Annotated in this window: 41 protein-coding genes, 1 tRNA gene and 1 riboswitch; of the genes, 22 read left to right on the top strand and 20 right to left on the bottom strand. The window is 44.7% G+C overall.

The window, feature by feature from the left end; all coding sequences use genetic code 11:
- Positions 1 to 145 precede the first annotated feature (145 nt).
- Positions 146 to 1,495 carry a D-alanyl-D-alanine carboxypeptidase family protein gene (locus tag V6C21_RS03810; protein WP_479268374.1) on the bottom strand — a complete coding sequence of 450 codons (1,350 nt, stop codon included), beginning with the start codon at positions 1,493 to 1,495 and terminating at the stop codon, positions 146 to 148.
- Between the two features lie 155 nt (positions 1,496 to 1,650).
- Between V6C21_RS03810 and V6C21_RS03805 the strand changes: the two genes are divergently transcribed.
- The 6 genes from V6C21_RS03805 to araD all read left to right on the top strand — a co-directional run bounded on the left by V6C21_RS03805 (position 1,651) and on the right by araD (position 10,039).
- The gene (locus V6C21_RS03805) at positions 1,651 to 2,931 is read left to right on the top strand and encodes an O-acetylhomoserine aminocarboxypropyltransferase/cysteine synthase family protein (protein ID WP_034838797.1); all 1,281 of its coding nucleotides are present in this window, start codon (positions 1,651 to 1,653) and stop codon (positions 2,929 to 2,931) included.
- Positions 2,932 to 3,078: 147 nt separating this feature from the next.
- Positions 3,079 to 4,815, top strand: a complete 1,737-nt coding sequence (locus tag V6C21_RS03800; RefSeq protein ID WP_052659836.1) for an FtsW/RodA/SpoVE family cell cycle protein — start codon at positions 3,079 to 3,081, stop codon at positions 4,813 to 4,815.
- Positions 4,816 to 4,835: 20 nt separating this feature from the next.
- Positions 4,836 to 6,176, top strand: a complete 1,341-nt coding sequence (locus V6C21_RS03795; RefSeq protein ID WP_045085326.1) for a penicillin-binding transpeptidase domain-containing protein — start codon at positions 4,836 to 4,838, stop codon at positions 6,174 to 6,176.
- 22 nt (positions 6,177 to 6,198) lie between these two features.
- Entirely contained in the window at positions 6,199 to 7,302 is a 1,104-nt protein-coding gene (locus tag V6C21_RS03790) for a substrate-binding domain-containing protein (RefSeq protein ID WP_479268373.1), read from the top strand.
- Positions 7,303 to 7,672: 370 nt separating this feature from the next.
- Positions 7,673 to 9,262: a xylulokinase gene (locus V6C21_RS03785; protein WP_479268372.1), complete on the top strand. Its 1,590-nt coding sequence runs from the start codon at positions 7,673 to 7,675 to the stop codon at positions 9,260 to 9,262.
- Positions 9,263 to 9,343: 81 nt separating this feature from the next.
- Complete coding sequence (gene araD, locus V6C21_RS03780) at positions 9,344 to 10,039, top strand: L-ribulose-5-phosphate 4-epimerase (protein ID WP_034838787.1); 696 nt, start codon at positions 9,344 to 9,346, stop codon at positions 10,037 to 10,039.
- 119 nt (positions 10,040 to 10,158) lie between these two features.
- Here araD and V6C21_RS03775 read toward each other — a convergent pair whose 3' ends face one another.
- Positions 10,159 to 10,797: a hypothetical protein gene (locus tag V6C21_RS03775; protein ID WP_034838785.1), complete on the bottom strand. Its 639-nt coding sequence runs from the start codon at positions 10,795 to 10,797 to the stop codon at positions 10,159 to 10,161.
- Between the two features lie 246 nt (positions 10,798 to 11,043).
- Here V6C21_RS03775 and V6C21_RS03770 point away from each other — a divergent pair, with 246 nt between their 5' ends.
- Positions 11,044 to 12,066, top strand: coding sequence for an SDR family oxidoreductase (locus V6C21_RS03770; protein ID WP_045085324.1), 1,023 nt, complete (start codon positions 11,044 to 11,046; stop codon positions 12,064 to 12,066).
- Positions 12,067 to 12,283: 217 nt separating this feature from the next.
- Positions 12,284 to 12,360, top strand: a tRNA-Met gene (locus tag V6C21_RS03765).
- Between the two features lie 151 nt (positions 12,361 to 12,511).
- On the opposite strand, the gene crcB is transcribed toward V6C21_RS03765, so the two are convergent.
- Together crcB and ku are read right to left on the bottom strand one after the other, a co-directional pair.
- Positions 12,512 to 12,895: a fluoride efflux transporter CrcB gene (crcB, locus tag V6C21_RS03760; protein ID WP_479268371.1), complete on the bottom strand. Its 384-nt coding sequence runs from the start codon at positions 12,893 to 12,895 to the stop codon at positions 12,512 to 12,514.
- Between the two features lie 60 nt (positions 12,896 to 12,955).
- Positions 12,956 to 13,017: riboswitch (Fluoride riboswitch) on the bottom strand.
- Between the two features lie 120 nt (positions 13,018 to 13,137).
- A complete protein-coding gene (gene ku / locus V6C21_RS03755; protein WP_045085323.1) occupies positions 13,138 to 13,959 on the bottom strand; it encodes a non-homologous end joining protein Ku in 822 nt (273 codons plus the stop codon).
- 179 nt (positions 13,960 to 14,138) lie between these two features.
- Between ku and ligD the strand changes: the two genes are divergently transcribed.
- Positions 14,139 to 16,619, top strand: coding sequence for a DNA ligase D (gene ligD, locus V6C21_RS03750; RefSeq protein ID WP_479268370.1), 2,481 nt, complete (start codon positions 14,139 to 14,141; stop codon positions 16,617 to 16,619).
- 398 nt (positions 16,620 to 17,017) lie between these two features.
- Positions 17,018 to 20,563, top strand: a complete 3,546-nt coding sequence (nifJ, locus tag V6C21_RS03745) for a pyruvate:ferredoxin (flavodoxin) oxidoreductase (protein ID WP_479268369.1) — start codon at positions 17,018 to 17,020, stop codon at positions 20,561 to 20,563.
- Between the two features lie 166 nt (positions 20,564 to 20,729).
- Here nifJ and V6C21_RS03740 read toward each other — a convergent pair whose 3' ends face one another.
- A complete protein-coding gene (locus V6C21_RS03740; protein ID WP_479268368.1) occupies positions 20,730 to 21,788 on the bottom strand; it encodes a glycosyltransferase family protein in 1,059 nt (352 codons plus the stop codon).
- Positions 21,789 to 21,936: 148 nt separating this feature from the next.
- On the bottom strand, positions 21,937 to 23,505 hold the full coding sequence (locus V6C21_RS03735) for a hypothetical protein (protein WP_479268367.1): 1,569 nt from the start codon (positions 23,503 to 23,505) through the stop codon (positions 21,937 to 21,939).
- A gap of 624 nt (positions 23,506 to 24,129) precedes the next feature.
- Here V6C21_RS03735 and V6C21_RS03730 point away from each other — a divergent pair.
- Entirely contained in the window at positions 24,130 to 24,411 is a 282-nt protein-coding gene (locus V6C21_RS03730) for a DUF503 domain-containing protein (RefSeq protein ID WP_034838765.1), read from the top strand.
- Positions 24,412 to 24,544: 133 nt separating this feature from the next.
- Here the strand turns inward: V6C21_RS03730 and V6C21_RS03725 are convergent, their stop codons facing one another.
- On the bottom strand, positions 24,545 to 26,449 hold the full coding sequence (locus V6C21_RS03725) for an NAD(+) synthase (RefSeq protein WP_479268366.1): 1,905 nt from the start codon (positions 26,447 to 26,449) through the stop codon (positions 24,545 to 24,547).
- Between the two features lie 307 nt (positions 26,450 to 26,756).
- Here V6C21_RS03725 and V6C21_RS03720 point away from each other — a divergent pair, with 307 nt between their 5' ends.
- The 3 genes from V6C21_RS03720 to V6C21_RS03710 all read left to right on the top strand — a co-directional run bounded on the left by V6C21_RS03720 (position 26,757) and on the right by V6C21_RS03710 (position 30,526).
- On the top strand, positions 26,757 to 27,446 hold the full coding sequence (locus tag V6C21_RS03720; RefSeq protein ID WP_034838761.1) for a response regulator transcription factor: 690 nt from the start codon (positions 26,757 to 26,759) through the stop codon (positions 27,444 to 27,446).
- Entirely contained in the window at positions 27,415 to 28,905 is a 1,491-nt protein-coding gene (locus tag V6C21_RS03715) for a HAMP domain-containing sensor histidine kinase (protein ID WP_479268365.1), read from the top strand. The genes V6C21_RS03720 and V6C21_RS03715 overlap by 32 nt, the downstream gene beginning before the upstream one ends.
- Before the next feature lie 133 nt (positions 28,906 to 29,038).
- Positions 29,039 to 30,526 carry a S1C family serine protease gene (locus V6C21_RS03710; RefSeq protein WP_051492422.1) on the top strand — a complete coding sequence of 496 codons (1,488 nt, stop codon included), beginning with the start codon at positions 29,039 to 29,041 and terminating at the stop codon, positions 30,524 to 30,526.
- Between the two features lie 302 nt (positions 30,527 to 30,828).
- Here the strand turns inward: V6C21_RS03710 and rpsR are convergent, their stop codons facing one another.
- The 7 genes from rpsR to yfmF all read right to left on the bottom strand — a co-directional run bounded on the left by rpsR (position 30,829) and on the right by yfmF (position 36,769).
- Entirely contained in the window at positions 30,829 to 31,074 is a 246-nt protein-coding gene (rpsR, locus tag V6C21_RS03705) for a 30S ribosomal protein S18 (protein ID WP_034838760.1), read from the bottom strand.
- Between the two features lie 26 nt (positions 31,075 to 31,100).
- Positions 31,101 to 31,550 carry a single-stranded DNA-binding protein gene (locus V6C21_RS03700; RefSeq protein WP_479268364.1) on the bottom strand — a complete coding sequence of 150 codons (450 nt, stop codon included), beginning with the start codon at positions 31,548 to 31,550 and terminating at the stop codon, positions 31,101 to 31,103.
- A gap of 69 nt (positions 31,551 to 31,619) precedes the next feature.
- Positions 31,620 to 31,913 (bottom strand): 30S ribosomal protein S6, encoded by a 294-nt coding sequence (gene rpsF, locus V6C21_RS03695; RefSeq protein ID WP_479268363.1) that lies wholly within the window; start codon positions 31,911 to 31,913, stop codon positions 31,620 to 31,622.
- Between the two features lie 328 nt (positions 31,914 to 32,241).
- Positions 32,242 to 33,093, bottom strand: a complete 852-nt coding sequence (gene folD, locus V6C21_RS03690) for a bifunctional methylenetetrahydrofolate dehydrogenase/methenyltetrahydrofolate cyclohydrolase FolD (RefSeq protein ID WP_034838753.1) — start codon at positions 33,091 to 33,093, stop codon at positions 32,242 to 32,244.
- Positions 33,093 to 34,133, bottom strand: coding sequence for a prolipoprotein diacylglyceryl transferase (gene lgt, locus V6C21_RS03685; protein ID WP_479268362.1), 1,041 nt, complete (start codon positions 34,131 to 34,133; stop codon positions 33,093 to 33,095). The genes folD and lgt overlap by 1 nt, the downstream gene beginning before the upstream one ends.
- A 64-nt stretch (positions 34,134 to 34,197) precedes the next feature.
- Entirely contained in the window at positions 34,198 to 35,472 is a 1,275-nt protein-coding gene (yfmH, locus tag V6C21_RS03680; RefSeq protein ID WP_479268361.1) for an EF-P 5-aminopentanol modification-associated protein YfmH, read from the bottom strand.
- 4 nt (positions 35,473 to 35,476) lie between these two features.
- Positions 35,477 to 36,769, bottom strand: a complete 1,293-nt coding sequence (gene yfmF, locus V6C21_RS03675) for an EF-P 5-aminopentanol modification-associated protein YfmF (RefSeq protein ID WP_479268360.1) — start codon at positions 36,767 to 36,769, stop codon at positions 35,477 to 35,479.
- 425 nt (positions 36,770 to 37,194) lie between these two features.
- Here yfmF and obgE point away from each other — a divergent pair, with 425 nt between their 5' ends.
- From obgE to V6C21_RS03655, 4 genes are read left to right on the top strand one after another with little or no spacing between them, the layout of a single operon-like run.
- On the top strand, positions 37,195 to 38,466 hold the full coding sequence (gene obgE, locus V6C21_RS03670) for a GTPase ObgE (protein WP_045085317.1): 1,272 nt from the start codon (positions 37,195 to 37,197) through the stop codon (positions 38,464 to 38,466).
- Positions 38,456 to 38,899 carry a Mini-ribonuclease 3 gene (locus tag V6C21_RS03665; RefSeq protein WP_045085316.1) on the top strand — a complete coding sequence of 148 codons (444 nt, stop codon included), beginning with the start codon at positions 38,456 to 38,458 and terminating at the stop codon, positions 38,897 to 38,899. The genes obgE and V6C21_RS03665 overlap by 11 nt, the downstream gene beginning before the upstream one ends.
- A 1-nt stretch (position 38,900) precedes the next feature.
- The gene (locus V6C21_RS03660) at positions 38,901 to 39,797 is read left to right on the top strand and encodes a YitT family protein (protein ID WP_479268359.1); all 897 of its coding nucleotides are present in this window, start codon (positions 38,901 to 38,903) and stop codon (positions 39,795 to 39,797) included.
- 14 nt (positions 39,798 to 39,811) lie between these two features.
- On the top strand, positions 39,812 to 41,173 hold the full coding sequence (locus tag V6C21_RS03655) for an RsmB/NOP family class I SAM-dependent RNA methyltransferase (protein WP_479268358.1): 1,362 nt from the start codon (positions 39,812 to 39,814) through the stop codon (positions 41,171 to 41,173).
- A 5-nt stretch (positions 41,174 to 41,178) separates the two neighbouring features.
- On the opposite strand, the gene V6C21_RS03650 is transcribed toward V6C21_RS03655, so the two are convergent.
- From V6C21_RS03650 to V6C21_RS03640, 3 genes are all read right to left on the bottom strand, one after another.
- Positions 41,179 to 41,754 (bottom strand): hypothetical protein, encoded by a 576-nt coding sequence (locus V6C21_RS03650; RefSeq protein ID WP_034838736.1) that lies wholly within the window; start codon positions 41,752 to 41,754, stop codon positions 41,179 to 41,181.
- A 12-nt stretch (positions 41,755 to 41,766) separates the two neighbouring features.
- Positions 41,767 to 43,302, bottom strand: a complete 1,536-nt coding sequence (locus tag V6C21_RS03645; RefSeq protein WP_479268357.1) for an NAD(P)H-hydrate dehydratase — start codon at positions 43,300 to 43,302, stop codon at positions 41,767 to 41,769.
- A gap of 103 nt (positions 43,303 to 43,405) precedes the next feature.
- On the bottom strand, positions 43,406 to 43,930 hold the full coding sequence (locus V6C21_RS03640; protein WP_034838729.1) for a hypothetical protein: 525 nt from the start codon (positions 43,928 to 43,930) through the stop codon (positions 43,406 to 43,408).
- A gap of 524 nt (positions 43,931 to 44,454) precedes the next feature.
- Here V6C21_RS03640 and pheS point away from each other — a divergent pair.
- The 3 genes from pheS (at position 44,455) to V6C21_RS03625 (ending at position 48,219) form a co-directional block, all read left to right on the top strand.
- On the top strand, positions 44,455 to 45,474 hold the full coding sequence (gene pheS, locus V6C21_RS03635; protein WP_034838726.1) for a phenylalanine--tRNA ligase subunit alpha: 1,020 nt from the start codon (positions 44,455 to 44,457) through the stop codon (positions 45,472 to 45,474).
- Positions 45,475 to 45,489: 15 nt separating this feature from the next.
- Positions 45,490 to 47,874 (top strand): phenylalanine--tRNA ligase subunit beta, encoded by a 2,385-nt coding sequence (gene pheT / locus V6C21_RS03630; protein WP_479268356.1) that lies wholly within the window; start codon positions 45,490 to 45,492, stop codon positions 47,872 to 47,874.
- Between the two features lie 99 nt (positions 47,875 to 47,973).
- Complete coding sequence (locus V6C21_RS03625) at positions 47,974 to 48,219, top strand: IreB family regulatory phosphoprotein (RefSeq protein WP_034838721.1); 246 nt, start codon at positions 47,974 to 47,976, stop codon at positions 48,217 to 48,219.
- An 82-nt stretch (positions 48,220 to 48,301) separates the two neighbouring features.
- Here V6C21_RS03625 and V6C21_RS03620 read toward each other — a convergent pair whose 3' ends face one another.
- A complete protein-coding gene (locus tag V6C21_RS03620; protein WP_479268355.1) occupies positions 48,302 to 50,143 on the bottom strand; it encodes an alpha-amylase family protein in 1,842 nt (613 codons plus the stop codon).
- A gap of 5 nt (positions 50,144 to 50,148) precedes the next feature.
- Complete coding sequence (locus tag V6C21_RS03615; protein ID WP_479268354.1) at positions 50,149 to 50,865, bottom strand: formylglycine-generating enzyme family protein; 717 nt, start codon at positions 50,863 to 50,865, stop codon at positions 50,149 to 50,151.
- Between the two features lie 752 nt (positions 50,866 to 51,617).
- Here V6C21_RS03615 and V6C21_RS03610 point away from each other — a divergent pair.
- A complete protein-coding gene (locus V6C21_RS03610; RefSeq protein ID WP_034838712.1) occupies positions 51,618 to 52,199 on the top strand; it encodes a hypothetical protein in 582 nt (193 codons plus the stop codon).
- A gap of 166 nt (positions 52,200 to 52,365) precedes the next feature.
- On the opposite strand, the gene V6C21_RS03605 is transcribed toward V6C21_RS03610, so the two are convergent.
- On the bottom strand, positions 52,366 to 53,220 hold the full coding sequence (locus V6C21_RS03605) for a YitT family protein (RefSeq protein ID WP_034838710.1): 855 nt from the start codon (positions 53,218 to 53,220) through the stop codon (positions 52,366 to 52,368).
- Positions 53,221 to 53,366 lie beyond the last annotated feature (146 nt).

Below are 53,366 nucleotides of genomic sequence, written 5' to 3'. Positions count from 1 at the left end.
TCGCCCTGATAGATATTCATTTATAATCCTTAACTTCCATTCGGCACTATGCGGTGATTTACCCATAAAAAATCCTCCTAAAGTAGTTTTGGATATTTCCATGGTCTACTTTAGGAGGATCATATCATTAATACCGGGGCTTTTCTTAATATCTTTTATATTTATATTTCTTCATTCTTCGCCTGTTAAGCATGCGCTTGCGTTTGTTAAAGTGAACGCTGAGTATTATATAAACAATAAGCAAAATTACCAGCAGCACCGCAACTATCTTGAACCATATGGAATTGAAGAATTTTGTTATTATGGAAAGGATATAAAGCGACATGCTGCGGTCAACATTTTCGCTCGCCACCAGTTTCACGGTGCCTAACTTCTGCAATTTCCCGTCTGCGGTGATAAGCATTACATCTTCGCTGCCTATCACATCACCTTTTTTGATGGGGGCTGTGACTCTGCTCGGCACATGCACATCAATCTTGAGGTCAGAAGTTTTAAAGGAGTTAGGAACTAATGCATTCAACTGGGTTTCTGGCTTCAAAAGCAGCTTGGTTTTGTTCGCGGCAAGCTCAACTGAAACCTGGGCAGCAGTGTCAGTGGTTTTCACTACTGGTTTTATATCAAAGTTCCCGAAAACCCACTTATACAAAGCCTTTGTCTCTGAAAAAGCGGTGTTGACACCGTCTTTCATCTCACCGCCCATTGCAACGCAGTAATACGTCTTTCCGTCTTTTTCGGCATAGGATACGAGACATTTGCCCGCCGGCGTCGTGGAACCCGTCTTTATGCCCTTAACATATTTATAATAGCTCTTAGTCATGTTCTCCATGATAAGATAATTGGTGTTTCTTAAAATGCGCTCTTCTTTAACTATGTTGGTCGGCGGCAATTTATATGTCTGTGTGGCAACAATGCTTTTAAGTTTGGGTATCGTCATTGCATACTTTGCAAGAATGTAGACGTCGACAGCAGTCGTATAATGATCCGGGTCATGGAGCCCGTGTGGGTTTACATAGTGAGTATTCTTAAGGCCTATTTCCTTGGCCTTTTTATTCATTTGTTCGACAAAATCCTCAACCGAACCGGAGGTTACGCGCGCGAGCGTATTCGCTGCGTCATCGCCGGACTTGATAAGAATACAGTTTAAAAGCTGCTCAATTGTCAGCTCTTCCCCGGCTTTCAGCGGAACCTTGCTGTCATAAGGAGTAAGTTCAGCGAGATCCTCTTGTTCTACAGTTACCTTTGTATCTAATTTGTCTTTAAATTTTTCACAAACGAGTATTGCCGTCATAAGTTTCGTTATAGACGCCGGATATACTTTTTCATTTTGATTTTTCTGGTAGATAACAGTATTGACGTCTGTATTGATAAGGTATACAGCATTAACTGTTGGCGTTGTGGGAGGATTCCATAGGGCAGATGCCTTTAATGCAGAAAATTCCGATAGTGTTAAGCAAAAAATCAGCAAAAAAATTACACTTTTTATTGGTTTACGCATGGACAACTCCTCTAAAATAGATGTATTATATATAAGAACTATGTAAATTCTGAATTTATTTAAAATAATTTTAGGCTTCTCTAAAGCACATCTGTAATAATTATAACAGCCTTTGAGCAAAAATGAAACGATAAATTAAAAAGGAGTTAGACAAAATGAAAAAACCAGGTTTTGACACCCTTATGATCCACGCGGGACAAACACCGGATACCGATACACTTTCGCGGGGTCTTCCGATTTATCAGACAACGGCGTATGTATTTAAAAACGTAAAACATGCCCGCGACCTGTTCGCATTAAAAGAAGAAGGCAATATCTATACAAGGCTCCAAAATCCTACAAACGATGTCCTTGAAAAGCGTATCGCAGCCCTTGACGGCGGTATAGGAGGACTTGCGGCCTCTTCCGGACACGCGGCGATGTTTATGACCTTCGCAAATCTTTGCTCACAGGGCGATGAGATTGTTTCGTCTATCTGCATTTACGGCGGCGCCATTAACATGATGGGAGTATCTTTAAAGAAGCTCGGCATTAAAGTAAACTTCGTCGACCCGGACGATTTCGACGCTTGGGAAGCCGCAGTGACAGACCGCACCAAGGCGTTCTTCGTTGAAGCCGTCGGCAACCCGAACGCAAATGTGGCAGATATCGAAAGAATTGCAAAAATTGCGCACAGCCACGGTATTCCCCTTATAGTCGATTCCACCTTTACTACGCCTTACCTCCTGCGGCCAATTGAATGGGGTGCCGATATTGTCATCCATTCGGCGACCAAATTCCTTGGCGGGCACGGCTCATCTATGGAGGGTATTGTCGTTGATTCAGGCCGCTTTGAATGGCTCGGCAATCCACGCTTCCCCGATTTCAACAACCCGGACGAAAGCTATCACGGCATTGTTTATGCAAAAGACTGCGGCAACGCGGCCTTTATCAACAAACTGCGCGCCAACGTAATGCGCGATTACGGTGCCGTTGCCTCGCCGTTTAACTCATATTTAATCCTTCAGGGTGTTGAAACGCTGTCGCTGAGAATGCAGAGGCACTCTGAAAATGCCCAGCGTATAGCAGAATACCTGAGCGAAAGCCCATATGTCAAGTTTGTCAACTATCCTGGGCTTAAATCAAGCAAATATTACGAACTCGCTCAGAAGTACCTGCCTCGCGGGTGCGGCGGCGTATTCACTTTCGGCCTCAACGGCGACAGAAAAACCTGCGAAAGGTTTATTGAGTCACTACAAATCTTCTCACACGTTGCAAACGTCGGCGATGTCCGCTCACTCGTAATCCATCCGGCTTCGACAACACATAGTCAGCTTTCCGACGAACAGCTTGCCGCCGCCGGTATTACTCCGACAACGATACGGCTGTCAATAGGCCTTGAAGACGTCAACGACCTTATAGACGACCTCGAGAACGCCATGAAAGCAGCCCAATAACATAAAATTAGCTACATCATCGTCCCCGCCCAAAAGGCGGGGATTTCCTTTTCTGGCAAGTTGAAATTTATTCTGCATTGCGATAAAATGAAAAATAATTAATTTTTAAGTCAGGAGAAACGGATTATATTGTCTTTAGTCTGTAATATGGAAGTTGCAGTCCTTAATTTGAACAATCTATTCTGCGATGTTGATTTAACAAGTTCATCAATTGATTTTGTATCTGCATTTTTATCGACTTTTTCGCAGATTTATACCTTTGCAGTCCGGTGGATAATGCCGTTGCTCGCTATAGCTATTGTGGTCAGATGCGTGCTGCCCCTTATTTCAAAGCGCCGGAAGAGCGCCCCATGGGGATATCTCATCATGCAAAATGGCGTAGAACTGCCGCTCTATCATTGGGAAAATTCAATCGGACGAAGCAGGCTGAGCGATGTTGTTCTGAACTTCCCGTTTATTTCGCGAAGCCATGCAGTTATTACCCTTTCCGAAGGCCATTGGGTGATAACCGACCTTGATTCCAAAGGCGGCGTTCAGGTAAACGGCGAGGATATAACCGAACCGACCATCGTTACCGAAAGTGATGTTATTTCCCTCGCTGGCCTTGAACTCAGGCTGAGAAACGCCGACGCGGCAGCGATTGCTGAACGCACTGAAGAAAACAGCGGCGTGCAATTGTCCCCCGGCAGCACTATGCTGATGATTGTTATTTTTCAGATTTTGGGCGCACTTCAGCTCTTTTTGGCAGCGGGCAAAGACATCAAACCCACCGTAATACTCGCTTTCTTCTTGTTCATAGTTGCGGAGAGTATCCATTATTTCATTTTTAAACACGGGGTAAAGTCTTTTGAACTTGAGATGCTCGCATATTTCCTCTGCGGGATAGGGCTTTTCGCCGTGGCAACCCGCTCACCCAACGCTGTCATAAAGCAATTTGTTGCAATCATTATCGGTATTGCGGGTTATTCCGTTTTCCTTTTCCTACTCCGAGATCTTGACCGCGCGCAGAAAGTTAAATATGTAATAATGGCCGCTGCGGTCGTCCTCCTTTTGCTCAACATTTTTCTTGGACAAGTTCGAAATGGAGCCAGAAACTGGATAAGCCTCGGTTTATTCACAATTCAGCCGATGGAGTTTGTCAAGGTCGCGTTTGTGCTCGCCGGAGCGGCAACCCTTGACCGATTGCTCACAACGCGAAACCTGACTTCGTTCATAGTCTTTTCCGGCGCATGTATCGGCACACTTGCGATTACAAAGGATTTCGGCACAGCGCTGGTCTTTTTCTGCGCCTTCGTCGTCATTGCGTTTATGCGCTCCGGTGACCTGCGAACCATTGCACTTATCTGTGCCGGCGCCGGTCTCGCCGGACTCGCCGTTATTTCCTTCATGCCGTACGTTTCATCGCGCTTCGCCGTTTGGAGGCATGCGTGGGAATATGCAAACTCCAAAGGTTATCAGCAGACGCGCACTATGGTCGCTTCTGCAAGCGGCGGTCTTTTGGGCGTCGGAGGCGGGAAAGGATATCTTAAAAATGTCGCTGCTTCCGATACCGACCTCGTATTCGGAATTGTCTGCGAGGAATGGGGGCTTATTATCGCCCTCACGGTGGTTTTCGTAATAGTGTTCTTTGCCTTTTATGCTGTGTTTTCTGTAAAAAGCTGCCGCTCATCTTTTTATTCGATATCGGCCTGTGGGGTCGCCGCCATTTTCCTTATGCAGACCGCGCTCAATGTTTTCGGCTCGGTGGATATACTTCCGCTCACCGGCGTAACGCTGCCGTTTGTCTCAAACGGCGGTTCATCAATCGTCACCTGCTGGTGTCTGCTTGTGTTCATCAAATCCGAGCGGTTTGTGCCACGCAGAGCAGTCAAAAGTTTAACCTGAAAGGGACGGACTTTTAGAACATGAAAATTCAATCTCGGCGTGCTGTCATAGTTTTATTCCTCCTTGGATTCTTTATATTCGGAATAGTATTCTTTGTCAGCTCTTATTTAAAGAATGCTTCAACATGGGTGTTCTATTCCGGAAACAAGCACATATATAAAAACGGCCGGATAAGTACAGGTACAATCTATGACCGGAATGGGCTTACCCTTTTCAGCACTGAAGGCGGCAAAGTAAAATATAATTCGGATAAAACGATACGCACCGCAGTCATGCATGCGGTAGGCGATTCCGAAGGCAATGTTTCAACCGGCGCATTGTATGCTTTTAAAAAGCAGTTGAGCGGCTGGAACCTTGTAAACGGCGTCTATCATGGCAATGGAAGCGGAAACGCCATCAGCCTCACTATTGACGCAAAGCTATGTGCTGTCGCCTATGAGGCTTTGGCTGGGCGCCACGGAACGGTCGGCGTATACAACTATAAAACCGGCGATATCCTCTGCATGGTCAGCACCCCGTCCTTCGACCCGGAAAATCCTCCGAAAGTTGACCCGGATTCGGAAGAACACAATGGAATATATATGAACAGGCTGCTGTCGTCGACATATACCCCTGGCTCTGTCTTTAAACTCGTGACGCTTGCCGCCGCAATTGATAATATTTCAGGCGTAACTGACAGGACCTTTAGATGCAACGGGACACTTAAAATCGACGGCGGAAAGGTGACGTGCCCTTCTTCCCACGGGAAGCAAAATCTTAGCGAGGCGCTTGCAAACTCATGTAATACCGCCTTCGCCGAGCTTGCTATAGAGGCCGGCGCAAATCAATTACAAGCATACGCACAAAAAGCAGGGTTTAACTCTGTTATGTATATAGACGGCATAAAAACCGCACAGGGAAAAGTAGATGTCACTGCCGCAAGCAAAACCGATTTGGGTTGGGCAGGCATCGGACAATATACCGACACCGCAAACCCGGCTACCTTTATGGCTTACATGGGGGCCATCGCAAATAACGGCGTCAGGGTTACGCCAAAGCTCCTTTTAAACTCAAAGAGCAAACAAACCAGTGTGTTGTCACCTGACACCGCCGACAAAATTAAAACGTATATGCGCAACGACACTATCCTAAATTACGGTGAAAGAAATTACCCCGGCCTCCACCTGTGTGCAAAATCCGGTACCGCTCAGATTAACGGTCAGCAGCCAAACGCGTGGTTTGCTGGGTTCTTGGACAGAAAGGACTGCCCCCTCGCCTTTGTCGTGGTCGTTGAAAACGGCGGCGCAGGCAGCAAGGTATCAGGCCCTATCGCGGGAAAGGTTCTGCAGGAAGCAGTCAAGACGTATGCCGGAAAGATGTAAAAATAACGAAAGGAGTAGGGTATTGGAAGGACTTAAATATAAATATGAAAGCCTGTATCATCATCTAAAGAATCAAATACTCAATGGGACACTTAAATATGGCGACAAAATACCGCCCGAAAATGAATTGGCATCACAATTTTCATTGAGCCGTTATACCGTTCGGCGGGCAATAGAGCTTTTAACCAATGAAGGGTTGCTCGAAAAGCGGCATGGAAGCGGCACATTTGTTAAAAATACAAGTACTGCGTTAAACCGAAGCAATGTTATCGGCGTCATTACTACATATCTCGACGACTATATTTTCCCGAGCATAATAAGGGGTATAGAAACAGTCCTGACTCAGCATGGATACTCCTTAAGCCTCGGGATTACAGAAAACAAAACTGAAAAAGAAACCGCTTGCCTGCGCTCTATGCTGGATCAGAATATCGACGGACTTATTATCGAAGGCACAAAGAGCACACTTGTCAACCCGAACATCGCACTCCTTGAAACAATAAAGTCACGCAATATCCCAATAGTATTTATCAACAGCAACTATCCTGATTTTGAAAGCTCATACGTGATGATGGACGATGAAGGCTCCGGAAAAATGGTTGCTGATTATTTGTTGGATCAAGGGCACAGGAAAATAGGCGGAATATTTAAGTTAGATGATATACAGGGGCACAGACGTTTCCGCGGAATAGAAAAAGCCTTATACGAAAGGCATGTCCCAATATGTGAAGATTCTTTTATCTGGTACACTACTGAAAATATGGAATCCATTTTCCGCCCGGAATACGATCGCCTTTTTTTGCAGAGGTTTAAAGATATTTCCGCACTGATTTGTTACAATGACCAAATAGCGGTGAAAGCCATGCAGACTTTTGAGCGCAACGGCATATCTGTCCCGTCAGATATCTCCGTTGTTGGATTTGATAATTCAGATCTCTGCGAACTATCTCATGTTAAGCTGACATCTGTTACACACGCGCGAAAGGACATGGGAGAATCCGCCGCCAGAACGCTGCTGGAATTGATGTCAAAGAAAAAAAATGACAAATCTCAGATTAAAATTTATCTCAAATCTGAGCTTATCGTCCGGGATTCCGTAAAAAAATATGAACCGCGTATTCCTTGACATACATATTGTGGTGTTCTATTATATAATTAGTTGTACGGATAAATATAACATACGTATGACTTATAGAAAATATGAACAAAACTTTTCCTCATTAGCCGGCTCTGGTTAGCATAACAGTAGTATAGGGATACATATTTAGGCGAGTTCCAGCGTCGGCGCAAGACTCAGACTACAAAATTTTGCGATAATTTATGTGAAACTGCGGCATCATAGATAAATAGAAGTGTGAACCGAACCAGTGCTTTGTCATAGTCGCCTTGTATCTAATAGTCAGAAAAGGTTCGGACAATTCTACTAATGTCTAAAAATTCCCGATTGCGGGAAGTTAATGCGCTGCAGAATAAAAACCATAGAAAGGTGATTTGCATTGAAAGAGTTTATTGAAAAGGGGCAAACAGCACTTGGAATCGAGTTTGGTTCCACACGGATCAAGGCGGTATTAATTGGCCCAGATTATACTCCAATCGCCTCCGGAGCACATGATTGGGAAAACCGCCTTGAAAACGGAATATGGACATACACCCTCGACGATATCTGGACAGGTATCCGGGACGCCTATGCCAAGTTGGCCGCTGATGTGCAGGATAAATACGGCCTAAAGCTAAAAACGGTGGGAGCTATAGGTATCTCTGGCATGATGCATGGTTATCTGCCGTTCGACGCCAATGATAACCTGCTGACATCTTTCCGCACATGGCGTAATACAATCACAGAACAGGCGGCAGCAAAATTAACTGATGTTTTCAAATGCAATATACCCCAGCGGTGGAGTATTGCGCATCTGTATCAAGCGATTCTAAACAAGGAATCTCATGTAAAAGATATCGCCTTCCTGACAACATTGGCTGGATATGTGCATTGGAAACTGACCGGCCAAAAGGTACTCGGCATCGGCGAGGCGTCGGGCATGTTCCCGATTGACAGCAATACGCTCAATTATAACAGCCGGATGATGGAGCAATTTAAGCAGCTGATAGCCGAATACAATTTCAAATGGTCACTCGACAGCATTTTGCCAAAAGTATTGACCGCCGGTGAAGAAGCCGGAACATTAACCGCTGAAGGAGCAAAATTGCTGGATCCTACCGGAACATTACAGCCGGGTATCCCAATGTGCCCGCCCGAGGGCGATGCCGGCACCGGTATGACTGCCACAAACAGCGTTGCGGTGCGCACAGGAAATGTAAGCGCCGGTACATCGGTGTTTGCAATGGTGGTGCTTGACAAAGAGCTTTCCAAAGTCTACACCGAGCTTGATATGGTAACCACCCCTACCGGCAAACCAGTAGCGATGGTACATTGCAATAACTGCACCGGCGATCTGGACGCATGGATTAAGTTGTTTAACGAGGTGCTCGTTGAGTTTGGAGTCAACGTTCCCAAGTATAAGCTTTATGACCAACTTTACTTCAAGACTTTGGAAGCAGATACCGATGCAGGCGGCCTTGTGCATTATAATTACTTCTCCGGTGAACCGATTACGGAGCTGTCTGAGGGAAGGCCCCTTTTCGCCCGTCTGCCAGACGCCAAGTTCAACCTCAAAAACTTTATGCGGAGCCTTGTTTATTCCACAATGGCCACGCTCAAAATCGGCATGGATATCCTGACTGAAAAAGAAGGCGTTAAGGTAGAGAAGCTGCTGGGACACGGCGGTCTTTTCAAGGCCAAGGGTGTTGCACAAAAGTTTTTGTCCGCTGCGCTCAATGTGCCTGTGGCGGTTATGGAAACCGCGGGAGAAGGCGGTCCCTGGGGAATGGCTCTGCTTGCGGCATATATGAAGCAAAAAGGTGAAAACGAAACTTTGGAGGATTTCTTGGCAAATAAAGTCTTTGCTTCTGCTAAATACGACATAGTTTCACCAGAGCCAGACGACAAAAAAGGCTTTTCGACTTACCTTAACCGCTACATTGGCGGTTTGGCTGCCGAGCGCGCCGCCGTTGAGCATATAGTGCGCTGATATGCAGTAGCCGTATATGCACAACTTTGCAGCGCTGATACAAAAGTAAACATCTAATATATTTTTAAGGAGTCGAAATCTATGCTCGAAGAATTGAAACAGCGCGTTTTAAAAGCAAATCTTGACCTTCCAAAGCACAACCTTGTTGTATTCACATGGGGCAATGTTTCCGGCATTGACCGCGAGAGCGGGCTTGTCGTAATTAAACCTTCCGGTGTACCATATGAAGAGCTTAAGGCTGAAGATATGGTTGTGGTAGATTTGGACGGCAATAAAGTTGAGGGCAAACTTAACCCTTCTTCAGATACACCGACACATTTGCAGCTTTACAAAGCATTTAAAAACATCGGCGGTATTGTCCATACACATTCACGCTGGGCAACCATTTGGGCGCAGGCAGGTCTGGGCATACCCGCTCTCGGAACAACTCACGCAGACTATTTTTATGGTGAAGTTCCCTGCACTAGAAAGATGACGCGCGAGGAAATAGAGGGAGAATATGAAAAGGAAACTGGCAAAGTCATAATAGAGCGTTTCTCTGGCATGAATCCCGACTATGTCCCCGGCGTCCTTGTCCATTCACACGGGCCTTTCACATGGGGCAGTTCGCCGGAAGAAGCGGTTTATCATTCCGTAGTTCTCGAAGAAGTGGCTATGTTGGCATGGCATACACTTACGCTGCCCGGTGCTGATAAAGGCCCCATGCAGCAAGAGCTGCTCGATAGGCACTTTTTGCGTAAACACGGTCCAAACGCCTATTACGGCCAAAAAGGCTGATTCTAAGTAACCCCTCCAAGCTGAATATATATTTAAATACCAATCTTGTAACTGCGCAAAACGGCCGTCTCAAAGAAATTTACTTTGAGACGGCCGTTTTTTATGTATTTATTATTAAACTACAATATCTTCCTGTGCAGGACGTTACCTAATTCGGCATTTAGATCAAAAATATAGCGAAACAAATCGTTTACCATTGCCTTTTTATGCTGCTGCGGGGAAAGCAAATAGCAGTCTATAAGCCTGTCTCCCCTCTTCGCCCTGTAATAAAGCCTGTGATTGCCGTCGACTACCAGATAACGCTGATTGAGATACGGGAATTCGGCGACTATAATGGGCCTTTTGTTATGTTTTGCCCGCCTAAGCCCGTTTTTGGTGATTCCACTTAAGTTGACGAGGTTTATAAGCTTATCCGTTTCCATCTTTATGGGCTTGATATTCGACGCAGATATAATTGACTTAAGCTTTCTTACACTCCAGATAAGGTTATAGTAATCGTTCCCGATACCGGTCTCAAAATACTTTTCATAATATTCATCGCTTTTTCGCAAGGTACGCCTTATCCTTCGAATATTATAACGATATATCACCGCAAGCTCATTCTTATATTTGTCAATCATAAACTGCCTTTGCTTTTCATCATTGTTGGGATAGCCATGATAAGAGTTAAACAAAAATTCTATTGTGTCATCAAGACTAAATATATCGCTCTGTTTAATCCTTCTGCCGCTTCTTAAATACCTGACAAGATGTTTCATTATATCCGCCCCGCTGTATTTATCCCTATGATTAAATATATGAATGTGCAGGGCAATATTACATCAGGGAAAATTTTATAATAATACTATTGGCGGCAAGCATATAAGGCACTGTAATTGCCGGGTAAAATATTAGTAGATACTCAAATGAAACCCCGTTATGGGCTTAACGTTTGTGATATAATAAATTTGCAATATAAAATTCGGCAATTTACTGCATATTATTTTTTACCGGAGGCAAAATTTATGAAAGTTTTGTTCATTGGCGGAACCGGCAAAATCAGCATGGCTATTTCAAGGCAGCTAATTGAGGCAGGGCACGAATTGTATCTCCTTAACCGTGGCTCAAGAAACAGCGAACTCGGTGGCAGCGTCAAAACCATAACAGCGGATATTCACGACGAACAAACAGCAGCAAAGCTCTTAGACGGACTTACATTTGATGTAGTCGCAGACTTTATCGCATTCGACACTCCGGATGTCGAAAGAGATGTAAGGCTGTTTGAGGGCAAAACTAAACAGTATATTTTTATCAGTTCAGCTTCCGCTTATCAGAAGCCGCTTTCCGATTACAGGATTACAGAAAGCACACCGCTTGCAAATCCTTACTGGGAATATTCAAGAAAAAAGATTGCCTGCGAAGAATATCTGTTAAAGCGGTACAGGGAGACAGGGTTCCCTGTTACCATTGTAAGGCCCAGCCATACCTATGATGAACGCAGTATCCCGCTCGGTATTCACGGCGAAAAAGGAAGCTGGCAAGTAGCAAAGCGTATGCTCGAAGGAAAGCCGGTGATTATCCAAGGCGACGGCACATCACTTTGGACAATGACGCATAACTCCGATTTTGCAAGGGCATTCATCGGCCTTATGAACAACATTCACGCCATCGGACAAGCTGTCCAGATTACCTCTGACGAATCGCTGACCTGGAACCAGATTTATGAATGTATCGCCGACGCTTTGGGCGTTAAATTAAACGCCGTCCACGTCTCATCTGAATTTTTAGCGGCCTGCAGCAATGATAAATATGATTTCTATGGGTCCCTTCTCGGCGACAAATCGAACTCCGTCGTTTTCGACAACACAAAATTAAAAAGGCTAGTTCCCGGTTTTACGGCACAGGTTCGCTTTGACCAAGGCGTTAAGCAAACTGTCAATTACATCTTAAAGCACCCGGAACTTCAAGTCGAAGACCCGGAATTCGACGCATGGTGCGACAAAGTCATTAAAGCCCTCGATGACGCCATAAAAGCAGTCAAACAATAAGTTTTCTTAAGGACTTGCCAGGGCTTATCCCAGATTAAATCCGAGGAACAGGGATAAGCCCTGCGCAAAGTCTTGCGGCAATATGAACTCAAAAAATAAATCCCATTATTTTCATGCTATGGAACAAAAAGTTTGTAATTTATACTTGACATGCAATATATCGTGTATTATAATATAAAGGCAGTCGAGAGACAGAGCAAATCAAACAATTAGATATCGCGGAGTGGAGCAGTCTGGTAGCTCGTCGGGCTCATAACCCGAAGGTCGTTGGTTCAAATCCAGCCTCCGCAACCAGAACTTAAGACCGCCGTAAGTTTTACGGCGGTCTTTTTATGCGTTTATGCGGTTAATATGGCAAAGCCTTCGCTTTTTGTTGGTTAAAACGGCGGCTGTGATAAACAGCCGCCGCTTTGTTTTGTGCGCAACTTTATTTAATAACAGGTTTTTACCACAACAGTTGAGCAATTAATTTGCCCGCCCAACAGCCAAACAAAGCGAAAAATAGATTTAGCCCGGCATTTAAGCCGCCCATTAAGTATTTTCCCTCTGATATGAATGATATTGTCTCATAACTGAATGTCGAAAATGTAGTTAGGCCGCCCAAAATGCCTGTTGTAAGAAATACCCGCACAATTTCGGAAATGGGAAATATACTGCTTGCTTCCATGATAAAACCCATTATAAAGCCGCCGGCGGCATTTACGATTAGTGTGCCGGCTGGGAAACCGTTAAATGATTCAGAGGCAACGCAGGTTATTGCATACCTCAAGGCCGTTCCGATAAAGCCGCCAAATCCAATGGCAAAGAGTTTGTTCATACTTACATTCATCTCGATATACCCCTATTGTGCAGTGATAAATAAACATAAAAAGGCTCCTGCTTTAAACTAATTAAAGCAGGAGCCTTTAGCATCTGTAATGCATTATGGTGAGCCCCATCACCAACACAAAGTATATTAAACTATTTTTAAGGAAAAGTAAATTGACAAAATCACTAAAAATACTCCGGGCATACTGCATATGAAATATCAAAAACGGGCGGGTATGGGGACCTATCCGCAAACTTATAATGTTATGCGCCTTTCTTTTTGCTCGCCCTTTTGGGCGCCGGCTGATTCTCTCTTTTTGCCTTTTCCTCATTCTGCTTTTCTATACTGGCTTTCAAGGCGTCCATGAGGTCAATTACATTGCCGACCGGTTCCTGTTTTGCCGGGACGACTTCTTTTCCGGCTATTTTAGTCTCAATAAGCTGTTTGAGCCTTTCTTGATATTCGTCTTTATACTGGGATGGGTCAAAGGGCGTGTCCATCGAGTTGATAAGCACCTGAGCCATTTTTAACTCCTGCTCGTTTGGCTGCGGAATGTCATACGACCTTTGCAGTTCCCTGATATCATCTTGGTAAAACATCGTCGAAATCAATATGCCATTCTCACGCGGGATAATTGCCATCAGCGTATCTTTGGTTCCTAATACTGTCTTCCCTATCGCAATCTTCTGCTCCCTCATCAAAGCGGCCCGCAGAAGCTCAAAAGCCTTCTCCCCTCCCTTTTCAGGGACTGCCTGATACGTCTTATCATAATAAACCGGAGAGATTTGATTTAACTGCGCAAAATGCAGGATTTGAATTGATTTTTCTTTCTCGGTTTTGATTTTCTCTATCTCTTCATCTGTCACAACAACATAATGGTCCTTATCGTATTCATAGCCTCTGATAATATCTTCATTTTTCAGTTCTTTTCCGCAGTGGGCACAGGTTTTTTTATACCGTATGCGGCCTTGATCCTCCTTATGAAGCTGATGGAAATGTATATCGTTATCCTGAGTCGCCGTATACATTGACACAGGAATTGCAACAAGTCCAAACGAAATGACGGTTCGATGAGCTACTGGCATAAATATATGCACCTCCTAGTTTAGTTTAACCAAAATACTGTCAAATAAAATAGATGTCGTGCCTTGATAAACTTGCGGATAAACCGCTGCAGGCGGCGGATAATACATAAAAAGCTTACTTAAATTCATAACTTGCAGTAGAATAACAGCAACTATATATAAAAGGTAAGTAATGTGAAATGACTGAAAAACTTAAGGAATACAATTCAAAAAGAAACTTTGAGAAAACCGGAGAACCCAGAGGCATTGACGTGGGTGAGGCCCTCAAAGATACGCCGGAAGAAGGGCTGAGGTTTGCGGTTCAACACCATGCTGCCCGCAAAGACCACTATGACTTGCGCCTTGAGTGGAATGGGGTTCTATTAAGCTGGGCGGTGCCTAAAGGGCCGTCGTATAACCCCAAAGACAAAAGGCTCGCTGTTAAGGTTGAAGATCACCCTTTGGATTACAGGAGTTTTGAGGGGACTATACCAAAGGGCGAATACGGCGGCGGCACCGTAATGCTCTGGGACGAGGGCTTTTGGGAACCGCAGAATGATGTGGATGAGGGGCTGAGCGCGGGTTCCCTCAAATTTGTTCTCAAAGGCAGGCGGCTCAAGGGAAAATGGGTCTTGATCCGTTTGAAAGCAAAAGAGGGCGAGAAAAAGGACAACTGGATTTTTTTAAAGGAAAAGGACGAGTACGCACAGGACGATGAAGGCATATCAGAGTTTGATACAAGCATCAAAACCGGCCGCACCATGGAGGAAATCGGCAGAGGAGGAGATGAAAAGTTTATAAAAAACCCCATAAGCCACGCAGATGTGCAGCTTGCAAAGCTTGTAAACACTGTCCCTGAGGGGCAGGATTGGCTTTTTGAGGTTAAATACGATGGCTACCGGATTCTGGCTTATTTGGAGCGAAACAGTGCGCGGCTCATAACAAGAAACGGCAACGACTATACCGGCAAGTTTCAGAGTATCGCGGATTCGCTCATCGAATGGGCAAACGGAAGGCCGATGATACTCGACGGTGAGATGGTGGTCACCGACCCGCAAGGAAGAACGGATTTTCAGGCCCTGCAAAGCTATTTAAAAAACCGGGGCGGCAAGAACCTTGTCTATATCGTCTTTGACCTTCTGGCGTTGGACGGAGTGGACTTGAGAGGACGCCCCCTGATTGAGCGAAAAGAAACCCTTGAAAACCTTTTGAAAACTTCACCAGACAACATTTATTTCAGCAAGCATGTCAGGGGAAACGGCAAAGAAAGCTTCAAAGCGGCCTGCGAACTGAACCTTGAGGGGATAGTGGGCAAAAAGGCAGATTCCGTTTACAGCGGCACAAGAAACGGAGACTGGATTAAGCTCAAATGCGACAAAAGGCAGGAATTCGTGATAGGCGGTTATACGCTTTCAGACAAAAAAGCGGGCGGGGTAAGCTCGCTGCTCTTGGGGTTTTATCAAGAGAATGAATTGATTTACGCCGGGCGCGCCGGAACAGGTTTTTCTATGCGGGAGATGCGGGAACTTGAAAGTAAGTTTGAGACATTAATAAGGGAAACGTCTCCTTTCAAGCAAGTACCTGCCCCAAAGAAAAATGAAAAAGTATTCTGGCTTGAGCCTGAACTTGTCGCGGAAATCAAGTTTACTGAGTGGACAGAAGATAATCTCTTGAGACAGGCAAGTTTCAAGGGCCTGCGGACAGACAAAGATCCGAAAGATATAAAAATAGAAAGCACAGGTGATGAAATGCAGACTGGCGAGAATACAAAAGCGGAACAACCGTCCGAAACTTTAGCAAAGGCTCCAACGAAAGCAACCGGAAACAGCATAATCATCGAAGGGGTCAAGATAAGCAATCCGGACAAGATAATTTTTGAGTACCCGGTAATCAAAAAGGTTGAGGTGGTTCAGTATTACGCAGCGGTCGCTGAACGTATGATGCCGTATGTCGGCAACAGGATTCTCAGCATCGTCCGCTGCCCCAAAGGAATTTCGTCCTCCTGTTTCTTTAAAAAGCACCCCGGTCCAGGCGGTCAAGGGACAGTTACGCTGCCGATCGAAACCAGCAGCGGGGAAACAGAAGATTATTTCTATATAGAAAACATGACCGGACTTGTCTACGAAGCTCAGATGGGCACGCTGGAATTTCATATCTGGGGCAGCCGCGCGGACAATCTGGAAAAACCGGATATGATGGTGTTTGACCTCGACCCCGACGAAGGGATGGAGCTCGAACAAGTACGTCAGGGCGTCCGGGATCTAAAAAGCATTCTCGACCAATTGTCGCTGATTTCATATCTCAAGACAAGCGGCGGCAAAGGATACCATATTGTCGTACCCTTCAGCCCCTCGGCGGACTGGAACTCGTTCCACGATTTTGCAAAGCGGATTGCCGAGGTCATGGAACAGAAGTGGCCGGACCGATACACAAGCAATATCAGAAAGGATAAGCGCAAAAACAAGATTTTCATTGACTGGATACGAAACGCAAGAGGCGCCACAAGTATCGCCCCCTATTCCATAAGGGCGAAAAAAGGCGCGCCTGTTTCAATGCCTATCTCATGGGATGAGCTTGATACTGTGTCCCCCAACGGCATTGGCATGAAAGATGCTCTGGAAAGAATCAAAGGCAGTGACCCGTGGGAAAATTTCTATAAAGTAGATCAGCGGCTAAAATAAGGCTGGCTGCATTGAGATAGATTTTATACGTTCTCGCCGCAAAATTTGATATTTGGTGTCGAAAAAATTGTTATTTTTTTATCAATATCACGCACAAGCTTTAATAAACTTTTATAATAAATACTGTTTAAAAGTGCTAAATACCGCGCCGCTTTGGCTGTCGAATTTAAATATAACGCAACCGCTATGTATTGTTATATTGCCCCGGAAATCAAAGCAAATAGGCATTCTTTTTAAGAATCGTCGATTTAAAAACGAAATGCTTTAAGCCTTGTTTCATAAAGGAAAGGGAGGGCATAAAAACCTTTACAAAATTTAATTTTAATGTTAAAATTAATGTCGATTATCTGGGCAATCTGCCTTGAAATAATTAGCCTTTATAATAAAGGAGGATTTAAATGTCTAGAGCTAAACAGTCAATGGATGGCAATACCGCTGCGGCTTATGTAGCTTATGCGTTTACAGAAGTTGCCGGTATCTATCCTATAACTCCGTCAAGCCCTATGGCCGACTGTGTTGACCAATGGTCTGCCGCAGGTCAGAAGAACATCTTTGGTAATCAGGTTAAAGTTGTCGAAATGCAATCTGAAGCAGGTGCTGCTGGTACAGTCCACGGCTCCCTTGCTGCAGGTGCTTTAACAACAACATTCACAGCTTCCCAGGGTCTTCTCCTTATGATCCCGAATATGTATAAAATAGCTGGTGAGCTGCTCCCGGCCGTATTCCATGTGTCCGCTCGTACAGTTGCTACACATGCTCTGAACATCTTCGGTGACCACAGCGACGTATACGCATGCCGTCAGACTGGTTTTGCTATGCTCGCTGAATCCAATCCTCAGGAAGTCATGGACCTGGCTCCGGTAGCACACCTCTCTGCAATTGAAGGAAGAGTTCCGTTCATCAACTTCTTCGACGGTTTCCGTACATCCCACGAGATTCAGAAAATCGAAAAATGGGACTATGAGGACCTCAAAGAAATGTGCAACATGGATGCCGTCAAGGCTTTCCGCAATCATGCACTGAATCCGGAAAATCCGTCAATGCGCGGTTCTCATGAAAACGGAGATATCTTCTTCCAGCACCGTGAGGCCTGCAATACCGTTTACAATCAGCTGCCGGCAGTCGTTGAAAAATACATGGCTAAAATCAATGAAAAGCTCGGTACAAACTACGATCTGTTTAACTACTACGGTGCGCCGGACGCCGAACGCGTCATAGTCGCTATGGGCTCCATCTGCGACGTTGCTGAAGAAGTTGTCGATTATCTGACAGCTGCCGGTGAGAAAGTCGGTCTGATCAAAGTCCGTCTGTACCGTCCGTGGGTTGCCAAATCATTCTTGAAAGTCCTTCCGAAGACTGTTAAGAAGATTGCTGTCCTTGACCGTACAAAGGAACCCGGCTCATTTGGCGAACCGCTTTATCTTGATGTTGCTGCAACTCTCCGTGAAGCTGGACTGAACGACATTATCGTAACAGGCGGCCGTTATGGTCTTGGTTCAAAAGATACTCCTCCGTCATCTGTATTTGCTGTATATACAGAACTGAAGAAGGATGCTCCGAAATCTCGCTTCACAATCGGTATCGTCGATGACGTTACCAACCTCAGCCTGCCGGAGGTTAAACCCGCTCCGATCACTGCTCCGAAGGGCACAGTAGAATGCAAGTTCTGGGGTCTCGGCGGTGACGGTACTGTCGGTGCTAACAAGAACTCCATCAAGATTATCGGTGACCACACTGATAAATACGTTCAGGCATACTTCCAGTACGACTCCAAGAAGACCGGCGGCGTAACAATCTCCCACCTCCGCTTCGGTGACAAGCCTATTAAGAGTGCTTATTACATAAATCAGGCGGACTTTGTTGCATGCCATAGTCCTTCTTACATCGTAAAAGGATACAAGATGGTTCAGGACGTAAAGCCCGGCGGAATCTTCTTGATCAACTGCCAGTGGTCCGATGAAGAACTCGGCCAGAAACTGAATGCTGAGGCTAAGAAATATATCGTTGAAAACAACATTCAGGTTTATACAATCAACGCTATTGACAAAGCAATTGAAATCGGTATGGGCAAGCGCACTAACACCATACTTCAGGCTGCATTCTTCAAGCTGGCCAACATCATGCCGATTGAAGACGCTGTCAAGTACATGAAAGAAGCTGCTAAGAAGACCTACGGCAAGAAGGGTGACGCCGTTGTCGAAATGAACTATAAGGCAATCGACGCTGGTGTCGACGCTATTCACAAGGTCGAAGTACCTGCTTCTTGGGCTAATCCGGAACCTGACGCTCCTGCAAAAGAGCTCACTGGACGTCCTGCAACCGTTAAGATGGTTAAGAATCTTATGCAGCCTATCGCATTGATGGATGGCGACAGCCTGCCTGTATCCTCATTTATGGATTATGCTGACGGACAGTTTGAACTCGGCGCTTCCGCTTATGAGAAACGCGGTACCGCTGTTATGGTTCCTGAATGGGATGCAAATAAGTGCATTCAGTGCAACCAGTGTGCATTTGTATGCTCACATGCTACAATCCGTCCGTTCATGCTGAGCGAAGATGAAATCAAAGCTGCTCCGAAGAACATTAAGCTTGCTGATACAAAGCCGAAGGCCAGCGAATACAAGTACACTATGAGCGTATCTCCTCTGGACTGCATGGGATGCGGCGAGTGCGTAACTGTTTGCCCGACCAAGGCTATTACAATGGTACCTCAGGAAACTCAGTTGGAAGAGCAGCCTGTATTCGATTACTTAGTCGCCAATGTTGGCAGGAAGCCCGGTATGCCGGCTGATACTACAGTAAAAGGTTCACAGTTCAATCAGCCGCTGCTTGAGTTCTCTGGTAGCTGCGCTGGCTGCGCTGAAACCTCTTACGCTCGCTTGATTACTCAGCTCTTTGGTGAGCATATGTATATTACCAATGCTACAGGATGCTCATCTATCTGGGGTGGTCCTGCTGCAACATGTCCTTACACAGTAAATAAGGATTCTCAGCAAGGTCCTGCATGGGCTAACTCCCTGTTCGAGGATAACGCTGAGCATGGCTTTGGTATGTATCTCGGTCAGAAAGTCATTCGTGACCATCTCATCGCTAAGGTTGAGCAGATGATGGCTTCCGATAAGGCGACAGATGAGTTCAAGGCCGCTGCCCAGAAGTTCCTCGATACAAAAGACAACACAAGAGAGAATGCTCCTGCCGCTAAGGCTTTGATCGCTGAACTTGAGAAAGCCGCTAAAGCTGGCTGCGAGACAGCAAAAGAAATCCTAGAAAAGAAACAGTACCTGTCCAAGAAGTCCATCTGGATCTTCGGCGGTGACGGATGGGCCTATGATATCGGCTTCGGCGGATTGGATCATGTACTTGCTTCCGGCGAGGACGTAAATGTCATGGTCTTCGATACAGAAATGTACTCCAATACAGGCGGACAGGCTTCCAAGGCTTCCAACATCGGTGAAGTTTGCCAGTTCGCTGCTGCCGGTAAGGAAGTCAGCAAGAAGAGCCTTGCAGAAATCGCTATGAGCTATGGCTATGTCTATGTAGCACAGATCGCTCTCGGCGCCAATCCTGCCCAGACTCTTAAAGTCCTTCTCGAGGCCGAAGCTTACAAAGGTCCTTCACTCATTATCGGTTATGCTCCCTGCGAACTCCACGGTATCAAGGGCGGCATGAACCACTGCCAGGATGAGATGAAAGCCGCTGTTAAGGCCGGTTACTGGAACCTCTTCTCCTTCAATCCTGCTCTTAAGGCCGAAGGCAAGAATCCGTTCACTCTGACCTCAAAGCCGGGCGACGGTTCTTACCAAGACTTCCTCAAGAACGAAACGCGTTATACACGTCTGCAGCGTGCATTCCCGGATCGTGCTGAAAAGTTGTTCAAAGAGTCTGAAAAGGTTGCAAAGGATCGTTATGAGCATCTGTTGAAGCTGGTTGAGCTTTACAAGTAATCATTACGAGTCCTGAGAGCAAGTTAACATAATAAAAATGGGAATCGCCTATTAAGGCGATTCCCATTTTTTATGTAGCACAAAGCTTTCTTTGTGCTATGATTTTAAGAATAATTAGGAGTTTCTGACATTTCCCTAACCTTACATGGATGGAGTATCCCTGCTATCATAGGTTGAGAAATACCTTTTGTGAGTAGTTATAGAAACAATCCTCACTTGACGTTTCAAATGGATTACCAACATGTCGGTTTAATCTTAACAGGTTACCATAAAGCCTTCTGTGCGCTGCCTGAATCGGTTCCCCATTGTCGAAACATGAAAAACCATAAGGCAGTTTGCTATAATTTTCATAGCCGTTCTTCATGAGTGTATCATAGTAAGTTTGAAAAATCTCTGTGATTTCAGATGTAACTCTAATTTTATAGCGCAGTTCAAAATCATCTATATAGGCTATCTTATCTTTATATTGTGGTCTGTAATGACTGAAGTGGACAAAGGTCAATTTGTATTTTGAATTGACATAGAAAGCATTACGGCGCTTTGTGATGACGCGCTCATTCATGTTCCAATACGCAAAATTATACCCAGGGTCTTTCAGTATATAAACCGAATCAAAAAGTGCAGGCGCAAAGTCCATCCATTTCTGATCCCAGGCCAACGAACGGTTAAGATCCAGATAACAATAGTCTTTAAGTATGCTTTTCCACCATGAAAGCAGCCTTTTTCCGTTAATATCATTCTTGACTGAGATAAAGCCCAGATTGAAGATACCGTAACTTAAAAAATCTATAATCTGTTTATCGTTCTTTGTATTATCCAGAAGGTGCGGCGTTAAAATAATAGAATTCGATTTCTGCAGCTCAAATAGTTTTTTAAGGTTATTAAAAAGCAGGATGTCTGGATCAATATAGACAACACTGTCATAGTCGAAGCGGTTTAGTAGGTATTCTAAAAAGAATGGCTTCAATGCCGTATTGAACTCAACAATGTCGTACTTGAACTCAAGCTCAACAATGTTCTCTATAGGCAAGTCCTCTACATAGAAAACTTTCTTGATGGATTCTACCGATTCGATTTTGTCCTTTATGGAGTTATCATATACTTTGTCCGCAATCAAAATGAAAAAATCCACATTTCTATTATACTTCAGAATACTGTCAGCAAGGCTTTTGGCCTGGGCAAAATAATTAAGAGAGGCAATCGTACATATTAATTTTCTATTCAACTTATAATGTCCTTTCTTTTAAAGTCATTCAGTAACATTTCTTTTTGATTACAAATACTTGACTCATCAGGCAGATTTTATAAGTCAAATTTCTTATGGCAGATATCCGTTTACACTTTCTTGCCCCTCCTTCTCGCAACGCGCAGCTTTAGTAGCTTAATGTTATTGCGAATATATGGCAGTTTGGCAAATAAGGCAGCTCTATTGCCTTTATCTCCTCATTGTTTACCGGAAAGGCTTGCTCGAATATAAAAACGTCTGCAGTTTTTTCCCTGTTCTCATACATACCCTTGCCTTGCCAGGCTATCGTTAACCCTTGATATGTAGTTTTGTATATCCAGTCCGCGAAGGTCACGTAACAATTTTCAGTATGATTGTCTTTATAGATTATTTTTATGTTCTCATAGAAATTGCCCCACTCGGCACAGCATAAAAGGTAAATTCCACTAATGCGCTCATTGAAATCAATGTTAATCGTCTGAGACCTGCAGGAGATATTGTCCATTTTGGGCAATAGGCAGTTTCTCATATCAAAAGTCTTTTCACCGACGGATACTAAACCGCTTTCAGGCAGGCCATCTTTTAAGAAGCAACTGAATGTACCGTCAAAATCTTCAATATGTTCATCAGTATAAAAGGCTTTGTTGTTAAAATACTTGTCCAAGGGCAGGTTATAAAACCTTTTCCCGCTTATTTTATCTTTACTGTTTACTTCAAAATTTTTAGTCTGCGCAAGGGAACCGGTATCGCAAAGTTTGTAAATTGATTCGCAAATCTCCTTTTCAAAATCCGCAGCATTATATATAGCTTTTTTTATCCGTTCTATTATATCTTTATTAATGCTTTTCACATAAACCGATTTAGTTAGCAGCGCCAATCCAAGATACCACTTTGACCCCGCCTGGATAAACATTTTCGCTATATCGTCAATTTCCCGTTTATTGCACTTTTTACTTAAGTACTCTAAACTTAAGGCATATAAATTCCGGTACCTGCAGATATTTCTCATGTTCCAGCATATCGGAGACATGTAGAAGTTTGAGTCACTGCACTCAAGTTCCAGATCTATGTTTTCAAAACTGTCAGCGAAACTTTTTATTGCGCCAAAATAGTCGTTTTCGGGATTTTTGCAAATATTGTTTACACTGTTTAGTAAAAACTCTTTCCAGTCAATCTGAATTTCTTTCTGTTCAAGTTTTGAAAAGGCTCCAAAATAAAATGTCTTTCGAGATTTACACTCCTGCACAAAGTTCTGCATCGGCAGGAATTCGACTTTCTTAGAACCATGAATATCAAGGCAGATTAAACCGTTCTTTGCCCTGTCAAAATCGTATGCCAGAATGAAACTCAAATTGTCCGTCAATTCCCGCTTCGTTGCCCATGGCTTATTCCGTGGGTCAATTTCCATCATAACGGGATGGCCGTTTTTAACTTCCTCCAAAAGAAGATGTTCGAATTCCTCCGAATCTTTGCAATCAAATCGCGTTGTAAGAATATCGTGATACTTTTGAAGGTTTATGTATTTGCTAAGTTCATCCGGAGTTTTTATTCTTGTACCAATCAAATTAGGGTTTTTAGTATCTTCAGGCAAGAATTTAAAATCCCAAAGCTGCGAAAAAGCCATTTCATAATTGCGGCCCCACCATGTTGCGACTGTTGCGATTGCCGCATCGTCACATTTCATATCCGCAGTTTGTATTAATCTCATACTGTTCATAAAAACTCGCTCCATCTAAAGAGGAAATTTTATAAAAATTCAACTTCCCGGCCAAGTGAGTACCCCGAACCATATTTTGAGCTTCCGCAGATTTAACGACATTTTTGTACCGTATATTGTGCATATTGCTAAAATTAGTTTTCTGTTATAAATATTAACTATAATATACCAAATTATATTATATAGTATTGATTATATATTACCCTATATGTATTATTATGTCAAGTTATTTATTATAATAACTATTTTTTACATTTTGAATTGCTATTTGTCAGAGTAATAATTCGAACAGAAACTTTTTGTGCTAAAATTAAGGTAAAGAATAATAAAAAGTCATCTATTCGCCGAGACAAGACACCGTTTGCTGTTCCTAATTTTAGATTGCAAAGGCAGCAACTCATCCTATTATAAATTTTTATAATCCAAATTGTATAAAGCAACGGCACTATCACTTATTGGAAAATATTTATTGTGATGTAATCATGATAGCAAGCTTAAAATAAACAGCAGCGGTATACTCAAAAATATAATTTTTTACTAAAGGTATAACATATCAGAATTTATACAAATTTGTTGTATCATACGGTCATTTCGCGGCAAATGGCAGAAAGGACTGAATAAAAAATGAGGACAGTTGTTCTTAAAATCAAGCTCTATGCCCCGTGGGTCCACTCGCTGAAAGAAAAGCGAATGGTAGTCAAAAGTCTTATCACAAAATTGCGCAGCAAATTCAATGTTTCTGCCTCAGAGGTTGATGAACAGGACACCCATCAGACCATAGTTATAGGGATCGCGTCAATTGCGGCGAATTCTTCCCAGGGCGACAGTATAATAGACAACATCCTGGATTTTGTTGAATCAAATACCGAAGCCGAAATTGTATCTGTTCACAGGGAATTTATTTAATATCCTGTTTAAAAAGGATCTTATTATAAATTTTCGTAAAAACAGAATATAAAATGTGCTTTGCCTTAAGCCATATAATCTGCAGACATAGAGGCAAAGCACATTAAACTTATTCACAGAAACAAAAGGAAAGTTAATTAAGCTGCTTGAGCCATTCATTTACACAGGCGTCACTGGGCATTCTCCAGTCGCCGCGCGGCGAAAGGGCTACTGAGCCGACTTTCGGGCCGTCTGGGATACAGGAGCGCTTATACTGCGACATAAAGAACCGCTTTATAAACATTTTAAGCAAGTTCTTAATCTCTTCTTCTGTATAATCCCCGTCGAATGCCTGTATTGCCAGTCTCAGTATTTTAAGCGGTTCAAAACCATATCTCAAGAAATAGTATAGGAAGAAATCGTGAAGTTCATAGGGTCCGACTATCTGTTCTGTCTTCTGCGCTATCTCCCCGTCCTTTGCCGGAAGAAGTTCAGGGCTTACAGGGGTATTGAGAATATCATAAAGTGTATCATGCAGTTTCTTATTTTCCGCATTTTCGTCCGCGACATATTTTATAAGATGTCGGACAAGTGTTTTCGGGACGCCAGCGTTGACACCGTACATGCTCATATGGTCACCGTTATATGTCGTAAATCCCAGCGCCATCTCCGACATATCGCCTGTTCCGATAACAAGCCCGCCTTCCATATTCGCAATGCTCATGGCAATCTGAGTGCGTTCACGGGCCTGAACATTTTCAAACGCAGTATCAAGTTCGCCTCTGTGGCCTATATCTGACAGATGAAGCTTTACTGCGTCCCCGATTGGGATTTCGCGAAGCTCCGCCCCTAAGGACTCGCAAAGGGCGACAGCATTGCCTTTTGTTCTGCCTGTAGTGCCCGGTCCCGGCATCGTTATGGCTATGAGCTTACATTTTAGCGAATATTTTTTGATGGCACGGGCTGTTACAAGTAATGTGAGCGTTGAATCCAGGCCGCCGGAAACAGCAACCACGGCTGATGTGGCATGTGTAAATTTAAGGCGTTTGGCAAGGCCGGCGCACTGGATATCGAATACTTCGCTGCACCGCTCACGGTATCTTTCGCCTGACGAGGGGACGAACGGGTGCTTATTAATCGGGCGGCGCAAAGGCGCGTAATGTTCAATCTTGCATGAAAACTTTATACGTCTGGTTTCTAGGACGTCGCTGTCGCTTATAAACGCAGTTGATTTTTGACGCTCCGCGCACAACATCGCAGTGTCGACATCGGCAGTGATATAATCCTTTTCGCGGCGGCTCTGGGAAAGTATTTTTCCGTTTTCGGCAATCATCAGGTGACCGGAAAATACAAGGTCAGTCGATGACTCCCCTTCCCCGCAGCTTGAAAAGACATAGCCTGAAATGCAGCGTCCTGACTGGCTTGTCACAAGCGCAGTCCTGTAATTATCCTTGCCGGTTACATAGGTGCTGGCCGAGAGGTTTGCAATAATTACTGCACCCGCCTGAGCAAGACGGCCCGACGGCGGGGTCGGCACCCACATATCCTCGCAGATTTCCGCACCGACCCTGAATGTCGGTACCTCTTCGCACTCAAAAATCAGATCTCCGCCGAAAGGCACTTCAAAGCCCGCGATTGAAACAGTGCCTGATACCCCTTTCCCGGAGGCGAAATGTCTGGCCTCATAAAACTCGTTGTTGTTTGGTATATGGGATTTCGGGACGACGCCCAGCAGGCGTCCTTTATGCACCGCAGCGGCGCAGTTATACAGCCTATCACCATATCTTACCGGCAAACCTACAAGCGTCAGCGTATCAAATCCGGCGGAATAACGGATTATTTCAGCAAGCGCGTTCTCCGCAGCGTCGAGCAGTGTTTTCTGGTTAAACAAATCGCCGCAGGTATAGCCCGTTATGCAAAGTTCGGGCAGCACGAGCAGTTTTACACCCTCACTGTCCGCTTTCTTAATAAATTCCATTATCCTTTGTGCGTTGCCGCTGCAATCCGCAACTTCAACAGCAGGCGCTGCAGCAGCTATGCGGATATACCCGTCCCTCATATATTCACCTTCAAAAAATATTCTCTACTATTAATTTTTTCCGCAGAACAATTATGTACTCATAAAATTTTAACAGTCTGTCGGAAAAAGTCAACAGTTTGAAGAACTAAAATATAATCGTATCTGCAACTTAATAAAGCCTCTACTCCATGCTTATATTAATATTTTCCCACAATATTTTCTGATTTTCTATTGGTCAGGGCTATAAAATTATGTTTTTTTAAACTAAATTCAAAAAAAGTTAATCATTAAATTAAATTATAGTTTATAATTGTTTATAACAAGTGAAATGAACGGAGGGTAACCAATGGAGAATACTAAAATCCTGGTTGTCGATGATGATAAAAATATAAATGAGCTGTTAAGGCTCTATCTTGAAAAAGAGGGATTTTCCGTTGCGCAGGCTTATGACGGCAATGAAGCAGTAAAGCTTTTTGGGGAGTTTCAGCCTGATCTTGTTTTGCTCGACATCATGCTTCCGGGCATGGACGGATGGCAGGTTTGCAGGGAAATTAGGAAAAAATCAGACAAACCAGTCATTATGGTAACGGCAAAGGGCGAAACATTTGACAAGGTACTCGGACTTGAACTCGGCGCCGATGACTATGTCGTAAAGCCCTTTGACTCAAAAGAGGTCGTTGCCCGCATCAAGGCCGTCCTGCGGCGTTATTCAAATAAAAGCAGCGACACTGAAAAAGAAGTCAGGTTTGAAAATCTTGTAGTCAATCTCACTAACTATGAACTTAAGGTCAACGGGAAAACAATTGATACTCCGCCGAAAGAATTGGAACTGCTCTATCATCTTGCGAGCAACCCAAACCGCGTCTATACCCGTGACCAGCTGCTCGATGAGGTTTGGGGATTCGAATATCTCGGCGATTCGCGAACAGTAGATGTGCATATCAAAAGACTGCGTGAAAAACTTGACGGCGTTTCGGATAAATGGTCTCTAAAGACAGTTTGGGGTGTTGGCTATAAATTCGAAGCAAAAGAGTAATTTTCTACGCAATACAGTTCTCGGGAGAATTATTGACCGAAGCCTGTTTGCGAAATTCTTCCTTGCATGCGCCTCTATTATTGTTGTAAGCTTTTTCGTGTTCGGTATAGTAATGATTATTTTCTCAATTAGATATTCAAATAGTGAGAAGGAAAAGCTATACCTCAACAATGCCCGAAAGATATCTGAATCTTTTAGCAGTGTCACCAGCGAAGAAGATGAGCAGATTCTCTTAAGTATGCTGCAGATGACTGCCTACAATCTCGACGCAAATATTTATATCTGCTTCAGTGACGGAAGAATATGGCGAACAGTTAATCCATATATCGTTGCAGGATCGGACAATAAAATAAGCAAGTCCATAATGTCTCAAATCAATAATAGACAGGAAATAATCGAAGAAGGCACTTTAGGCGGCTTCTTTGATACAACTTATACCACCGGCGGGGTACCTATTTATACTCGTGATCACAGCAATGTTGTAGGTGCTGTCTTTGTATGCTCCAAAGGCGGAAACCTGACAAAAACAATCAGTGACATATTCAAAATATTCATTCTCTCTTTGATGATGACCCTTTTATTATCGTTTATCGCAATCTATTTCGTCACAGCACGCCTTATCAAGCCGCTGCGGCAAATGAACAGCGCCGCCGCAAGTTTTTCTAAAGGCGATTTCTCTGCCCGTATCCCTGTCAGTAGCAGCGACGAAATTGGCCAACTCTCCGCGTCGTTTAACAATATGGCACAGTCCTTGGCGTCACTCGAAGAGATGCGGTCGAACTTTGTCGGCAATGTGTCACATGAGCTTAAAACCCCTATGACCTCTATTTCCGGTTTTATCGACGGTATTCTCGACGGGACAATACCACCTGAAAAACATAACTACTATTTAAAAATTGTATCGGATGAAGTAAAGCGCCTTTCAAGGCTTGTCAGGTCCTTCCTTGATATAGCCCGCATCGAAGCCGGCGAGTTGAAAATTAATCCCACTGAATTCGATATTGTTGAGCTTACGCGCCGGGTAATTATCGGTTTCGAACAGCAGATTGACAAAAAATCACTCGAAATCCGCGGGCTTGATTTTGATAATCAAATAATGGTTTATGCTGACTTTGACTTAACCTATCAAATTGTATATAATCTTATTGACAACGCTGTAAAATTTTCTAACGAGGGCGGCTATATCGAAATTAATATTGCCAAGGAAAAAAAGAAAGTTTATGTTGGCATAAAAAACAGCGGTATGGGTATTCCCTCCGCTGAGTTGCCTTATGTCTTCGACAGATTTTATAAAACCGATAAATCCAGAAGCCGTGACCGAAAAGGTGTTGGGCTTGGGCTTTATATTGTAAAATCCGTCCTCAACAAACAGGGCGAGGACATCGTCGTCAGAAGTGTTGAAGGCCAGTACTGTGAATTCGTATTTACTCTAAAAGACGCTTCAAAAATAACTAATTAAATTTGATTTTTTAGCTGAAATAAGGGCACAATATTTAATATTAGTTATCGCTCTGTTTATATATTATTAATATTTTAGTGATAAAGTAATATCAGGATATTAAGTAAGTAATAATACCATGGAGGCATTTTTTATGGACAACGGATTTAACAATCCTCAAAATTCGAATAACGGTGAATTCAACAACCGCCAAGACAATAATTCGAATTTTGATAACAGCAATTCTTATGGCTACAATCAGTCTTCGTTTAACTCGAATACAGATTATTCAAATCAGTCTGATTCAAATAGCCAATATTCACAGTATGGCGGCAATGTCCAATATAAATGGAATTATGACGATTACCAAAAGGCACTGAATGACCAAAAGAAAGCTGCAGACAGGTCTAAGAAAAGACGTGGTCTTAAACCTTTCCTCGTAACAGTATGTTCCGTTGTCGGCGTTGCAATCATTGGCCTTGCTATTGTCGGTATTTCATCCCTTGCCAGCTACAACAAGAGCTTTAATACCAGCAGCTTGTCAAACGCCGGCAGCCTTGTTCTCAACAGCCAGCCTTCCTCACCCTCAAAAGCAACTGCATCGTCTGGCTCTGAATTAACGGTAGAACAGGTTGCTGCAAAGCTGACACCGTCAGTTGTTGGCGTTGAAATCTACAGCCTTCAATCTATAGAGCCAACAGCGGAAGGTTCCGGTATCGTTATGACATCGGATGGCTATATAATTACCAACGCCCATGTAATAGAAGGATACAAGAAAATACGTATAGTAATGTCAGACAACAAAACTTATGATACAGTAAAGGTTATCGGTTCAGATACCAAATCCGATATTGCCGTCTTAAAAGTAAACGCTGCAGGTCTAACACCGGCCGTATTCGGTGATTCTAACCAGCTCAAGGTCGGTCAGGCGGTTATTGCTATCGGAAATCCCGGTGGACTTGCTCTTGCCAGCACTGTAACTAACGGAATAATTTCCGGTCTTAACAGAACTGTCAGCAGCACTTCAAACATGACTTACATCCAGACAAACGCTTTGATTAACCCCGGTAACTCGGGCGGTCCGCTTGTCAATATGTATGGTCAGGTTATCGGTATCAACACATCTAAGATCACCGAGGTTGGTTATGAGGGCATCGGATTTGCCATCCCGATAAGCACTGCAAAGCCTATAATCGACAGTATCATAAAGTATGGCTATGTCACAGGACGTGTTAAAGTAGGCATTAGTGTTTATCCGCTTTCAAATACCCAAGCAAAATGGTACAATTATCCGTCAGGCCTTTATGTTGAGAAGATTGAGCCAACGTCAGACGCTTATGCAAAGGGGCTCCGGGCAAAAGATATTATCACTAAAATAAACGGCATTTCACTCGCCTCCGACGATTCTGACACAGTATTCAACACGTTCTACAAAGAAGAGAGCAAACACAAGGTCGGCGATACCATTAACCTTGAAGTCTACAGAACAGAATCGGGCAGCACCTTCCAGATTTCCGTTAAGCTCGAAGAAGACAAGGGCGACGACGGAACCACGGCAGGCAACGATAATGGAAACCAAAACGGAAATGGGTCAGAAAACGAAGACAACTATTCTAACTTCTGGAGAAACTTCTTCAGATAACATTTACCGATTGCTAAATGAAAGCAAACAGCAAAGAAATCCCTCAACCGCTTAATTTATGCGGCTGAGGGATTTTTAAGAGCTGTTTATGCAACTTTATTTTTGCATAAAAATGCTGTTGGTCAATGCACATTTAAGGCGATAAAATTTACGCCTTAAAGCCATTTTGGTTTTACCGATAAATAAAGTCATTCTGGTTGTTATGCCGCTTGTAAAGCCGCAGAAGGCTACTACAGAAGCTTTTATATTTATATACAATAAAACGCCCGCGCTTTATGTGCGGGCGTTTATTTAAAAACTTATTAATCGCTGATATACGGGAGCAGTGCGAGATGGCGTGCACGCTTAATTGCAACAGTGAGTTGGCGCTGATGATGTGCGCATGTTCCTGTTACACGGCGCGGCAGAATCTTCGCGCGCTCTGAAAGGAATCTACGGAGCCTTGCAATATCTTTATAATCGATGTTCTCAACTTTATCAACGCAGAAAGTGCAGACCTTTTTGCGGCCTTTTCTGCCTTTGTGATCATTTCTATCGTTTTTATCCATTAGTGTAACCTCCTTCTGTAAGAGAATTAGAACGGCAAATCATCATCGCCGTCTATCTCGACGAAATCGCCGTTATCGCCGTTTGAGACTGCCGCAGGAGGTCGCTGGGAATTATCCTCAAATTCGTCTGAGGGTTGTCCGCTTCCGTAACTGTCCCTGCGAGGTTCGGCAAAATGAACATTATTGGCTACCACTTCAACAGCTTTGCGCTTAATACCCTGACTGTCGGTATAGCTGCGGGTTTGAAGCGTGCCTTCAACTGCAACGAGCTGACCTTTTCTGAAATATTTAGAAGCAAACTCAGCAGTAGAACGCCAACATACGATATCAATAAAGTCAGTCTGCCTCTCGGCACCTGCCTTCACATAACTGCGGTCCACCGCAAGGGTGAAGCTCGTTACCGGGATATCGTTACTTGTGTGGCGAAGCTCAGGGTCAGCCGTAAGTCTGCCGTTTAACGCAACTACATTAAGCATAATAATCCTCCATACCGTGCCCAACGGCTGTTTTGTCACTAATAACCTATGCAACTGCGAAAACGCTCATTATTTACCCTGTTCAACGATAAGTGAACGCATGACAACGTCGCTTATGTTAAGCAGACGGTCGAATTCGGCCGGGAAATCTGTCGGGGCTGTATAGTTGTACTGAACGTAATAACCATCTGTCTCGTCATCAATCTCGTACGCGAGTTTGCGCTTGCCCCATTCATCAACATTCTCAACCGTGCCGTGCTCAGCGATCAGGTTCTTGTACTTCTCAACCTGAGCTGCTATCTCTTCTTCACTGAGACTGGGCTTTAAAATAATGACGGTTTCATACTTACGAGTTAAAGCCATTTTTTGCACCTCCTTCTGGACTTAAGGCCGCTTTTTTAAGCGGCAAGGATAATTGTGCGCATAAGCCTGCGCATAAACATGATTATATTACCACAAAACAATACTTGTGTCAAGCAAACCGCTGGTTTTCAGCGACCGTTTGATGTTCAGGCACAGCACGCCATAATATTGTTAACTTACCTGCCACGCGGTCTTAATATATATTTTGTGTTATATAGTCTGCTTTTAATTTAATACAGCACAGTTAGCTCCTATCCCAAAACCATTATACAGCAAAAATATTAATAAAAAAGCAGCCCATAACGGAACTGCTTTATATCTCATAGGATTATAAATTATACTGTAGTTTTGCCGCTTTTATTGTATTCTTTAAGAGCATGGCTCGTGTCATTGGTCCCACACCGCCGGGTACTGGCGTTATATATGACGCTTTCTGCGACACTGCTTCAAAATCAACGTCGCCGCAGAGCTTTCCGTTCGGCAGCCGGTTCATGCCTACGTCTATGACGACCGCACCTTCTTTAACCATATCCGCCGTTACAAATTTCGCCTTGCCGATTGCAACAACAAGGATATCGGCCTTAGAAGTAATATCTTTCAGATTCTGTGTGCGGGAATGGCAGATAGTTACCGTACCGTTTTTATGTAGAAGGAGCATCGCCATCGGTTTTCCGACAATGTTGCTCCGGCCAACTACAACGCAATTCTTGCCCTCGACAGATATTCCCGCATATTTGATAAGCTCCATTACACCCGCGGGCGTGCACGGGAGAAAATCGTACTCTCCTATCATTATGCGGCCCACATTCACCGGGTGGAAGGCGTCCACGTCCTTCTGGACGGCTATTGTGTTTATTACTGCTTTCTCGTCAAGCGGCTTTGGAAGAGGCAGCTGGACAAGTATACCGTTAATATCGCTTCTCTCATTGAGTTCTTTGACGAGCGAAATAAGTTTTTCCTGTTTAGTATCAGCAGGAAGGGCGTATTCCTCAGATATGATTCCAACCTCGGCGCAGTCTTTCTTTTTATTGTTGACATAGACCCGCGACGCTGGGTCGTCACCCACTATAACAACTGCGAGGGTAACATTCTTGCCCTTTGCTTTAATCTGCTCAACTTCTTTTGCAACCTCGGCCTTGACCCTTGCGGCTCCGGCCTTGCCATCAAGTAATACTGCCATTATTCCTTGTCCTCCGATTTATCGCTGTTTTCTGTGTTATCACTATCTTCTTCCTTTTGACCTTCTACATCATCGGCGCTGGCATCAGCGCTGTCAGCACTCTCTTCCTCGCTTTCGCTGCCTTCATCCTCTTCATCTTCTTGATTACCGAGGTATTTCTCCACCTCTCTGGCCGTCTCCTCTTCAACAGCTTTAGAGGTTTCATCAAACAACGGATTGTATTCAGTGGTTTGTTCCAAAATAACTTTCTTAATCGTTACGCGCTTATAAATCAGAAGCGAGACCGCAGCGATAAACAAAATCGCCGACAAAAGCTGTGACACTTTGAGGTTACCCTGCATAAGGCTGTCGGCTCTTATTCCCTCGATAAAGAACCTGCCGAAGGAATACCATGTAATATACATGAGGAAAATTTCACCATTGAATTTTCTGCGCTTGCTGTAGATATGTAGGATTATAAATCCTATAAGGCACCACAGCGATTCATATAAAAAGCACGGATGAACCGGGTCTGATTCAAAGCTCAGAACCATGCGCCAAGGCAGGTTTGTCTTGTAACCATATGCCTCGCCATTGACAAAATTGCCCCATCTGCCTATTGTCTGACCGATAAGAAAACCAAGCGACGCCATGTCAAACACAGCACCTATGCTGATTTTCTTAATCTTAGCAACAACAAATGACGATAAGAACGCGCCTATTATGCCTCCGTATATGGCAAGGCCGCCATTCCAGATATAGAGTATGGTAATCGGCTTTTCAAAAAACTCGTTTGTTGTAGATCCCTCATAGGGAAAAAGGACATAATAGATTCTTGCCCCGATTACGCCGAAGATTATTCCAAAAATAATGAGGTCGGACAAATCGTCAACTGATATATTAAACTCTTTGGCGCGTACCATGCCGTAAACCATTGCGAGAAGCAAGGCGCTCGCTATAATTATACCGTACCAAGCAATCGGGTGTCCAAAAACGGTAAAAGCCGTCGGGTTAATACTAAATTCTTTAATACCCAGTCCCGGAAATGAAACATTAAACATCCAAATACCAGCTCCAATTTTTATTCTTTTTGGGCGTATTGCCTCGGGTACTACTTTTGATATTTCACTTTATAGGTGAAATTACAGACAAAGCGCAGCGTTCCTCAGAGAAAATCTCATTAAGACGCTCCTGTGCACTATTATATTCTGCATTTGCAGCCTCGTCAATCACATCGAACGGCAGATAATCCATAAACCTGCATGCGGCTATATTATTAGCAATATTTTCAACGCTGTCGAAGGTAACCGCAAGCCTTCCATAAACAGTGCGCTTTGCCGCCTCAAAGTCATCTTTGTTCATGCCTTCCCTTTTAAGGCGGTTTGTCTCCTTTATAATTTCATCTGCGACTTTATCGGGATAATGTGATTCCCCGCCGAAAATAACAGAAGCAAAACTCCTTCCGCTGAAATACTGCTTTGAAAAATTGGCATTTATGAGGCCGCTGTCATAAAGCCTTCTGTAAAGCGGTGATGCCTCGCCGCAGACAACCTCAAGAACAATATCCGTAAGCGCTTCTTTCCGCGCGGCTTCTTTTCCCAATGCCGGCTTATCCTTAAAACCAAAATTAAACAGCGGTACTGAAACCGAAAGCTGCTGCTCAGTTCTGGGCTTGACTATCGTATCGGGTTCAGGATCAAAAATACTTTCGACCTTTTTGGGCTCGTTGTCTTTTATAACGCGGTCTACCACTTCTATGACGTCGTTCGGGTCAATATCCCCTGATACGCACAACAGCATATTGCTCAGATTATAAAACGCCCCGTAGCATTTATAAAGCAGCTCCGGCGTTATGCGCGAAATAGATTCGACTGTACCTGCAATATCGATTTTTACCGGATGGTTGTGATACAGGGCACCGAGAAGGTTGAAAAACACCCTCCAGTCCGGAGAATCATCGTACATCTTTATCTCCTGGCCGATTATTCCCTGTTCTTTCTTAACGGTCTGTTCTGTAAAATATGGGTGTTGGACAAAGTCGAGCAGTATTTCAAGGGACTCTTTGAACCTTGAGGTTGAAGAAAACAGGTAGCAGGTCTTATCAAACGAGGTGTACGCATTTGCGCTCGCGCCTGTCTTGGCGTATCGGCTGAATGCGTCCCCGTCTTCGCTCTCGAACAGCTTATGTTCAAGATAATGGGCAATGCCTTCCGGAACGGTTATATCTTCACCCTCAAATCTGAAATGGTTATCGATAGAGCCGTATTTTGTCCCGAATATCGCGTATTGTGATGAATAACCCGCTTTGGGAGCTATATAGATATCAAGACCCGATTTATGGCGTGTATACAGGATTTTTTCATTCAAACGGTCGCTTTTTATTTCCTTAAACTCTGCCACAGTCTTATTCACCCTCCTTCAGCCCAGCGAGAAGATAAACCGTGTCAAGGCTTACGCCGTTTGCGGCCTTGATTACCTCATCTCTTGTGACCTTCATGATAGCATCTGCCATCTCTTTCGGCGCACGGGTGTCTCCCGAAATAAACTGGGCAAGATAATAACCCATAAGCGAATCGAGTGAATCTTCTACCTGCATTAAAGCATTCTGCAAGTAAAGCTTGGCATTTTTCATCTCGTCGTCAGAGAAGTTGCCCGCTTTTAGCTCATCAAGCTGCCTTAAAATCTCTCCGCGGGCTTTTTCATAATTGATTTCTTCAATGCCCGAATCAATAAATACGATGCCCTTCTGCTTGTCAAGATATGATAAGCAGTAATAGCACAGGCTCATCTTTTCACGTACGTTCGCAAATAGCTTTGAATGAGGCGAACCTCCTAATATTACTGTTGCAAGGTGCAGCGCGTCGGTATTGTCCGGTGCGGCAACCGACCCGCGCAGGCCCATAACCAGCTTTGCCTGGGTTACCGGCAGCCGTTCGACAACTGTATTTACCTTTTCTGGCTTCTTTATACCATCTGACGAACCGCTTACAATATTTGTCCTGTCGATATTGCTAAAGGCATCGGCAAAGGACTTTTCGACATAGTCGGCATTGCCGGGGCCCACAAGGAATATTTCAACGGCAGCGCTCGAAAGCATTGTTTTCCACGCATTATAGAGCTTGTCCTGCGTCAGCTTCTCGACATCTTCACGGCGTCCGAGCTCAAATATGCCGTAAGCCTCGTCTTTGCACATAGTTTCTTTAAGTTTAACGAGGGCGTACTGCCGCTTGTCATTTAAAACCGAATCGATTTGGTCAATAAGGTTGCGTTTTTCTATGGCGACATCTTTTTCCCTGAACGTGCCGTTTTCAAAGGCAGGGTCGAAAATAACGGATTTCAAAAGGTTGGCGCAGCTTTCAAGGACTTTTTCGCCCCCAAAAGCATAATTATCACCCAAACATTCGCAGAACAGCGCCATAATCTGATAATTGCCGCGTTTGTGAGTACTGCCGTCCAACCGCGCGCCATAAAGCTCATTTAAGCGCCTGTTGAGCGCTGTCATATCTGGATATTCCCTGCTGCCGTGCTTGAGCAAGAGCGGCAACATAGCATTGGCAGAAGCCGTTTCCCTTGCAAGCGGCATAATAAAATAAACAGAGATGAGATTCTGTTTAAATTTTTCGTCACGTATTACGGTAAAATTCACGCCTTTACCGATGGTTTTTCTTTTAATTCTATCCGTAACTTTATCCTCCATTCGCATTTGCGTATCACCTCGCGATGCGGTAAAACCAAAAATGCTGAAATTCAAGCTATATTTTTACAAAACAAATTGGAATTATTATAACACAAAATCATCAAAATAACTACAGTTATAATGTAAAATCAAGGCAAATGCCGCAATCAAATTTACACCCTAATAATCGACATTTTTTGCCGATAAAATAGGGCCGATCCGCCCGTTTATTTGCGTTTATCTGAGCTTTCTCAAGTCGACAGTTTAAGGTAACATTATACTGTAAACAAGCAAATATTTATGATATAATAAAATTTATGGCAAAAGCCGATTGTTCAATTTGGCAACCTAATTCAAGGGCTTATTCAGTCTGAAAGGAGAATACTTTAAATAAGTAATTAACTTTTACAATCTCAAAGATATATAAATGAATTGGAAGGTGCAGTATGTTTGTTGATATTGCGAAAATATATTTAAAGGCCGGAAACGGCGGAAACGGCTGCGTATCGTTCCACCGTGAAAAATATGTTGCCGCAGGCGGGCCTGACGGCGGCGACGGTGGAAACGGCGGTGATATTGTTTTTGAGGTTAACGACAACCTTTCAACACTTGCCGATTTCAGGTACAAGCGCAAATATGTCGCCCCTAACGGCGAAAACGGCAAACCAAACCGCAGTTATGGCAAGAGTGGAAAAAATCTTGTAATAAAGGTGCCGCGCGGCACAATTATCAGGGACGCTGAGACCGGCGCCATTCTCGCTGATATGTCGTCGGGCGAGCCGTTTGTTGCTGCCAAAGGCGGCCGAGGCGGCTGGGGCAATATGCATTTTGCCACGCCGACAAGACAGGTTCCCAACTTTGCAAAGGCAGGCAAACCCGGCGATGAATTGGAAGTTATACTCGAATTAAAGCTGCTTGCCGACGTAGGGTTAGTGGGATTCCCCAATGTGGGAAAATCCACGCTGCTTTCCGTCGTCAGCGAAGCTACGCCTAAAATCGGAAACTATCATTTTACAACGCTGTCGCCAGCGCTCGGCGTGGTCAGGCTATCCGAAGGCGAATCCTTTGTCATGGCCGATATTCCGGGGCTTATTGAAGGCGCCAGCGAGGGCGCAGGGCTCGGACATGAATTCCTCCGCCATATCGACCGGTGCCGACTGCTTATCCACGTTGTGGATGTATCGGGCAGCGAGGCCCGCGACCCCATTGAAGACTACGAGACCATATGCAAAGAGCTCGTCGCCTATGACCCTCAGCTCGTAAAACGCCCTCAAATCGTTGCCGGAAACAAGGCGGATATTGCAACTGAAGAACAGATAGAGCGTTTCCGCCGTTATATCGAGGGTAAAGGCCTTAAATTTTTCCCAATCAGCGCTGCTTCACACAAAGGAGTAGATGACCTCATAAATGAGGTAAGAAAAATGTTATCAAAACTGCCGCCCATTAAAACCTATGAGCCTGAAGTTACGCCGGAGAGTCTCGAAAAACATACCGATGGCCATGAAATCAATATCGAGGTCCGCAATGGCGTTTATTATGTAACCGGTGAATGGCTCAAGGAAGTCATCAATTCCGTCAACTTTCAGGATTATGACTCCCTGCACTATTTTGAAAAGGTGCTGAAAAACAGCGGCGTCTACACTAAGTTGGAAGAAGCTGGGATACAGGAAGGCGACACCGTGAATATATACGATATGGAGTTTGATTATGTCAAATAATACAATAGAAAATGTTAAGTCAGAAGAGATAAACGCGGAAAGCTTAAGCCCTATTACGCTCGCTTTTATGGGTGACGCTGTATATGAAACCCTTGTGCGCGATTATCTTATCACAGAACTTAAGCTCCCCGCCGCAAAGCTGCATCAAGCGTGCGTATCTTTTGTGAACGCAACTGCTCAGGCAGAAGCGGTCAAATTGCTTATGCCACATTTAAGCCAAGAAGAATTGACCATACTGCGGCGCGGGCGCAACGCCAATACAGCCCATGTGCCTAAAAACGCCACTCCCGCCGACTATCACTATGCGACGGGACTTGAGGCGCTTTTCGGTTATCTCTTCCTAAAAAGAAAAACAGACAGAATTTATGAGATTTTTAATTTCATTGTGCAGTTAAGGTGTCATAATGAAACCTTGGGAGGAAATTCATTTTAATATGCGTAAATTATCTAAACTAAAAACTATAAAAGGTCGAAAAAAAGAAATCGCTCTCGATACTCTGTTTTTGACTGCAGGATGCACAATATACTCTATTTCTCTTGCAACCTTCACGGCACCTTATAAAATGGCCCCTGGAGGTATTACTGGCATTTCAACACTGCTTCACTATATGATCGGCACCCCCATAGGTATTATGATCTTTATTTTGAACATACCCTTGTTTGTTCTGGGGTTCCGCTTTATCGGCGGGAGTTTTCTTATAAAATCCATAATCTGCACCGCAATAACTTCTGTTGGTGTCGATTTCTTTTGGTTTTTGCCTAAATATGGTAACGGAAAGGGCGGCATGCTGCTGGCGGCTCTCTACGGCGGAGTTCTTTCCGGTATCGGGCTTGCTCTTGTTTTTATGCGCGGAGCCACAACGGGAGGAACTGATATTGCCAGCCGGCTTCTGAAATTAAGATGGCCGTATATCCCGATGGGCCGCATGATGATGATTATTGATACCTTCATTATTCTTTTATCAACGATAGTCTTTAACAGCATTGACAGCGGTCTTTACGCTTTGATTAACCTCTATGTGTCGTCTAAGACAATCGACATGATTCTTTACGGTTCTGACACTGGAAAGATGGTTTTAGTCATCTCTGACAAAAATGAGCAAATTGCAAAAACCATTACTTCTGAAATAAATCGGGGAGTTACGATGCTTGCTGGCCGCGGGTTTTACACCGGCATCGAACGCGAAGTGCTGATGTGCGCAGTAAGGCGCCAGCAAACGCCAAAAATCCGTTCCATCGTGCGTGAAATTGACCCTACGGCCTTTATAATTATGTGTGAAGCTTCCGACGTAATCGGAGAAGGTTTCAAACCGATAACAAAAGATGATTAAAAGGGGTAAAAATTATGCAAAACCCTCTTCCGGAAGCTTTTCTTGAAAGAATGAAAAGCTTGTCCGGTTTTGACTTTGAATCATTCTTAAAATGTTACAGCGAGCCTCCGTACCGCGGACTTAGGGTAAATACATTAAAATGCAGCGTAAATGAGTTCAAGCGAATATTTCCGTATGAGCTTTCAGCTACTCCTTTCGCTGAAGAAGGCTTTTATATCGGCAATGAAATAACCGGGCGCCATCCATTTCATCATGCCGGCCTTTTTTATTTTCAAGAGCCGTCCGCGATGTCTGCCGTTACTGCCCTTGACGTAAAACCAGGCATGAAAGTGCTTGACCTCTGCGCGGCACCGGGCGGCAAATCCACACAGGCGGCAGCAAAACTCGCCGGAGACGGTTTTATCCTCTGCAATGAGGTAATAGCGTCACGCGCAAAGATTCTTCTAAGCAACATAGAGCGGTGCGGCGTGCGCAATGCTGCTGTCACAAATGAAAAAACCGATATACTGTGCTCACGCCTCAGCGGATTTTTCGACCGTGTTCTTGTGGACGCGCCCTGTTCGGGCGAAGGCATGTTCAGGCGTGACCCTGAGGCAGTGAAAGAATGGAATGCCGGGTCGCCGGCGGCCTGTGCAAGAAGGCAGGCCGGAATTCTGGACGATGCTGCAAAGGCAGTCGCTCCCGGAGGGGTGCTTGTCTATTCCACCTGCACATTTTCACCTGACGAAAATGAAGGCGTCATCAATGCGTTTTTAAAGGCACATCCCGACTTTGAGATAGAAGAGATAAGCGCTGATTTCGGCCGCGCTGCATGCCCTGAATGGGCGGGAGCGTCAGAAGACATAAAAAAAGCGCGCCGCGTCTTCCCCACAGACGGGGGAGAAGGCCATTTTGTAGCCAAAATGCGGTGCCGCGGCGGCTGTTTATCTAAATACAAAGAAGCCAAAAGAAAAATCGATAAAAACTCGGAAAAACTATTTTTGGATTTTTATAATGCCCAGTTTGGCGAATCTCTTTACGGGGATTTGTATGAGGCAGCCGGCAAAATCTTTATCCTGCCGCACGGGATGCCGGACCTTTCCGGCATAAACGTGGTAAGGTCAGGGGTCTTTGCCGGCATTATTAAAGGCAGCCGTTTTGAACCCGCACACGCCCTTTATATGGCGGCAAAATCCTACACCTGCCTCAATTCTGCGGATTTTCAGCCTGAAAGTGTTAGCCTTGCAAAATTCCTACACGGCGAAGAGATTGAAGCGCCGTCTGGTTTAGAAAAAGGCTATGCCGCGGTAAAGGTGCAGGGTTTTGTCACCGGATTTGGAAAGGTATCGGGCGGGGTTATTAAAAACCATTACCCAAAAGGGTTAAGAAACTTATAAACCCGTCAAGTATATTTAAAATCCTTAAATTGTGCTTTGAACTTAAGCGAAGGTATTTCAAGGGATTTGGGCTTTAAGCTCTGATCAAGCGTCAGTATAAAATCGCCTGTCTTGGTATTGCCGTAAATATTGACGTCATTCCCCTGTTTCTTTGCTTTTATGCCGTCTTTCAGGCATGCTTCAAAGGTATTGATAATGGCGTTATACATAGACGACTGCGGAATCGAGGATGCGTCAACCGCCGCTTCCAGTGTGCCGAATTTGACCTTCAGCCCGTCGTCGGTCTTTTCAAAACTGAGCGAATTTAAGTTCGCCGGTTTTATAAATGTCATTTTAAAATCGCCGTCGGCATCCTTTTCTACTGCCGCTTCATATTCCTTGCCGTCTATATTGATTACAGAGGTGAAGCTAAAGCCTCCTGAGAGGCCCTTTATGGCTTTACCTGCAGCATCAGTCCGAGATGACAGATGTTTAATTATGGCATTTACGAACAAAATTATAACCGCTAAACTGAGTATGATTACAACAACAGTGAAAACCGGCCTTTTCCTGTTTGCTTTGACGGTTCCCGAATGGGGCATGGAGTATCACTCCTATCGTGACATATCACGAAAGATTTGCGGAACCTCCAAAAGCATATCTGTAGGAATCATGCCATACTCTGACATCTTTTCCGCCGCCATATCTCCGGCAAGCCCATGTATGTAAGCGCCGCAGCAGGCTGAATCAACAGGAGAAATGCCCTGGGCGACAAAGGAAGCTATCATACCCGCAAGGATATCGCCGCTTCCCCCTTTGGCCATGCCCGGGTTTCCTGTCGGGTTAATGTAAGCGTGCCCGTCCTTTGACGCAATAATCGTATTCGCGCCCTTGAGCACAAGCGTTACGCCGTTTTCCGTTGCGAAACTGCGGGCCGTATCAAGACGAGATTGCTGAATCTCGTCAATTTTTTTGCCGCACAACCTTGACATCTCGCCCGGATGGGGCGTCAGAATAAGTTCTGCCTTAGAAGTCCGCAGTAAATCTATATGCCCCGCAAATGCATTTATGCCGTCTGCGTCCAAAATTACTGGACAATTTGCATCTGAAACAAGGCTGCGTATAAGCTGCTGAGTCTCTTCATTCTGGGAAAGCCCGCAGCCAATGACCAGCGCTGTCGCGCTCTTCGCCATCTCCTTTATGCGTTCCAAAGCTGAATAAGCGAGCGCTCCGCTGTCGTTCGAGTCAAGCGGATAAACCATGCACTCGTTCAATTTTGAAGCCACTGGAACATATATGCTTTGCGGAACGGCAAGGGTGACAAGTCCGGCGCCGCAGCGAAGTGCCCCGCTTGCGCACATATATGCCGCTCCCGCCATGCCGAGGCTGCCGCAGACGCACAGCACCCTGCCATAAGTGCCTTTGTTGCTGTTCTTTTCGCGTTGTGGGATTTTTCGGGCTATCATCTCTTTATCAAGTAGTTCCACACGGCTGTCGTTTATATTGTAAGCGCTTTCAGGAAGTCCTATGCCGACAAAGACGACTTTTCCGCAGTAATTTGCGGCAGGGAAAAGGAATTGGCCGATTTTTGGAGCCGCAAAAGCAATTGTAACATCCGCCCGTATGGTGTTGTTTGACGCTTCGCCGCTGTCGGCATTGGCTCCGGATGGCATATCGAGGGCATAGATTTTCGCACTGCTCCCATTTACTGCGTCGAACAACCGTTTTGTAGTCTCGTCCGCTATTGTGCCGTGAAAACCGGTTCCGTAAACTGCGTCGACAATAATATCGCTTGAGCTTATAAGGTCTTCACAGACTGAAAAATCGGAAGTATCATAAACAATTCTCTGCCTTGTGCTGAGCCGATCCAACATTTCCTGCGCTTCCGGTGTTTTTGGATTACCGCTGACCAGAATTACTCTGACATCTGCGCCATGCTCAAGAAGCTTTCTGGCGACCACAAACCCGTCGCCGCCGTTATTGCCCTGACCACATAAAATAAGGCAGCGTTTGCCGGCGACTTTATCCGATTCCCTGATATAGCGTGCCGCCGCGCTGCCCGCGTTTTCCATCAGCCTTAACGATGAAATTCCGATGTTTTCAGCGTCTTTCTCCATTTGTCTCATCTGAGCACAAGTGACAACAAGCATAGTTACCTCCCATAGCTCTCAAATTTCGGACATAGTATCTTATTATAAACAAAAGCCGCCTTCCTTATGGAAAAGGCGGACCTTTTAAATTATACCATACTTATTAGTCTGTAAATACCTTCCGGGGCGCAACCGCCTTGGCAATTTCTATAATCTTTTCATTAGGGCTGAAAATAAGGCGGAAATGGCCAAGTTTTTCTGTACTTGTAACTATGAAGTAAGCGCCCTTTTCGTTCGGAGAAATTGAAGCGTCTATTGTCTTTGGGATAGATGGGTTCTCAAATTCCCTTTTATGCATCCCGCCCATAGGAGCCATAATCTCCATGGTTTTGAAATTAATCGTCGTTATCCTTTTTCTCTTTGACTGGGAAATGATTTTGTCTACATCCATCTCGCTGTTAGTTACGATATATTCATACTCAATATTAAAGTATCTGAACAAATACCACAAGCCATAAATTACACCGACCATAGCCAGTAAAATGATAAACGACCAAGACGCAGCTATTAACAGCAATCCTGCCAATAAGATTTCAATGATGATTCCTCCGATAATGGCTAAAGCCTTTAATACGATATGTTTAGGAGAATTTTTTCTTTTAACAAGTAGTTCAACGAAATTGTCCATATGCTAAGCTCCTTTCAATCTGGTATTATAGCATAATCGTATATACTTTACAATGAATAAGATGTTAACTTTATATATCATGTTTTAAGGCTCCATTGCTTATTCCTTCAATTAAAAACAAACCATCAGCGGTATTGCCCAAATATGTAAAAAGGGATTGTATTTTTTCCTCTATTGTGATATGATAAAAAATAATGTTATGATTAAACGCTGTGAAAAAGTCACCGCTGCTGCAGATTAAAATCAGTCAAAGAGAGGGCTGGCCGAGGCTGAAAGCCGCCCGCTGGTTTGCAGTTGTGGATTTCGCTTTGGAGCGGCGCCGCTGAAAGATTTTCTTGTAGGTGGTGACGGACGGTCCCGTTAAAGACCGCGAGAGTGTTTGCTCTTTGGCAAAAATCAGGGTGGTACCGCGGAGGCTTTGCGCCTTCGTCCCTTTCATGAGGGACGAAGGCGTTTTTTGTTTCTTTATTTTTCTCAAACCCCGAAATTAATAATTCTATTTTAATGCGAAAGGAACGGTTTCAATGAAAGAGCAGCTTGAAGCAATCCGCAAAGCGGCGGAGAAAGAGCTTTCGGCGGTTAAACTTCCGTCCGAACTCGAAAATATCCGCGTCAAATATCTCGGAAAAAAAGGCGAGCTGACCGCCATACTCAAAAAGATGGGCACTATCCCCCCGGAGGAACGTCCGGCTATCGGTGTTCTCGCAAACGAGGCCCGTAAATTCATTGAGCAGAAAATAGAAGAGTACGGTGCGAAGCTCAAAGCGCATGAAACACAGATAAAACTTCAAAAAGAGCGCCTTGACGTCACTGTGCCGGGCAAAAGGCACAAAATAGGAAACCGTCACCCGCTTACGATTGTCCTCGACGAAATCAAAGATGTCTTTATCGGCATGGGCTTCAGTATTGCAACGGGTCCTGAAATTGAGTTTGTAAAATACAATTTTGACGCGCTCAATACTCCTCAGAACCATCCAGCCCGCGACCCGCAGGATACATTTTATGTCGACGACGAAATCCTGCTGCGCACCCAGACTTCTCCGGTTCAGATAAGGGTCATGACCTCTCAGAAACCGCCAATCAGGATTATCGCACCGGGACGCGTTTATCGTTCCGATGCCATTGACGGCACTCATTCGCCACTGTTCCACCAAATCGAGGGGCTTGTCGTTGACAAGGGCATAACTATGGCGGACCTTAAAGGCACACTTGACAGTTTTGCAAAGGCGGTTTACGGCGACGATGCGGTTCTGCGTTTCCGCCCCCACCACTTCCCGTTCACAGAGCCGTCCTGCGAAATGGACACTATGTGCTTCGTCTGCCACGGTAAAGGCTGCCGCCTGTGCAAAGGTGAAGGCTGGATCGAGATACTCGGCGCAGGCATGGTTCACCCGAACGTACTGCGCAACTGCGGCATAGATCCCGAAGTTTACAGCGGATTTGCCTTCGGTTTGGGCCTTGAAAGGCTCGTTATGCTCCGTTTCGGGATAGACGACATGCGTCTGTTCTTTGAAAATGACTTAAGATTCCTCAGCCAGTTTTAAGGGAGGTTTATTATAATGAATTTATCAATGAGATGGCTTAATGATTATGTTGATATAAAGATGGAGCCCCGTAAGTTTTCAGAAGCAATGACGATGACCGGCTCAAAGGTTGAAGGCTTCCGCAACGAAGGCGACGAGATTCAGAATGTCGTAGTCGGCAAGATACTTTCAGTTGAAAAGCACCCGAATGCCGACAAGCTGGTCGTCTGCAGCGTTGACGTCGGCCAAAGCGAGCCAATACAGATAGTTACGGGCGCTACAAACGTATTTGCAGGCGCGTTAGTTCCTGTCGCTCTCGACGGTTCGCTGCTGCCCGGCGGCAAAAAGATTAAAAAAGGCAAGCTGCGCGGCGTTGTGTCAAACGGCATGATGTGCTCCCTCGGCGAGCTGGGACTTACTGTCAACGACTTCCCCTATGCCATTGAGGACGGCATTTTTATAATCGAAGAAGACTGCAAGCCTGGCCAAGATATCCGAGAAGTCACAGGGTTGAACGACACTATTGTTGAGTTTGAAATCACACCTAACCGCCCGGACTGCCTGTCGGTGATAGGGCTGGCAAGAGAGGCTGCGGTTACATTTAACAAAAAGCTCACTTTGCCTGACAGTGATGTTAAAAGCAGCGGCGGCAGCACAAAGGATTTTGTAGACGCAAAAGTCCACGAGCCGAAGCTCTGCCCACGGTATATGGCAAGGGCTGTCCGCAATGTAAAAATCGGGCCTTCACCGCTCTGGATGCGCCAGAGGCTGCGCAGCGCCGGCGTTCGCCCGATAAACAACATCGTCGACATCACCAACTTCGTCATGCTTGAATATGGTCAGCCCATGCACGCTTTTGATTATCGGCAGATAAAAGGCGGTATAATAAATGTAAGGCTTGCCAAAAACGGCGAAACCATCACGACCCTCGACGGCGTTGAGCGCAAACTCGACGATAAAATGCTTGTCATCGCCGACTGCGAAAAGCCAGTTGCAGTGGCCGGCGTTATGGGCGGCGAATTCTCCGGTATAATGGACGACACAAACACCATTGTATTTGAATCGGCTATGTTTGACCCGACAAGCGTCCGGCTTACGGCAAAAAGGCTCGGTATGCGCACAGAGGCCTCATCGCGGTTTGAAAAAGGGCTCGACGCGCAAAATACTTTAAATGCACTCAACCGCGCCTGCCGACTTGTTGAAATTTTAGGCATCGGCGAAGTCTGCGACGACTATATAGATATAAACAATTCTAACTATACGCCGACCACAATCAAATTCGAACCCGACTGGATAAACGGTTTGCTCGGCACAAATATCGACCGGCAGTTTATGGTCGATACGCTCCGCAAACTCGATTTCAAAGTCGACGGCGACATCATAACCGTCCCGTCCCATCGTGCGGACGTTGAGCAGAAAGCCGATATTGCGGAGGAAGTAGCACGTTTCTACGGATACAACGAGATTCCAACCACTATGCCCAGCGGCGCGGGTACCAGAGGTGGGCTCACTCCAGCGCAGAAGTTTGAGAAGAATGTGACGCAAAACCTTCTCGCTCTCGGGTACACTGAAATTGCAACCTATTCGTTCATAAGCCCGAAATATTATGACAAAATCCGTATGCCGGCGGATTCACCGCTGCGGAACTCTGTGAAAATTATAAATCCGCTGGGTGAAGACACCAGCATTATGCGCACAACTACCCTTCCGTCAATGCTCGAAACCCTTTCGCGGAATTATTCTAACCGAAACCTTGCCGCACGCTTCTATGAGCTTGGAACGGTTTATTTCCCGCGCGGCAAAGGCCAGCTTCCCGATGAAAAAATAAAAATAACGCTCGGGTCATATGGCGAATCAGAAGATTTTTACGCTATTAAAGGGGACGTTGAGGAACTATTTGAAAAACTCGGCGTTGACCCCGAAATTTGCGAGTTTATTCCTTGCTCCGACAACCCTGCTTTCCATCCCGGACGCTGTGCAAAAATCATTGTCGGCGGCGAGGAAATAGGCATTATCGGTGAAATTCATCCGGAAGTCCAGGCCAACTATGAAATTGATACCCGTGTTTATACTGCTGTAATAGACGAGGCTTCACTTATGAAAAACGCGGTACAGAACAAAACCTACACTCCGCTGCCGAAGTTCCCGTCAACCGACCGCGATATTGCTGTTCTGTGCGATGAAGATATTCCGGTAATGGAACTTGAAAAAGCGATGAAGTCTGCTGCCGGCAAGGTTATCGAGAAGATAGAACTGTTTGACATTTACCGCGGAAAACAGATTCCAGAGGGCAAAAAGAGCGTTGCTTTCAGTATTGTAATGAGAGCCGCCGACCGCACATTAACTGACGAAGAGGCCGATACAGCAGTTAAAAAAGTTATAAACGCCTTAGAAAAACTCGGAGCTACTCTCAGGTCATAACAGCCATATTTCAAAAGAAATATTTTACAATTTGGCGTTAAAGTGCTTGAAAATTGCGGCTGAATAGTGTATGCTATAGTTCCAAGGGGGTGCAAATTTATGCAAGAGCCTACTATGATATTCTCTATCAAAGACGACAAAGAAAAAGAAATGAAAAAAATCCTACTCGCAGTCTACGACGCTTTGAAAGAAAAAGGCTACAACCCCGTCAATCAGATAGTCGGATACCTTTTGTCTGAGGACCCGACTTATATAACGACACATAATAATGCCCGCAGTTTAATTCGAAAAATTGACAGGGATGAGCTCCTCCATACTCTGGTCAGGTCTTATCTTAATGAATAATATAGCATTTAAGCGGCTATATTAATCCCGCAGAAGCAGCGGGGATAGGTATAAATATACCTATCCCCGCTTTTTGTTGTTATTAATGCATATTTCGCGGCCTTTTCAGACGTATATGCACAACCTCTTTCGGAGGGATCGACGCATAGAGATTGCCATTTGATATTTCGGCTTTGGCATCGCCGAAAACTACCGATAACTCATTTTTATCTGGGTCAGCAAGAGTCAGAATTTCACCATCTATGCTGCTGTCGGTATCGTTATACAGTGAATAGATGTCCTGCGAACCGTCGTCGGCGGAAAAGAGATTGCAATAAAGTTTTTTGGGCTTCACCGGATATATCGGTATGGGACGAGAACCCTGATATACTGATTTGTTCTCGAGATAAACTTTTTTCCAAAGTTTAATTTTTGCCTTTTGTTTTTCTGTATATGGCATCCAGCGCCCAAAAACATCCTGCCAGATAACAATTGGTTCCGCGCCGAAAACAGCGTAATTGATGAGCTTATCCTTATCCTCCTTGCGGTACCATCTCGAAACAGCAGGGGCAATATGGCACGGAAGCATAAAACGCAGTATATCAATCTGCGGCATACACCCTGCCGTCCAGAATTCGTCCCATGAAGTGGTGATAATCTCAAGGGGGCGCTTTTTCATAGGATGGTTCTCTGAAGTAAGAACAATGCCGGGCCTTAGTTTGTCAAGCTTTTTCCGGTAACAATCCGGCAGAGTTTCCATTGTGTCAAGATGCACGCCGTCGGCGCCTGTATCTTCAATTAGCTTTGCCAATTTGTCGCTCATCGTGCGTGTCGACTCGTCATAACCCCTGTCCCATGGCAGGAAGGGAAGAAATACCTTAACGCCATGCTTGTGAAATTCATCGACCATCTCTTTCAACGCCTGTCTGCCGCCGGGAAAATCATCGTAATAATCCCACTGACTGCGTTTGTCGACCCCGAGGTGCGGGTATGAGTTCCATATAGTAACTGTGTCATATCCCCCGAAATCCTCGCCGCTCTTCAATAACTTTTCGACGTCAACACGCTTTTTGTCGAGGTCAAAGCCCTCATTTCCGTAAAGAAAACAAAAATTGTGGACAACGCAGTCATTAAACCACTTCAAGTCTTTCCTCCGGTACTCCGAAAGTTCATAATCCGACTGCCAAATCTCACGGAAGCGGTCAAAGGCTTCTGGCCATCCGCCGCGCAGGCCGATAATTTCAAATTCTGTACTGTCGTTGAAGGTGCTGTCGGGAGCAAGAGGTACCCGGTGGTTTTTCAGTTCATCCGCGCTCGAAATCTGCGTCAGAGCGATATTTCTGTTTTGGGCTGCTCCCTCGTCCATCAGGTCTGACGATAACGGGAATCTCACACTGAAACCGAATTTGTTTTCCCTGTCACATACCACGAGGGGCAGTTTTATATCTGTAGCCACTATCGTCTCATTTACCGGCCGTATAACCATTGTGCCGTCTTGGGCCTTGACTGGGGCACCGGGGTAATAATAGATATCGTCGCCGCTGTATTCAATGCCGGCAAGAAACGGCGAGTGAAAATACATATTGTGAGGGATACCGTCTTTATGATGGTCGGCAACCTGAATGATTATATTAAGGGTGTCTTTTTTGTCATTTAAAAAGTTTACCCTTATATCAACTGCAAGCTCTTTGTTTTCTAAAAGAATAACCGCAAGTTCACGCGTTTTATCGCTGACCGCCGCGGCGGATTTTACCGAAAAGTCGGCGGAGCTATAGCGCCTGCCTATAAAGTCCAAGACTATTAGCTCTTTGTTTACATTTGACTTTATTGTTGTAAAACCGTTGCAAAATTCCGCAATCTTAACGCCGCGGGAATAGTCAATCACCGTATGTAGGGTATTGTTTTTAATATAGAACCTTTTATTGACTGTATCGTGGTTTATCACTCAGGTCACCCCTCCCCCGCGCAGTCTTTAACGCACCGAAAACCGACAGTGCCGTTTCGGTCCATCGCCCCGCCCATCAGGTGCATTTTAAGGTGCGCCCAGTTCGGCAGTGGGCCGCCTTCCGCGTGCCAATAGTTATTGCCCCGATAGTAACACCCGCCGCGCAGAAGAATAAAACGGTGACGGCCGTCGTCTATTAAGTCATCTGTCATTTCCCATGCGTTGCCGCACATATCAACAAGGCCGAAAGGTGAAGCGCCCTGGGGATAAGCGTCGACCGGAGTTAAGCCCTCGCCGTACGCGTTGCATCTTTTATAATCGGGCAAGTTTCCCCACGGGTACTTGAGGTTATAAGGCCCTGCGGCCATATACTGCCATTCCTGATCCGTAGGGAGGCGCATTGAATAATATGCGGCATACGCTTTTGCATCCTCCTGAGACACGTTGACTACCGGAAGGTTGGCCTCCTCTTCTTTGAAAATGCCGTTTTCAAAGTGCCTGAGAAAACCGCTGCTGTCAGCCGGTTTATAGCCGCTCTCTTTAATGAAATCGTAGAACATCTTATTAGTTACTGGGTATTTGTCAGCGTAAAATCCGCCAACCTCAACTAATATCGGGCCGTGTTCTGTCTGGCAGTCGCCCTCCATGATTCGGTGGGTGACGCGGTAGATATAAGGATTTCTCTCTATGTAAACAAGTTCCCGCTCAATATATTTTCCCATATAGTATCCCCCACGTGACAAACAACAAAGCCAATTTCTTATTTAAACCCGCACTGCCCTAAGTTTGATTCCAGAACGGGGCCAAAAATGTTGGGCGCGGAATAATTTAAGGAATTTTAATATTGTTTACGACTTTAATTACGCCTTAATTTATCCCCTTCAGGCGGGCATTTATTTACGTTTATTTTTAACTTTTATGCTTTGTCAATCTGAAGTTAACAAAAAGTGCAAAATTCTTGTCTATTAAAAGCAGCGGAAGCCGTTCCAGCACGACAATTATATTCGACGTATATTGATATGTTATGACAGAGGCCATGATAAACGCTGACAAGCCAAAACTATTCTTGTTCATATACTGGTTCATGGAGGTGATATTTTTTGTTTCAATATACTATCCGTCCGGGCGACACACTTTTCAGCATATCTGCCCGGTTCGGCGTGCCGATAAACGCTATATTGGCCGCAAATCCGGGCCTGTCCCCTTATAATCTGGTCTTAGGACAAGTAATTCTGATACCAGCTACCAATTCATTTCCCAGAGTACCATTTATACCTGTACCCGTTCCATTTCCCGGACGGCCGTTTTTCCCGAGGCCCAGAAGAAGGCCCGGCCCGTTACCGCCAATTTTTGGAGGTCCCGGAAGACCCGGAAGACCTGGCGGTCCTGGAGGACCCGGAGGCCCTGGAAGGCCTGGAGGTCCACGCAGGTCTTAATTATAACTAATTGATTAATTCTTTATGGAGGAAAGAGCATGATAAATCAGAGTTCAAATTTTGGGCGCGGCAATCCATTAGGCAGTTCACAAATGGATATGAACTTAGCCGGCACTCAGATGAGCAATATGCCTCTTAGCAGCACTTCGCCAATGAGCAATATCCGCATGGAAACCGAACAAAAAAGCAATGTCCCCATGAGCAGCCAGCAGAGTATGACAAAATCAGAGAAGAAAACACCGCAGACGGTTGTTTCGCAGGCTACAGAAGACGCCATGACATACAGAGCTTTATATCCCGAGATTTATTACAAGTTGCAGCCGTACATTTCAGCGGCCTGTGATATCATGGATTCTTATGGTATCACTATGCCTACACAGAAACAGTTGGACGATATGACTGACGGAATTTACGAAGAATTTGTAAGAACATATCCTGATATGGCTGAGTACATGAGTGAACAGAGTACCCGTAATAATCCGAACGACCCGCCACCCTTCTCCGGCGGATTCCGCAGGTTTAGGCCCGGTTTCAGGTTCAGACGCAGAGGGCTTGGCAGAGACTTTATCTCAGCGCTGCTTCTCGCTGAACTTTTAGGCAGAGGCCGGTTTTTCTTTTAATAATTTTCCTTTTTAAGCTGCAAACAAGAGCGGACCTGCGCTTTGCATTAGTCCGCTCTTGTTGATTTGTCAACAAATCCCCGTTTGATATTTTATCAGCAGCAAAACATACTTGCGAACATCATCGCAGTATGCTGTATACGGCAATTTTAAATTAAGTTTTGTATTAATGAATAGCTTTCTTTTTATATTTTTTGCCCGCCACTTCGACGTTTCCTATAGTGACAAGCGCATTACTATCAATCTCAAGCACTATCTTTTTGAGTTTCGCTAACTCCAGTCTTGAAACAACGACGTAAATAACATTCAACGAGCCCTTGGAGTAGCCACCTTTCCCTGTCAGCAGCGTTACCCCACGTCCGAGACGCGCAATTACAGCATCGGTAATTTCTTCGCTCTTATCTGAAATGATAGTCGCAGCCTTTGATTCGTCAACGCCCTCTGTAACAATGTCAATCACCTTAAATGAAAGGAAATAGGCGACCAGAGAATACATTGCTCTGTCCCAGCCAAATACGAAGCCTGCGCTTGAAAGAATGAATACGTTGAAGAACATGACGATTTCGCCAATCGAAAAGCTCAACTTCTTATCGAGGATGATTGCTACGACTTCGGTGCCGTCAAGTGAACCTCCGGCTCGGATAATCGTTCCGACACCAGCACCGTTTATGATCCCGCCGAAAATCGTTGCCAGAAAAACATCTTTTGTCACCTCAGAAACGGGGTGCAGGACTGTAACTCCGATTGAAAGGCAGGAAACAGCAAACAAAGTGGAAAATAAAAATGTTTTTCCGATCTGCTTATATCCTAACAAGAAAAACGGCAGATTAAACATAAAGGTAAATAATCCGAGGGGCAGATGCGTAAGATGGCTCGTTATAATTGATATGCCGACAACCCCACCGTCGATAATATTGTTCGGAACAAGAAAAATTTCAAGTCCTATCGACGAGAGTGCGGCACCGACTATAATCATTAATGCCCTGATAATAACTGCTTTGATGTTTTCTGATTTTGCCATTACTAACCTCCCTTTTAATCGGTACCGTCAAGAATTTTTCGCAAATTCATAACCCGCTTGGTAGTCATCACCTAGCCAGCAGTTACCTGTGAATCAGTCATGACATCCAGGGCCTCAAGATGTATCATGCTCATATAGCGCTTGGT

This window comes from [Clostridium] cellulosi (genome assembly GCF_036762875.1).
GTDB classification, from domain to species: domain Bacteria; phylum Bacillota; class Clostridia; order Oscillospirales; family Ethanoligenentaceae; genus Ruminiclostridium_D; species Ruminiclostridium_D cellulosi.
This window is presented reverse-complemented; position numbering and strand designations above follow the sequence as displayed.

Bases quoted from the DNA above. Each gene is read 5' to 3' on its own strand.
- ligD (WP_479268370.1), top strand. From the start codon at position 14,139: ATGACTGAAAAACTTAAGGAATACAATTCAAAAAGAAACTTTGAGAAA.
- V6C21_RS03730 (WP_034838765.1), top strand. From the start codon at position 24,130: ATGAGGACAGTTGTTCTTAAAATCAAGCTCTATGCCCCGTGGGTCCAC.
- V6C21_RS03810 (WP_479268374.1), bottom strand. From the start codon at position 1,495: ATGCGTAAACCAATAAAAAGTGTAATTTTTTTGCTGATTTTTTGCTTA.
- rpsR (WP_034838760.1), bottom strand. From the start codon at position 31,074: ATGGATAAAAACGATAGAAATGATCACAAAGGCAGAAAAGGCCGCAAA.
- V6C21_RS03770 (WP_045085324.1), top strand. From the start codon at position 11,044: ATGAAAGTTTTGTTCATTGGCGGAACCGGCAAAATCAGCATGGCTATT.
- V6C21_RS03665 (WP_045085316.1), top strand. From the start codon at position 38,456: ATGTCAAATAATACAATAGAAAATGTTAAGTCAGAAGAGATAAACGCG.
- crcB (WP_479268371.1), bottom strand. From the start codon at position 12,895: ATGAATGTAAGTATGAACAAACTCTTTGCCATTGGATTTGGCGGCTTT.
- araD (WP_034838787.1), top strand. From the start codon at position 9,344: ATGCTCGAAGAATTGAAACAGCGCGTTTTAAAAGCAAATCTTGACCTT.
- V6C21_RS03775 (WP_034838785.1), bottom strand. From the start codon at position 10,797: ATGAAACATCTTGTCAGGTATTTAAGAAGCGGCAGAAGGATTAAACAG.
- V6C21_RS03640 (WP_034838729.1), bottom strand. From the start codon at position 43,930: ATGGACAATTTCGTTGAACTACTTGTTAAAAGAAAAAATTCTCCTAAA.
- folD (WP_034838753.1), bottom strand. From the start codon at position 33,093: ATGGCAGTATTACTTGATGGCAAGGCCGGAGCCGCAAGGGTCAAGGCC.
- V6C21_RS03610 (WP_034838712.1), top strand. From the start codon at position 51,618: ATGATAAATCAGAGTTCAAATTTTGGGCGCGGCAATCCATTAGGCAGT.
- V6C21_RS03625 (WP_034838721.1), top strand. From the start codon at position 47,974: ATGCAAGAGCCTACTATGATATTCTCTATCAAAGACGACAAAGAAAAA.
- V6C21_RS03710 (WP_051492422.1), top strand. From the start codon at position 29,039: ATGGACAACGGATTTAACAATCCTCAAAATTCGAATAACGGTGAATTC.
- rpsF (WP_479268363.1), bottom strand. From the start codon at position 31,913: ATGGCTTTAACTCGTAAGTATGAAACCGTCATTATTTTAAAGCCCAGT.
- obgE (WP_045085317.1), top strand. From the start codon at position 37,195: ATGTTTGTTGATATTGCGAAAATATATTTAAAGGCCGGAAACGGCGGA.
- V6C21_RS03650 (WP_034838736.1), bottom strand. From the start codon at position 41,754: ATGCCCCATTCGGGAACCGTCAAAGCAAACAGGAAAAGGCCGGTTTTC.
- V6C21_RS03605 (WP_034838710.1), bottom strand. From the start codon at position 53,220: ATGGCAAAATCAGAAAACATCAAAGCAGTTATTATCAGGGCATTAATG.
- V6C21_RS03805 (WP_034838797.1), top strand. From the start codon at position 1,651: ATGAAAAAACCAGGTTTTGACACCCTTATGATCCACGCGGGACAAACA.
- V6C21_RS03615 (WP_479268354.1), bottom strand. From the start codon at position 50,865: ATGGGAAAATATATTGAGCGGGAACTTGTTTACATAGAGAGAAATCCT.
- yfmF (WP_479268360.1), bottom strand. From the start codon at position 36,769: ATGGAGGATAAAGTTACGGATAGAATTAAAAGAAAAACCATCGGTAAA.
- V6C21_RS03700 (WP_479268364.1), bottom strand. From the start codon at position 31,550: ATGCTTAATGTAGTTGCGTTAAACGGCAGACTTACGGCTGACCCTGAG.
- V6C21_RS03645 (WP_479268357.1), bottom strand. From the start codon at position 43,302: ATGCTTGTTGTCACTTGTGCTCAGATGAGACAAATGGAGAAAGACGCT.
- V6C21_RS03800 (WP_052659836.1), top strand. From the start codon at position 3,079: ATGGAAGTTGCAGTCCTTAATTTGAACAATCTATTCTGCGATGTTGAT.
- V6C21_RS03655 (WP_479268358.1), top strand. From the start codon at position 39,812: ATGCAAAACCCTCTTCCGGAAGCTTTTCTTGAAAGAATGAAAAGCTTG.
- V6C21_RS03720 (WP_034838761.1), top strand. From the start codon at position 26,757: ATGGAGAATACTAAAATCCTGGTTGTCGATGATGATAAAAATATAAAT.
- pheT (WP_479268356.1), top strand. From the start codon at position 45,490: ATGAATTTATCAATGAGATGGCTTAATGATTATGTTGATATAAAGATG.
- pheS (WP_034838726.1), top strand. From the start codon at position 44,455: ATGAAAGAGCAGCTTGAAGCAATCCGCAAAGCGGCGGAGAAAGAGCTT.
- nifJ (WP_479268369.1), top strand. From the start codon at position 17,018: ATGTCTAGAGCTAAACAGTCAATGGATGGCAATACCGCTGCGGCTTAT.
- V6C21_RS03735 (WP_479268367.1), bottom strand. From the start codon at position 23,505: ATGAACAGTATGAGATTAATACAAACTGCGGATATGAAATGTGACGAT.
- lgt (WP_479268362.1), bottom strand. From the start codon at position 34,133: ATGTTTAATGTTTCATTTCCGGGACTGGGTATTAAAGAATTTAGTATT.
- V6C21_RS03660 (WP_479268359.1), top strand. From the start codon at position 38,901: ATGCGTAAATTATCTAAACTAAAAACTATAAAAGGTCGAAAAAAAGAA.
- ku (WP_045085323.1), bottom strand. From the start codon at position 13,959: ATGCCAGTAGCTCATCGAACCGTCATTTCGTTTGGACTTGTTGCAATT.
- V6C21_RS03795 (WP_045085326.1), top strand. From the start codon at position 4,836: ATGAAAATTCAATCTCGGCGTGCTGTCATAGTTTTATTCCTCCTTGGA.
- V6C21_RS03725 (WP_479268366.1), bottom strand. From the start codon at position 26,449: ATGAGGGACGGGTATATCCGCATAGCTGCTGCAGCGCCTGCTGTTGAA.